This is a genomic window from Enterobacter cloacae complex sp. 302F9, from assembly GCF_050030335.1.
GTDB lineage: Bacteria > Pseudomonadota > Gammaproteobacteria > Enterobacterales > Enterobacteriaceae > Enterobacter > Enterobacter hormaechei_C.
Genome location: NZ_JBLGUC010000001.1, coordinates 4,058,638 through 4,112,634 on the forward strand (window position 1 = coordinate 4,058,638; position 53,997 = coordinate 4,112,634).

General features: G+C 54.4%; 63 protein-coding genes and 1 tRNA gene (2 of these 64 cut by a window edge). 25 read left to right on the plus strand and 39 right to left on the minus strand.

All coding sequences use genetic code 11. The annotated features are described in order from the left end of the window. The 8 genes in view from ACQG0T_RS19640 to ureG are tightly spaced (at most 10 nt apart) and all read left to right on the plus strand, a layout consistent with a single transcriptional unit that may run on beyond the window. Positions 1-432 carry the 3' portion of an urease accessory protein UreD gene (locus ACQG0T_RS19640; protein WP_015571905.1) on the plus strand. It extends 396 nt beyond the left edge of the window, so only the last 432 of its 828 coding nucleotides appear in the window; the start codon falls outside the window, past its left edge; it ends in the stop codon at positions 430-432. A 10-nt stretch (positions 433-442) separates the two neighbouring features. After that, on the plus strand, positions 443-745 hold the full coding sequence (locus ACQG0T_RS19645) for an urease subunit gamma (RefSeq protein ID WP_003862556.1): 303 nt from the start codon (positions 443-445) through the stop codon (positions 743-745). Positions 746-755: 10 nt separating this feature from the next. Then, positions 756-1,070: an urease subunit beta gene (locus ACQG0T_RS19650; RefSeq protein ID WP_015571906.1), complete on the plus strand. Its 315-nt coding sequence runs from the start codon at positions 756-758 to the stop codon at positions 1,068-1,070. After that, positions 1,063-2,766: an urease subunit alpha gene (ureC, locus tag ACQG0T_RS19655; RefSeq protein ID WP_271040463.1), complete on the plus strand. Its 1,704-nt coding sequence runs from the start codon at positions 1,063-1,065 to the stop codon at positions 2,764-2,766. The genes ACQG0T_RS19650 and ureC overlap by 8 nt, the downstream gene beginning before the upstream one ends. 9 nt (positions 2,767-2,775) lie before the next feature. Then, positions 2,776-3,240: an urease accessory protein UreE gene (gene ureE, locus ACQG0T_RS19660; RefSeq protein ID WP_017384028.1), complete on the plus strand. Its 465-nt coding sequence runs from the start codon at positions 2,776-2,778 to the stop codon at positions 3,238-3,240. A 9-nt stretch (positions 3,241-3,249) separates the two neighbouring features. Next, positions 3,250-3,789, plus strand: coding sequence for a HupE/UreJ family protein (locus ACQG0T_RS19665; protein WP_023295464.1), 540 nt, complete (start codon positions 3,250-3,252; stop codon positions 3,787-3,789). Further along, the gene (locus tag ACQG0T_RS19670) at positions 3,789-4,463 is read left to right on the plus strand and encodes an urease accessory protein UreF (RefSeq protein ID WP_017692647.1); all 675 of its coding nucleotides are present in this window, start codon (positions 3,789-3,791) and stop codon (positions 4,461-4,463) included. The genes ACQG0T_RS19665 and ACQG0T_RS19670 overlap by 1 nt, the downstream gene beginning before the upstream one ends. Positions 4,464-4,472: 9 nt before the next feature. Then, complete coding sequence (gene ureG, locus ACQG0T_RS19675; protein ID WP_014071813.1) at positions 4,473-5,090, plus strand: urease accessory protein UreG; 618 nt, start codon at positions 4,473-4,475, stop codon at positions 5,088-5,090. A gap of 72 nt (positions 5,091-5,162) precedes the next feature. On the opposite strand, the gene tsaD is transcribed toward ureG, so the two are convergent. After that, positions 5,163-6,176, minus strand: a complete 1,014-nt coding sequence (tsaD, locus tag ACQG0T_RS19680; protein ID WP_015571911.1) for a tRNA (adenosine(37)-N6)-threonylcarbamoyltransferase complex transferase subunit TsaD — start codon at positions 6,174-6,176, stop codon at positions 5,163-5,165. Between the two features lie 236 nt (positions 6,177-6,412). On the opposite strand from tsaD, the gene rpsU reads away from it, so the two are divergent. From rpsU to rpoD, 3 genes are all read left to right on the plus strand, one after another. Beyond that, positions 6,413-6,628 (plus strand): 30S ribosomal protein S21, encoded by a 216-nt coding sequence (rpsU, locus tag ACQG0T_RS19685; RefSeq protein WP_001144069.1) that lies wholly within the window; start codon positions 6,413-6,415, stop codon positions 6,626-6,628. A gap of 115 nt (positions 6,629-6,743) precedes the next feature. Further along, the gene (gene dnaG, locus ACQG0T_RS19690; protein WP_003862574.1) at positions 6,744-8,489 is read left to right on the plus strand and encodes a DNA primase; all 1,746 of its coding nucleotides are present in this window, start codon (positions 6,744-6,746) and stop codon (positions 8,487-8,489) included. A 152-nt stretch (positions 8,490-8,641) separates the two neighbouring features. Continuing rightward, a complete protein-coding gene (gene rpoD, locus ACQG0T_RS19695; protein WP_015571912.1) occupies positions 8,642-10,486 on the plus strand; it encodes an RNA polymerase sigma factor RpoD in 1,845 nt (614 codons plus the stop codon). Positions 10,487-10,587: 101 nt separating this feature from the next. Here the strand turns inward: rpoD and mug are convergent, their stop codons facing one another. Then, complete coding sequence (mug, locus tag ACQG0T_RS19700; RefSeq protein WP_017384024.1) at positions 10,588-11,094, minus strand: G/U mismatch-specific DNA glycosylase; 507 nt, start codon at positions 11,092-11,094, stop codon at positions 10,588-10,590. A gap of 124 nt (positions 11,095-11,218) precedes the next feature. On the opposite strand from mug, the gene ACQG0T_RS19705 reads away from it, so the two are divergent. After that, positions 11,219-11,294, plus strand: a tRNA-Ile gene (locus ACQG0T_RS19705). A gap of 156 nt (positions 11,295-11,450) precedes the next feature. Here ACQG0T_RS19705 and ACQG0T_RS19710 read toward each other — a convergent pair. From ACQG0T_RS19710 to ACQG0T_RS19745, 8 genes are all read right to left on the minus strand, one after another. Beyond that, positions 11,451-11,669 carry a DNA-binding transcriptional regulator gene (locus tag ACQG0T_RS19710; RefSeq protein ID WP_032670747.1) on the minus strand — a complete coding sequence of 73 codons (219 nt, stop codon included), beginning with the start codon at positions 11,667-11,669 and terminating at the stop codon, positions 11,451-11,453. 65 nt (positions 11,670-11,734) lie between these two features. Further along, on the minus strand, positions 11,735-12,904 hold the full coding sequence (locus ACQG0T_RS19715; protein WP_058652645.1) for a phage late control D family protein: 1,170 nt from the start codon (positions 12,902-12,904) through the stop codon (positions 11,735-11,737). Further along, complete coding sequence (locus tag ACQG0T_RS19720; RefSeq protein WP_426723862.1) at positions 12,901-13,365, minus strand: phage tail protein; 465 nt, start codon at positions 13,363-13,365, stop codon at positions 12,901-12,903. Before ACQG0T_RS19720 ends, ACQG0T_RS19715 begins: the two co-directional genes overlap by 4 nt. Before the next feature lie 10 nt (positions 13,366-13,375). Continuing rightward, a complete protein-coding gene (locus ACQG0T_RS19725; protein WP_047642233.1) occupies positions 13,376-15,826 on the minus strand; it encodes a phage tail tape measure protein in 2,451 nt (816 codons plus the stop codon). Then, positions 15,816-15,938 carry a GpE family phage tail protein gene (locus ACQG0T_RS19730; RefSeq protein ID WP_017382998.1) on the minus strand — a complete coding sequence of 41 codons (123 nt, stop codon included), beginning with the start codon at positions 15,936-15,938 and terminating at the stop codon, positions 15,816-15,818. Before ACQG0T_RS19730 ends, ACQG0T_RS19725 begins: the two co-directional genes overlap by 11 nt. 32 nt (positions 15,939-15,970) lie before the next feature. Further along, the gene (locus ACQG0T_RS19735) at positions 15,971-16,294 is read right to left on the minus strand and encodes a phage tail assembly protein (protein ID WP_032618991.1); all 324 of its coding nucleotides are present in this window, start codon (positions 16,292-16,294) and stop codon (positions 15,971-15,973) included. Positions 16,295-16,351: 57 nt separating this feature from the next. Next, positions 16,352-16,870, minus strand: coding sequence for a phage major tail tube protein (locus ACQG0T_RS19740; RefSeq protein ID WP_023295232.1), 519 nt, complete (start codon positions 16,868-16,870; stop codon positions 16,352-16,354). A gap of 12 nt (positions 16,871-16,882) precedes the next feature. Continuing rightward, positions 16,883-18,076 carry a phage tail sheath protein gene (locus ACQG0T_RS19745; protein WP_023323582.1) on the minus strand — a complete coding sequence of 398 codons (1,194 nt, stop codon included), beginning with the start codon at positions 18,074-18,076 and terminating at the stop codon, positions 16,883-16,885. Positions 18,077-18,304: 228 nt separating this feature from the next. Between ACQG0T_RS19745 and ACQG0T_RS19750 the strand changes: the two genes are divergently transcribed. Continuing rightward, positions 18,305-18,427 carry a hypothetical protein gene (locus ACQG0T_RS19750; RefSeq protein WP_265114107.1) on the plus strand — a complete coding sequence of 41 codons (123 nt, stop codon included), beginning with the start codon at positions 18,305-18,307 and terminating at the stop codon, positions 18,425-18,427. A gap of 23 nt (positions 18,428-18,450) precedes the next feature. On the opposite strand, the gene ACQG0T_RS19755 is transcribed toward ACQG0T_RS19750, so the two are convergent. The 6 genes from ACQG0T_RS19755 to ACQG0T_RS19780 are packed head-to-tail and all read right to left on the minus strand — an operon-like array spanning position 18,451 to position 23,663. Then, positions 18,451-18,882, minus strand: a complete 432-nt coding sequence (locus ACQG0T_RS19755) for a tail fiber assembly protein (protein ID WP_032659926.1) — start codon at positions 18,880-18,882, stop codon at positions 18,451-18,453. Position 18,883: 1 nt separating this feature from the next. Beyond that, a complete protein-coding gene (locus tag ACQG0T_RS19760; RefSeq protein WP_058655904.1) occupies positions 18,884-21,232 on the minus strand; it encodes a phage tail protein in 2,349 nt (782 codons plus the stop codon). 11 nt (positions 21,233-21,243) lie between these two features. Beyond that, the gene (locus ACQG0T_RS19765) at positions 21,244-21,774 is read right to left on the minus strand and encodes a phage tail protein I (protein WP_134390592.1); all 531 of its coding nucleotides are present in this window, start codon (positions 21,772-21,774) and stop codon (positions 21,244-21,246) included. Continuing rightward, positions 21,767-22,675, minus strand: coding sequence for a baseplate assembly protein (locus ACQG0T_RS19770; protein WP_047352914.1), 909 nt, complete (start codon positions 22,673-22,675; stop codon positions 21,767-21,769). Before ACQG0T_RS19770 ends, ACQG0T_RS19765 begins: the two co-directional genes overlap by 8 nt. A gap of 5 nt (positions 22,676-22,680) precedes the next feature. Continuing rightward, the gene (locus ACQG0T_RS19775) at positions 22,681-23,031 is read right to left on the minus strand and encodes a GPW/gp25 family protein (RefSeq protein ID WP_047352913.1); all 351 of its coding nucleotides are present in this window, start codon (positions 23,029-23,031) and stop codon (positions 22,681-22,683) included. Then, positions 23,028-23,663: a phage baseplate assembly protein V gene (locus ACQG0T_RS19780; protein WP_047352912.1), complete on the minus strand. Its 636-nt coding sequence runs from the start codon at positions 23,661-23,663 to the stop codon at positions 23,028-23,030. The genes ACQG0T_RS19775 and ACQG0T_RS19780 overlap by 4 nt, the downstream gene beginning before the upstream one ends. Before the next feature lie 207 nt (positions 23,664-23,870). On the opposite strand from ACQG0T_RS19780, the gene ACQG0T_RS19785 reads away from it, so the two are divergent. After that, complete coding sequence (locus ACQG0T_RS19785) at positions 23,871-24,734, plus strand: hypothetical protein (protein ID WP_047352911.1); 864 nt, start codon at positions 23,871-23,873, stop codon at positions 24,732-24,734. A gap of 113 nt (positions 24,735-24,847) precedes the next feature. Here the strand turns inward: ACQG0T_RS19785 and ACQG0T_RS19790 are convergent, their stop codons facing one another. The 12 genes from ACQG0T_RS19790 to ACQG0T_RS19845 form a co-directional block, all read right to left on the minus strand. Beyond that, positions 24,848-25,321, minus strand: coding sequence for a phage virion morphogenesis protein (locus tag ACQG0T_RS19790; RefSeq protein WP_047352910.1), 474 nt, complete (start codon positions 25,319-25,321; stop codon positions 24,848-24,850). Beyond that, on the minus strand, positions 25,314-25,781 hold the full coding sequence (locus ACQG0T_RS19795) for a phage tail protein (protein WP_058655903.1): 468 nt from the start codon (positions 25,779-25,781) through the stop codon (positions 25,314-25,316). The genes ACQG0T_RS19790 and ACQG0T_RS19795 overlap by 8 nt, the downstream gene beginning before the upstream one ends. After that, positions 25,744-25,989 carry an Rz1-like lysis system protein LysC gene (gene lysC, locus ACQG0T_RS19800; RefSeq protein WP_080397788.1) on the minus strand — a complete coding sequence of 82 codons (246 nt, stop codon included), beginning with the start codon at positions 25,987-25,989 and terminating at the stop codon, positions 25,744-25,746. The genes ACQG0T_RS19795 and lysC overlap by 38 nt, the downstream gene beginning before the upstream one ends. Continuing rightward, positions 25,877-26,293 carry an Rz-like lysis system protein LysB gene (gene lysB, locus ACQG0T_RS19805; protein ID WP_045911510.1) on the minus strand — a complete coding sequence of 139 codons (417 nt, stop codon included), beginning with the start codon at positions 26,291-26,293 and terminating at the stop codon, positions 25,877-25,879. Before lysB ends, lysC begins: the two co-directional genes overlap by 113 nt. After that, positions 26,293-26,724 carry a DNZ54_00345 family protein gene (locus tag ACQG0T_RS19810; RefSeq protein WP_045911511.1) on the minus strand — a complete coding sequence of 144 codons (432 nt, stop codon included), beginning with the start codon at positions 26,722-26,724 and terminating at the stop codon, positions 26,293-26,295. The genes lysB and ACQG0T_RS19810 overlap by 1 nt, the downstream gene beginning before the upstream one ends. Beyond that, entirely contained in the window at positions 26,721-27,233 is a 513-nt protein-coding gene (locus ACQG0T_RS19815; RefSeq protein ID WP_023295248.1) for a lysozyme, read from the minus strand. The genes ACQG0T_RS19810 and ACQG0T_RS19815 overlap by 4 nt, the downstream gene beginning before the upstream one ends. Further along, positions 27,217-27,438 (minus strand): hypothetical protein, encoded by a 222-nt coding sequence (locus ACQG0T_RS19820; protein WP_014170137.1) that lies wholly within the window; start codon positions 27,436-27,438, stop codon positions 27,217-27,219. The genes ACQG0T_RS19815 and ACQG0T_RS19820 overlap by 17 nt, the downstream gene beginning before the upstream one ends. Next, positions 27,429-27,632 (minus strand): tail protein X, encoded by a 204-nt coding sequence (locus ACQG0T_RS19825; protein ID WP_017382979.1) that lies wholly within the window; start codon positions 27,630-27,632, stop codon positions 27,429-27,431. The genes ACQG0T_RS19820 and ACQG0T_RS19825 overlap by 10 nt, the downstream gene beginning before the upstream one ends. Beyond that, positions 27,632-28,138 carry a head completion/stabilization protein gene (locus tag ACQG0T_RS19830; RefSeq protein WP_032609900.1) on the minus strand — a complete coding sequence of 169 codons (507 nt, stop codon included), beginning with the start codon at positions 28,136-28,138 and terminating at the stop codon, positions 27,632-27,634. Before ACQG0T_RS19830 ends, ACQG0T_RS19825 begins: the two co-directional genes overlap by 1 nt. Before the next feature lie 99 nt (positions 28,139-28,237). Further along, entirely contained in the window at positions 28,238-28,993 is a 756-nt protein-coding gene (locus ACQG0T_RS19835) for a terminase endonuclease subunit (RefSeq protein WP_045911512.1), read from the minus strand. Positions 28,994-28,996: 3 nt separating this feature from the next. Then, positions 28,997-30,091 carry a phage major capsid protein, P2 family gene (locus ACQG0T_RS19840; protein ID WP_045911513.1) on the minus strand — a complete coding sequence of 365 codons (1,095 nt, stop codon included), beginning with the start codon at positions 30,089-30,091 and terminating at the stop codon, positions 28,997-28,999. Positions 30,092-30,146: 55 nt separating this feature from the next. Continuing rightward, positions 30,147-31,001 (minus strand): GPO family capsid scaffolding protein, encoded by an 855-nt coding sequence (locus tag ACQG0T_RS19845; protein ID WP_017382975.1) that lies wholly within the window; start codon positions 30,999-31,001, stop codon positions 30,147-30,149. A gap of 165 nt (positions 31,002-31,166) precedes the next feature. On the opposite strand from ACQG0T_RS19845, the gene ACQG0T_RS19850 reads away from it, so the two are divergent. The 3 genes from ACQG0T_RS19850 to ACQG0T_RS19860 all read left to right on the plus strand — a co-directional run bounded on the left by ACQG0T_RS19850 (position 31,167) and on the right by ACQG0T_RS19860 (position 35,853). Beyond that, on the plus strand, positions 31,167-32,936 hold the full coding sequence (locus tag ACQG0T_RS19850) for a terminase ATPase subunit family protein (RefSeq protein ID WP_045911514.1): 1,770 nt from the start codon (positions 31,167-31,169) through the stop codon (positions 32,934-32,936). A gap of 1 nt (position 32,937) precedes the next feature. After that, the gene (locus ACQG0T_RS19855; RefSeq protein ID WP_032618971.1) at positions 32,938-33,963 is read left to right on the plus strand and encodes a phage portal protein; all 1,026 of its coding nucleotides are present in this window, start codon (positions 32,938-32,940) and stop codon (positions 33,961-33,963) included. 669 nt (positions 33,964-34,632) lie between these two features. Further along, on the plus strand, positions 34,633-35,853 hold the full coding sequence (locus ACQG0T_RS19860) for an ISL3-like element ISKox3 family transposase (protein ID WP_000343760.1): 1,221 nt from the start codon (positions 34,633-34,635) through the stop codon (positions 35,851-35,853). Positions 35,854-35,966: 113 nt separating this feature from the next. Here the strand turns inward: ACQG0T_RS19860 and ACQG0T_RS19865 are convergent, their stop codons facing one another. From ACQG0T_RS19865 to ACQG0T_RS19895, 7 genes are all read right to left on the minus strand, one after another. Beyond that, on the minus strand, positions 35,967-38,189 hold the full coding sequence (locus ACQG0T_RS19865) for a replication endonuclease (protein ID WP_072201928.1): 2,223 nt from the start codon (positions 38,187-38,189) through the stop codon (positions 35,967-35,969). A 1-nt stretch (position 38,190) separates the two neighbouring features. Then, the gene (locus ACQG0T_RS19870) at positions 38,191-38,412 is read right to left on the minus strand and encodes a TraR/DksA family transcriptional regulator (RefSeq protein ID WP_058655900.1); all 222 of its coding nucleotides are present in this window, start codon (positions 38,410-38,412) and stop codon (positions 38,191-38,193) included. After that, on the minus strand, positions 38,412-38,618 hold the full coding sequence (locus ACQG0T_RS19875; RefSeq protein WP_161348947.1) for a DUF2732 family protein: 207 nt from the start codon (positions 38,616-38,618) through the stop codon (positions 38,412-38,414). The genes ACQG0T_RS19870 and ACQG0T_RS19875 overlap by 1 nt, the downstream gene beginning before the upstream one ends. 88 nt (positions 38,619-38,706) lie before the next feature. Continuing rightward, the gene (locus tag ACQG0T_RS19880) at positions 38,707-39,045 is read right to left on the minus strand and encodes a DUF5347 domain-containing protein (RefSeq protein WP_058655898.1); all 339 of its coding nucleotides are present in this window, start codon (positions 39,043-39,045) and stop codon (positions 38,707-38,709) included. Beyond that, positions 39,009-39,209, minus strand: a complete 201-nt coding sequence (locus ACQG0T_RS19885; RefSeq protein WP_072201927.1) for a phage filamentation protein Fil family protein — start codon at positions 39,207-39,209, stop codon at positions 39,009-39,011. The genes ACQG0T_RS19880 and ACQG0T_RS19885 overlap by 37 nt, the downstream gene beginning before the upstream one ends. Positions 39,210-39,216: 7 nt before the next feature. Further along, positions 39,217-39,726: a phage regulatory CII family protein gene (locus ACQG0T_RS19890; protein ID WP_058655897.1), complete on the minus strand. Its 510-nt coding sequence runs from the start codon at positions 39,724-39,726 to the stop codon at positions 39,217-39,219. A gap of 30 nt (positions 39,727-39,756) precedes the next feature. Next, the gene (locus ACQG0T_RS19895) at positions 39,757-40,020 is read right to left on the minus strand and encodes a hypothetical protein (protein ID WP_058655896.1); all 264 of its coding nucleotides are present in this window, start codon (positions 40,018-40,020) and stop codon (positions 39,757-39,759) included. Between the two features lie 130 nt (positions 40,021-40,150). Here ACQG0T_RS19895 and ACQG0T_RS19900 point away from each other — a divergent pair, with 130 nt between their 5' ends. Next, on the plus strand, positions 40,151-40,723 hold the full coding sequence (locus tag ACQG0T_RS19900) for a phage repressor protein CI (protein WP_058655907.1): 573 nt from the start codon (positions 40,151-40,153) through the stop codon (positions 40,721-40,723). Continuing rightward, positions 40,723-41,715, plus strand: a complete 993-nt coding sequence (locus ACQG0T_RS19905; RefSeq protein WP_058655895.1) for a phage integrase — start codon at positions 40,723-40,725, stop codon at positions 41,713-41,715. The genes ACQG0T_RS19900 and ACQG0T_RS19905 overlap by 1 nt, the downstream gene beginning before the upstream one ends. Positions 41,716-41,755: 40 nt before the next feature. Here ACQG0T_RS19905 and ACQG0T_RS19910 read toward each other — a convergent pair whose 3' ends face one another. Then, positions 41,756-43,540, minus strand: a complete 1,785-nt coding sequence (locus ACQG0T_RS19910; RefSeq protein WP_058655894.1) for an AIPR family protein — start codon at positions 43,538-43,540, stop codon at positions 41,756-41,758. Positions 43,541-44,022: 482 nt separating this feature from the next. Here ACQG0T_RS19910 and ACQG0T_RS19915 point away from each other — a divergent pair, with 482 nt between their 5' ends. Then, on the plus strand, positions 44,023-45,192 hold the full coding sequence (locus ACQG0T_RS19915; RefSeq protein WP_271040464.1) for a DNA repair protein: 1,170 nt from the start codon (positions 44,023-44,025) through the stop codon (positions 45,190-45,192). On the opposite strand, the gene ACQG0T_RS19920 is transcribed toward ACQG0T_RS19915, so the two are convergent. Beyond that, the gene (locus tag ACQG0T_RS19920; protein ID WP_015571916.1) at positions 45,193-45,957 is read right to left on the minus strand and encodes a siderophore-interacting protein; all 765 of its coding nucleotides are present in this window, start codon (positions 45,955-45,957) and stop codon (positions 45,193-45,195) included. Between the two features lie 145 nt (positions 45,958-46,102). Here ACQG0T_RS19920 and ACQG0T_RS19925 point away from each other — a divergent pair, with 145 nt between their 5' ends. Beyond that, positions 46,103-46,597, plus strand: a complete 495-nt coding sequence (locus ACQG0T_RS19925; protein WP_017692641.1) for a PadR family transcriptional regulator — start codon at positions 46,103-46,105, stop codon at positions 46,595-46,597. Here ACQG0T_RS19925 and ACQG0T_RS19930 read toward each other — a convergent pair. After that, positions 46,594-48,153, minus strand: a complete 1,560-nt coding sequence (locus ACQG0T_RS19930; protein WP_047365710.1) for a methyl-accepting chemotaxis protein — start codon at positions 48,151-48,153, stop codon at positions 46,594-46,596. The two genes, ACQG0T_RS19925 and ACQG0T_RS19930, sit on opposite strands and share 4 nt — an antisense overlap. Before the next feature lie 239 nt (positions 48,154-48,392). Then, on the minus strand, positions 48,393-49,913 hold the full coding sequence (locus tag ACQG0T_RS19935) for a methyl-accepting chemotaxis protein (RefSeq protein ID WP_032649597.1): 1,521 nt from the start codon (positions 49,911-49,913) through the stop codon (positions 48,393-48,395). 422 nt (positions 49,914-50,335) lie between these two features. On the opposite strand from ACQG0T_RS19935, the gene ygjG reads away from it, so the two are divergent. From ygjG to ACQG0T_RS19955, 4 genes are all read left to right on the plus strand, one after another. Then, positions 50,336-51,715, plus strand: a complete 1,380-nt coding sequence (gene ygjG, locus ACQG0T_RS19940) for a putrescine aminotransferase (protein ID WP_045348130.1) — start codon at positions 50,336-50,338, stop codon at positions 51,713-51,715. Positions 51,716-52,317: 602 nt separating this feature from the next. Next, positions 52,318-52,860, plus strand: a complete 543-nt coding sequence (locus ACQG0T_RS19945) for a fimbrial protein BcfA (protein WP_017382405.1) — start codon at positions 52,318-52,320, stop codon at positions 52,858-52,860. 71 nt (positions 52,861-52,931) lie between these two features. Beyond that, entirely contained in the window at positions 52,932-53,465 is a 534-nt protein-coding gene (locus tag ACQG0T_RS19950; protein WP_017382406.1) for a fimbrial protein, read from the plus strand. A gap of 46 nt (positions 53,466-53,511) precedes the next feature. Further along, positions 53,512-53,997: the 5' portion of a fimbria/pilus periplasmic chaperone gene (locus tag ACQG0T_RS19955; protein WP_017382407.1), read on the plus strand. The gene runs 225 nt beyond the window's last position; only the first 486 of its 711 coding nucleotides appear in the window; its start codon is at positions 53,512-53,514; the stop codon falls past the right edge of the window.

Genomic DNA, 53,997 nt, shown 5'->3' on the forward strand with positions numbered 1-53,997 from the left:
TCCGTCTTTCACCTGCACGCCACCAGCACGCTGCTGGCGTGGGAGCTGTACTGTCTGGGCCGTCCGGTGATAAACGAAACCTTCAGCCACGGCACGCTGGAGAACCGCCTTGAGGTGTGGGTGGATGGCGAGCCGCGTCTGATTGAGCGACTGCATCTCAGCGGTGGCGATCTGACGCCCGTCGCGGACCATCCGTGGGTCGGCACGCTGCTGTTCTATCCGGCCCGGGAAGCACTTCTCGACGCGGTGCGTGCGCTTCTCGCCCCGCTGGAAAACGTTGGCGGGGCGACGCTCACCGACGATCTGCTGTCGGTGCGTTTTCTCTCCCACGACAACCTGATTTGTCAGCGGGTGATGCGCGATATCTGGCAGTCGCTTCGCCCGCTTTTAACTTCCAAAACCGCCTGTTCGCCGCGCATCTGGCAAACATAAGAGAAACGCTATGGAACTGACTCCCAGAGAAAAAGACAAGCTGTTGCTGTTCACCGCCGCGCTGGTTGCCGAACGCCGCCTCGCGCGCGGGGTAAAGCTCAACTACCCGGAATCGGTCGCGCTGATCAGCGCCTTTATTATGGAAGGCGCGCGCGATGGCGAAACCGTCGCCTCGCTGATGGAAGCCGGCCGCCACGTCCTGACGCGCGATCAGGTGATGGAAGGCGTGCCGGAGATGATCCCGGATATCCAGGTGGAAGCCACCTTTCCGGACGGATCCAAGCTCGTCACCGTCCACAACCCGATCGTGTAAGGAGCGCGTGATGATCCCAGGCGAATACCGGATCCAGTCCGGAAACATTGCTCTCAACGTCGGGCGCGAAACCCGAAGTGTGATCGTGGAAAACCACGGCGACAGGCCGATCCAGGTCGGATCGCACTACCACTTTTACGAGGTCAACCCGGCGCTGAAGTTCGATCGCGAAGCCACCCGAGGTTACCGGCTGAACATCCCGGCCGGCACTGCCGTGCGCTTCGAGCCCGGCCAGAAGCGGGAAGTGACGCTGGTGCAGGTGACGGGCGCACAGCGCATTTTCGGCTTTCGCGGCGAGGTCATGGGCGAGGTGAAACATGGCTGAGATTTCACGCCAGGCGTATGCCGATATGTTCGGCCCCACTACCGGGGATAAAGTGCGGCTGGCCGACAGCGAGCTGTGGATCGAAGTGGAAGACGATCTCACGATCTACGGCGAAGAGGTTAAATTCGGCGGCGGAAAAGTGATCCGCGACGGTATGGGACAGGGGCAGATGACCGCCGACGACTGCGTGGATCTGGTGCTCACCAACGCGCTGATCGTCGATCACTGGGGGATCGTGAAAGCGGATATCGGCGTAAAAGATGGGCGGATCTTCGCCATCGGCAAAGCCGGAAACCCGGACATTCAGCCCGGCGTGACAATCCCGATTGGCGCGGCAACGGAGGTGATCGCCGCCGAAGGGAAGATTGTCACCGCAGGCGGGATCGACACCCACATCCACTGGATCTGTCCGCAGCAGGCGGAAGAGGCGCTGGTGTCTGGCGTCACCACCATGATCGGCGGCGGCACCGGGCCTGCGGCAGGCACAAACGCCACCACCTGCACGCCGGGGCCGTGGTATATCGCCCGCATGTTGCAGGCAGCCGATACGCTACCGGTGAATATTGGCCTGCTGGGTAAAGGGAACGGCTCCAACCCGGACGCGCTGCGCGAGCAGATCGCGGCAGGTGCCATCGGGCTTAAGATCCACGAAGACTGGGGCGCGACGCCTGCGGCCATCAACTGTTCGCTGGAGGTCGCTGAAGAGATGGATATTCAGGTGGCGCTGCACAGCGACACGCTGAACGAGTCCGGTTTTGTCGAAGACACGCTGGCCGCCATCGCCGGGCGCACCATCCACACCTTCCACACCGAAGGGGCGGGCGGCGGCCATGCGCCGGATATCATCACCGCCTGCGCGCACCCGAATATTCTGCCCTCCTCCACCAACCCGACGCTGCCCTACACGGTCAACACCATCGACGAGCACCTGGACATGCTGATGGTTTGCCATCACCTCGACCCGGATATCGCCGAGGACGTGGCGTTTGCCGAATCCCGCATTCGCCGGGAGACCATCGCCGCCGAAGACGTGCTGCACGATATCGGCGCGTTCTCGCTCACCTCGTCAGATTCACAGGCAATGGGCCGCGTGGGGGAAGTGATTATCCGCACCTGGCAGGTGGCGCACCGCATGAAGGTGCAGCGCGGCGCACTGCCGGAAGAGACCGGCGATAACGATAACTTCCGCGTGAAGCGCTATGTCGCCAAATACACCATCAACCCGGCGCTGACCCACGGCATCGCCCATGAGGTCGGTTCTATTGAGGCGGGCAAGCTGGCGGATCTGGTGGTCTGGTCCCCCGCCTTCTTTGGCGTCAAACCCGCCACCATCGTCAAAGGCGGGATGATCGCCTGCGCGCCGATGGGCGACATCAACGCCTCGATCCCCACGCCGCAGCCGGTACATTACCGCCCGATGTTTGGTGCCCTTGGTGCCGCACGCCACACCACGCGGCTGACGTTTGTCTCTCAGGCTGCTGATGCCAGCGGCATTCCGCAACGGCTCGGACTGCAAAGTGCCACCGCGGTGGTGAGAGGCTGCCGGTCGGTGAAAAAGGCCGACATGATCCACAACGATTTACAGCCGAATATCACCGTTGACGCGCAAACCTATGAGGTACGCGTCGACGGCGAATTGATCACCAGCGAACCGGCAGAGGTTTTGCCGATGGCGCAACGCTATTTTCTGTTTTGAGGAGTCATGATGATCTATTTAACCCAACGCCTGGACCATGCGCATCCGATTACCGCCAGCGTCACGCTACCGATTGATGTGCGGGTAAAAAGCCGCGCCCGCGTGGCGCTGAACGACGGCCGCGAAGCCGGGCTAATGCTGCCGCGCGGCCTGCTGCTGCGCGGGGGCGACCTGCTGACTACCGACGATGGCAGCGAGGTGATCGAAGTGATCGCCGCCCCGGAGTCGGTTTCCGTGGTGCGCTGCGCCGACCCGTTCCTGCTCGCCCGCGCCTGTTATCACCTGGGCAATCGTCACGTACCGCTGCAAATAATGCCTGGCGAACTGCGCTACCACCACGACCACGTCCTCGACGATATGCTGCGTCAGTTCGGGCTGGAGGTGACCTTCGCCAGCCTGCCGTTTGAACCGGAAGCGGGCGCTTACACCAGCGATGCCCACAGCCATAGCCACTCTCACGCTCATTCACATTAAGGACTCATCATGCGCAAGTACTTACCGCTGTTACTGCTGGCTTTTTCCGTTCCGGCGCTTGCCCATCCCGGCCACGGGACCGACAGCTTCCAGGCAGGATTTCTCCATCCGCTGACCGGGCTGGATCACCTGCTGATGCTGACGGGGGCTGGCGTGCTCTCCGCCCTGAGCGGCCGCAAGCTGCTGTTGCCGTTAGCGACGCTCGGCATGATGCTTGCTGGTGCCGTTGCGGGCAGCCTGCTCGGCGGCTTTAGCGGCATGGAGATGCTGATTATCGCCTCGCTGGCGCTCTGCGGCGTGATGATGTTTAAGACCGAAAATCGCCTGCTGCTGGCGGTACCAGCCCTGGCGATGTTCCACGGCTGGGCGCACGGCGTGGAGATGTCCGGCCACAGCTTCTGGCTCTTCACCAGCGGGTTTATGTTAGCCAGCGCCACGGTGCTGTGTGCCAGCTTCGCGGCAGGGCTGCTGCTGCGCCGTCACGACGGCCTGCGTAAAACCTTCGGCGGCGGGCTGATCGTCTCCGCCCTGCTGGCGCTGATGAGCTGATGGAGCACGCCCGCCAGCGGCTGCGCCTGATGCAGCTCTCCAGCAGTAGCCTGCCGGTCGGATCGTTTACCTGGTCGCAGGGGCTGGAGTGGGCCGTTGAGGCCGGGTGGGTCACGGACGCTGAGGCCTTCAGGCGCTGGCAGATCCAGCAGATGGAGCAGAGCTTTTTCTGTGTCGACCTGCCGCTGTTTATCCGCCTGTATCGTGCCTGCGAGAAGCAGGACGTCGCGACAGCAAAACGCTGGACGGCATACCTGCTCGCCTGTCGGGAAACGCGCGAGCTGCGCGATGAAGAACGCAACCGTGGGGCGGCCTTTACGCGCCTGATTAAAAGCTGGGAACCCGCCTGCCCGCCAGAATGGCTGCCGCTGTTGATGCGAAGCCAGCTCGGCGGCATGGCGTGGCTCGGCGTGCGCTGGGGCATTAGCGCGCGCGAGCTGGCGCTGAGCCTCGGCTACAGCTGGATTGAGAGCGCGGTGATGGCGGGCGTCAAGCTGGTGCCGTTTGGGCAGCAGGCAGCACAACAGCTGATTATCGACCTGAGCGACCATTTTGCCGCCGGGTTTGAACAGGCATTTTTACGTGGCGACGACGCGCTGGGGGCCGCTACGCCGCTGTCGGCCATCGCCTCCGCGCGCCATGAAACCCAATATTCACGACTATTCCGTTCCTGAGGAGTCAACATGGCTGATTACAAACATCCCCTGCGCGTGGGCGTGGGCGGCCCGGTAGGGTCGGGCAAAACCGCCCTGCTGGAAGCGCTCTGCAAGGCGATGCGCGACACCTATCACCTGGCGGTGGTGACCAACGATATCTACACCAAAGAGGATCAGCGCATCCTGACCGAGGCGGGTGCGCTGGAGCCAGAGCGCATCGTGGGCGTGGAAACGGGCGGCTGCCCGCATACCGCCATCCGCGAAGACGCCTCAATGAACCTGGCGGCGGTGGAAGCGTTGAGCGAGAAGTTCGGCAATCTGGATCTGATCTTCGTGGAAAGCGGCGGGGATAACCTGAGCGCGACCTTCAGCCCGGAGCTGGCGGACCTCACCATCTACGTCATCGACGTGGCCGAAGGGGAAAAAATCCCGCGCAAGGGCGGGCCGGGGATCACCAAATCCGATTTTCTGGTGATCAACAAAACCGACCTCGCGCCGTACGTCGGTGCGTCGCTGGAGGTAATGGAGCGCGACACTAATCGCATGCGCGGCGAGCGTCCGTGGACGTTTACCAACCTGAAAGCGGGTGACGGTTTAGCGACGATTATTGCGTTTCTGGAAGAGAAAGGAATGTTGCGGGTGTAGGGTGGTTTATTGCACGTTAGCACACGTGGATCTTGTAGGCCCGGTAAGCGCAGCGCCACCGGGCAAAGAAACTCACGCCTCAGGCAGTTCCGCCAGCGGCCAGCGCGGACGCACAGACACGCTCAGGTCAGCCGTTGCGCCGGCGTTCAGACGCACCATCCCGGCGTAGGCGATCATCGCCCCGTTATCGGTGCAAAATTCAGGACGCGCATAGAACACTTCCCCGCGACGCTTTTGCATCATCTCAGCAAGCTTCGCGCGCAGCGTGCGGTTAGCGCTGACGCCACCGGCCATCACCAGACGCTTAAAGCCGGTCTGATCCAGCGCGCGCTTGCACTTGATCATCAGCGTATCCACCACCGCGTCTTCGAACGCACGGGCGATATCGGCACGGGTCTGCTCACTGTCGTCATTATTGCGGATAGTATTGGCCGCGAAAGTTTTCAGGCCAGAGAAGCTGAAATCCAGCCCCGGACGGTCGGTCATCGGCCGCGGGAAGACAAAGCGCCCTTCCGTTCCCTGCGACGCCATTTTCGACAGCATCGGGCCACCCGGGTAATCCAGCCCCAGCAGCTTGGCGGTTTTATCGAAGGCTTCACCGGCAGCATCGTCGATCGACTCGCCCAGCAGCGCGTACTTGCCAATGCCCGTTACGCTAATCAGCTGGGTATGCCCACCGGAAACCAGCAGCGCCACAAACGGGAACTCTGGCGGATTGTCTTCCAGCATCGGCGCCAGAAGGTGCCCTTCCATATGGTGAACCGGAATGGCCGGAACATCCCACGCGAAGGCCAGCGAACGCCCTACCGTTGCGCCGACCAGCAGCGCGCCGACCAGGCCCGGCCCTGCGGTATAGGCCACGGCATCAATATCTTTTGCACTCAACCCGGCCTCTTTAAGCGCCGCCTGAATCAGGGGAACCGTTTTACGCACGTGGTCACGAGAGGCCAGTTCAGGCACGACGCCGCCGTAATCAGCGTGCAATTTCACCTGACTATACAGCTGGTTGGCCAGAAGCCCTTTTTCGTCGTCGTAAATCGCGATGCCGGTTTCATCGCAGGATGTTTCAATACCCAGTACACGCATGACTTGTTTTACCTCGTTTCAATACCGCGCAGTGTAGAGCCTGGGCGGATTGTTGTAAAACTTTGTTCGCCCCAGGAAGAAGCCTCGTGTATACTCCTCACCCTTATTAAAGTCCCTTTCAAAATCGCATCGGTGCTTTACAAAGCAGCAGCATTTGCAGTAAAATTCCGCACCATTTTGAAATAAGCTGGCGTTGATGCCAGCGGCAAACCGAATTTATTAAAGGTGAGAGTTACATGCCGGTAATTAAAGTACGTGAAAACGAGCCGTTCGACGTAGCACTGCGTCGCTTCAAACGTTCATGCGAGAAAGCAGGTGTTCTGGCTGAAGTTCGTCGTCGTGAGTTTTATGAAAAACCAACGACCGAACGTAAGCGCGCTAAAGCTTCCGCTGTGAAACGTCACGCGAAGAAACTGGCTCGCGAAAACGCACGCCGTACTCGTCTGTACTAATCTGTTGAGGGCCACAGCCCTCAATTGACAGACAGAGTTGTAGTCGTAAGGCCGTGCTTCCGGAAGGAATGCGCGGCTTGTTTTCGTTTATAAGTCGCTTAAATTTTTGGGGCATATGGCCGGAAGAATCCCACGCGTTTTCATCAATGACCTGCTTGCCAGAACCGACATCGTCGATCTCATCGACGCGCGGGTGAAGCTAAAAAAGCAGGGCAAGAACTACCATGCGTGCTGTCCGTTCCATAACGAAAAAACCCCCTCTTTCACCGTAAACGGTGAAAAACAGTTCTACCATTGCTTCGGCTGTGGCGCACACGGTAATGCCGTCGATTTTTTGATGAACTACGACAAGCTCGAGTTCGTTGAAACCGTCGAAGAGCTGGCGGCGATGCATAACCTTGAAGTGCCGTATGAAGCAGGCAGTGGGCCAAGTCAGATCGAGCGCCATCAGCGGCAAACGCTGTACCAACTGATGGATGGCCTGAATTCGTTTTACCAACAGTCTCTTAAGCACTCTGCGGCTGAGCCTGCGCGTCAGTATCTGAACAAGCGCGGACTGAGTGACGATGTGATTGCGCGTTTCGCTATTGGTTACGCCCCGCCCGGCTGGGACAACGTGTTAAAGCGTTTTGGCGGCAATAGCGAAGATCGTAAATCCCTCATCGACGCAGGCATGCTGGTCACCAACGACCAGGGACGAAGCTACGACCGCTTCCGTGAACGGGTGATGTTCCCGATCCGCGACAAGCGTGGCCGGGTGATAGGTTTTGGTGGTCGCGTGCTGGGTGATGCCCTGCCGAAATACCTTAACTCCCCGGAAACCGATATTTTCCATAAGGGCCGCCAGCTTTACGGTCTTTATGAGGCACAGCAGGATAATGCGGAACCTCCGCGTCTTCTGGTCGTCGAAGGCTATATGGATGTTGTTGCGCTGGCGCAGTACGACATTAACTATGCCGTTGCGTCGCTGGGAACGTCCACCACGGCGGACCATATCCAGCTGCTGTTCCGCGTCACCAACAACGTGATTTGCTGTTACGACGGTGACCGCGCAGGACGCGACGCCGCCTGGCGAGCGCTGGAAACCGCGTTGCCGTATATGACCGACGGGCGTCAGCTACGCTTTATGTTCCTGCCCGACGGTGAAGACCCGGATACGCTGGTGCGTAAAGAGGGCAAAGCGGCGTTTGAAGCGCGGATGGAGCAGGCTCAGCCGCTCTCCACGTTTCTGTTTAACAGCCTGATGCCGCAGGTTGATTTGAGTACCCCTGACGGGCGCGCGCAGCTCAGCACGCTGGCGCTGCCGTTAATCAGCCAGGTGCCCGGCGAAACGCTGCGCATCTATCTGCGTCAGGAGTTAGGCAACAAGCTCGGCATTCTGGATGACAGCCAGCTTGAACGTTTAATGCCGAAACAGGCTGAAAACGGCACGGTACGCCCCGCGCCTCAGCTAAAACGCACAACCATGCGTATACTGATAGGGTTGCTGGTGCAAAACCCCGAACTTGCTCCGCAAGTGCCGTCGCTGGCGGGTTTGAACCACGAAAAATTGCCCGGGCTTGGCTTATTTTCAGAATTGGTCAACACTTGTTTGTCTCAGCCAGGTCTGACCACCGGACAACTTTTAGAGCATTATCGCGGCACAAAAGAGGCCGCTACCCTTGAAAAACTGTCGATGTGGGACGATATAGCAGATAAGGATATCGCAGAAAAAACGTTCACCGACTCGCTCAACCATATGTTTGATTCGATGCTTGAGTTGCGCCAGGAAGAGTTGATAGCTCGCGAGCGCACCCATGGCCTGAGCAGCGAAGAACGCCGGGAGCTCTGGATGATTAACCAGGAACTGGCGAAGAAATAAAAAATTTAACGGCTTAAGTGCCGAATATCGATCGGGAAGCCCCCGGCAGCCGCACTGAGAGGCAGCGGCAAAAATATAAGTACGCCCTCGCTTTAAAGGTTGGCAGCCCATCGCCGACACCAATCAAACGAATTAAGTGTGGATACCGTCTTATGGAGCAAAACCCGCAGTCACAGCTGAAACTTCTTGTCCAACGCGGTAAGGAGCAAGGCTATCTGACCTATGCCGAGGTCAATGACCATCTGCCGGAAGATATCGTCGATTCAGATCAGATCGAAGATATCATCCAAATGATCAATGACATGGGCATTCAGGTGATGGAAGAAGCACCGGATGCCGATGATCTGTTGCTGGCTGAAACCTCCAACAACACTGACGAAGATGCGGAAGAAGCTGCTGCACAGGTCCTGTCCAGCGTGGAATCTGAAATCGGGCGTACCACTGACCCGGTCCGTATGTACATGCGCGAAATGGGTACCGTTGAACTGTTGACCCGCGAAGGCGAAATTGACATCGCAAAACGCATCGAAGACGGGATCAACCAGGTTCAGTGCTCTGTTGCCGAATACCCGGAAGCGATTACCTATCTGCTGGAGCAGTACGATCGCGTTGAAGCGGAAGAAGCGCGTCTGTCCGATCTGATCACTGGCTTTGTCGACCCGAACGCTGAAGAAGATATGGCGCCAACCGCCACTCACGTCGGTTCTGAGCTGTCTCAGGAAGAGATGGATGACGACGAAGACGAAGATGAAGAAGAAGAGGACGACAGCAGCGACGATGACAACAGCATCGACCCTGAACTGGCGCGTGAGAAGTTTGCCGAGCTGCGTACCCAGTACGAAGTGACGCGTGACACCATCAAAGCGAAAGGCCGCAGCCATGCCGCCGCTCAGGAAGAGATCCTGAAGCTGTCTGAAGTGTTCAAACAGTTCCGCCTGGTGCCTAAACAGTTCGACTACCTGGTGAACAGCATGCGCGTGATGATGGATCGCGTACGTACCCAGGAACGTATCATCATGAAGCTGTGCGTTGAACAGTGCAAAATGCCGAAGAAGAACTTCATTACCCTCTTCACCGGCAATGAAACCAGCGAAACCTGGTTCAACGCCGCTATCGCGATGAACAAGCCGTGGTCTGAAAAGCTGCACGACGTGAAAGAAGACGTACAGCGCGGCCTGCAAAAACTGCATCAGATTGAAGAAGAGACCGGCCTGACCATCGAGCAGGTGAAAGACATCAACCGTCGTATGTCCATCGGTGAAGCGAAAGCCCGCCGTGCTAAGAAAGAGATGGTTGAAGCGAACTTACGTCTGGTTATCTCTATCGCCAAGAAATACACCAACCGTGGCCTGCAATTCCTGGATCTGATTCAGGAAGGCAACATCGGTCTGATGAAAGCGGTAGATAAGTTTGAATACCGTCGTGGTTACAAGTTCTCCACCTATGCTACCTGGTGGATCCGTCAGGCGATCACCCGCTCTATCGCAGACCAGGCGCGCACCATCCGTATTCCGGTGCATATGATTGAGACCATCAACAAACTCAACCGTATCTCTCGCCAGATGTTGCAGGAGATGGGCCGCGAGCCGACGCCGGAAGAGCTGGCTGAACGCATGTTGATGCCGGAAGACAAGATCCGTAAAGTGCTGAAAATCGCTAAAGAGCCAATCTCCATGGAAACGCCAATCGGTGATGATGAAGATTCGCATCTGGGTGATTTCATCGAGGATACCACCCTCGAGCTGCCGCTGGACTCTGCCACCACCGAGAGCCTGCGTGCTGCCACGCACGACGTGCTGGCTGGCCTGACCGCCCGTGAAGCCAAAGTGCTGCGTATGCGTTTCGGTATCGACATGAACACCGACCACACGCTGGAAGAAGTGGGTAAACAGTTTGACGTTACCCGCGAACGTATCCGTCAGATCGAAGCGAAGGCGCTGCGTAAGCTGCGCCATCCGAGCCGCTCTGAAGTGCTGCGTAGCTTCCTGGACGATTAATCGGCCCTGAAATGAAAAAGCTCCCAATCGGGAGCTTTTTTTTGTTTATTCCCTCTCCCTGTGGGAGAGGGTCAGGGTGAGGGCATCAGGCCCCAGAGGAGCTAAAGCCCCCTCACCACCAGCGCCTCATCCAGTTCCCGATACGCCTCCACCAGCTTGTCCAGCGTCGCCCTGTTCAGCCCGCTCGGGTTCGGCAGCACCCACACCTGCGTTACGCCAATGGTAATGTTCTGCTTACCCCAGCTGGCGCCGCGCTGGCTGAACGCCTGCTCGTAGGCCTGCTTGCCGAGGATCGCCAGCGCCGCGGGCTGATAGTCTTCAATTTTCGCGATCAGCTCACGTCCGCCAGCGCGCAGCTCATGCAGATTCACTTCGCTCGCCTGCACCGTGGGTCGCTCGACCAGCATGGTGATGCCACAGCGCGTATCCAGCAGCTGCTGCTCTTCTTCCGGCTTAAGCTGTTTGTCGGTAAATCCGGCCTGGTGGATCACCTTCCAGAAGCGATTTCCCGGATGAGCAAAGTGAAAACCGGTGTGCGCCGATGACTTACCCGGATTGATACCGCAGAACACCACCCGCAGGCCAGGGGCCAGAATATCGTTGATCATCTCTACTCCTGTCTATGCATCTTAAGATAAGTATAAAGGATTGATTATGCGTTGTTTATAAAAACAGCAGGCAGGTGTGAATGGCTGGATTGCTGAGGGGAGTTACTTTATAATTCACCGCCACGGCCCCTTAGCTCAGTGGTTAGAGCAGGCGACTCATAATCGCTTGGTCGCTGGTTCAAGTCCAGCAGGGGCCACCAAATTTTATCATTAAAATCATACAGTTAAGCCACTCATTCGAGTGGCTTTTTTTTGCATGGATTTTTAAGTGGCGATGAAATGGCGGTAGATTTTTAACGCGACTTTCCTCGGTGCATAAAAAAACCCGCACAGGGCGGGCACTTAGCAGGAATTTATCACAGCCATAAAGGCCGCTGACCACCAACGGTCGGGTGAGGTGGAGCTGGGGTTATCGTTCCGGGTGTAACTATAAAACGCTCTACCGACTCCATCGTCACAAATGTACAGCTGCAATTTATATTTGTGCATTGATGATAGCGCTCCTTAGTATTCTCACTTAAATATCTACTCGTACGAGCATGCGCCGCGTGCTGGCATTTCGGACAATGGAACATCATCAAGCCCTCATTCACAATAAGTGAATAAATGATACTCAATCCTTCACAATTTGAGAATACTTTTATTTGTTCATCTCTTCTGTAACATACTCCACATCCGACACTTTAACCTCAAGCTCCAAGCCCGTCGTGTAGCCGTTCCCGTTAAGGTTATGCACCACCCGGCTGATTATCCAAGACTGCTCGTCTATAACACGCTTAAAGCCTTTGACCGCTATCGGCGTTTCAGGAAATAAATCTGCCCGACCAATAGCCAGCGAGATTGAAAACTCCGCCACTCCGCGCTGTAACTTGTCCCACTTAGCCTGAGCGGCGCGCATGGCCTGCGCTTTTGTCGCGTAGATGGTCGTCAGCTCCAGCACGTTCTCAGACTCACCGACCATATACTCGCCCTCGCGCGCCTCCTGCTCTTTTTTGGCTCTGGCCTTTGACGTGGTTTTTGTCGCTTTTGGATGTTGCAGCGCGCGCAGGTGCTGCGCCTTCGGCTTGCGCTTGAGCTTCACCTTTTGCTTTTGCGGCTTCGGGTCTTTTGTGTGCAGCCATTTCGCCGTTACGCCGGTGTAGGCTTCGCGGTCAGCAATCGCAAACTGATGACGGTCGCCGTCGCCGCGTTCGATGGTCATTTGCGGGATGGGCTTGCCACTGGCCGTCCTGCCGGTACCGGCTTTCAGGAACAGCAGTTTCCCCGCTTTCACCGACACTGATGCACCGTTACGGTCAGCCAGGCGGGACAGAAACACCGCGTCGGATTCCTGCGCCTGGTCAATATGAGGCACGGGGATCGCTTTCAGCGTGTCAGCCACGCTGGCCGTGAGTTTGTTACGCGCTGCGATGGTCTCAACAATGACACCGAGCGTGGTGTCATGCCATGACTGTTCCCGGCGGGAGTTCAGCGTGCCGCGAAAATCAGCGCTGCGCCCCCTGATGGTCAGCGTATCAGGCGCGCCACGGTGCTCGATTTCGTCGACCGTGAAACTGCCCTTATTCAGCAAGGCTGAGCCCTGCCAGCCCAGCCACAGCGTCAGTTTTGCACCGCGCGGCGGCAGCTCGACAAGCCCGTCGGTGTCGTCAAGCTCGATGTCGAGCTGGTCAGCCTCGAATCCGCGATTGTCCGTCATGGTCAGACTGATTAGCCGGTCGCTGAAATTCTGCGTGATATCATCGCCATCAAGCGTGAGCATAAACGCCGGAGCAATCTGCGCCCCGGCCTGAACATTCAGACCCGTAATCATCCCGCCAGCCCTCCAATCCAGTTACCGGCAGATGTCACCAGATTGTCGGCCTGCGTTTTCAGGTCTCCATAAATGGCCGCGAGCGAGTCATCGACCCGTTTCAGCGAGAGGCTAAACTCAATTTTTCTGGCCGCGCCGTCGCTGAATAATTCGGTGTGCGTGTGGGTCACTTTTTCGATGACATACATACCGTGGATCATGCCCGTCCCGTCAATCAGCGGCCACGCTCTGCCCTCGTCGGCCATCAGTTCGATGGCCGTCAGCGACAGGCGTCCGCCGGTGATTTCGGGGTACAGCACGCCCGAGAGCGTGCGCGAGGTTTCCTCCTCGCCGAGATACTGATAAGCAGGGGGTTTACCGATGCGGTCATTTGACGCCCATCGGTAATCCTTCGAATATTGCATGGACTGATGCGGCAGCGTGCGGCGTTCAAACACAAATAAACCCAGTACCATTAACATGTTTTAGCCCTCATCCGTCATGGCGCATACTTGAGCGCTGGCGTGCTCTTTCTTCCCGGTCGAGTTTTTCGACTGCTTCCCGGAGCTGCCGGTCGAGGTCAGTTCCCGGCGCAACGCCACCCGACAGAGTAATGTTGTATTCACGCTTGCTCTGGTCGACATAGGACCGGCCAGCAGGCGCCGTCACTGGCTGGTACATCTGATAACCGCCATAAACGGACGTCTGCGGAATATAAGACCCGTTTTGCGTACCGGCTGCGGCACTGGCTTTAGCGGCAGTCTGGTCGAGGCCGTCCGACTCTTTTTTGATAACCCCGAGCTTTTCCAGTAGCCAGCCGACTTTGCCGCTCAGGCTGTTAAAGACGTTCAGGGGAGCCGTTAACGCATCGGCCAGCGCTTTGCCAAATGCCACGCCGACATTTTTGCAGCGGTCCAGCGTTTCCTGCGTTGCCTTGACCGGTGCTATCAGGTCAGTGAACCACTGCCAGACCCCGCGCAATTTCTCGATGATGGAATCAAACACCGGCGTCAGCGGCGAGAAGATTTCCGCCACCGGCGCAAATGCCGCTTTAAGCCCCTCCACCACGCCCGAAAAGAATGCGCTGATGGGCTCCCAGTATTTACGAATCAGGAGCGCCCCGGCCACCACCGCACCGGCGACCGCGACCACCGGCAGACTGATTGCACCGACAGCAGTCACTATTGCGCCACCGGCAACGGTAAAGACCGTTCCCAGCAGACCTGCGGCGGCGATAATGGCGTTAATCCCCATCACCACCGGCCACGCAATCAGGCCAATCCCGCCAATCACACCAATCAGCGCCAGTGCGCCACCGGCTACAACACCGATAGTGGTCGCCAGTGATTTATTGCGGGTGATCCAGCCATCGAGTTTCAAAACATATCGCGTGGCCGTCTGCGTCAGTTTACGCAGAGCGTCGTTTTGCTGGTCAAACAGGTCAGTTCCCACGGCCTCATAAGCAGACTGAAACTCTTTAAAGTCGCCGCCGAGATTGTCCTGCATGATTTTGACCAGCTCCTCGGTTTTACCGTCCGAGGCTTTAAACGCTGCGGTGAGTTTGTCGAGCTTGCCGGTTGACGCTGCGGTCATCAGCACCGCTGCCGCCGAGCTGGCCTCTTCACCGAAGATGGTTTTCATGTACTCGCCGCGCTGGCTGGTACCGAGATTGTTTTTCTCAAAACTGCGCTGCATTTCCTTCAGGATGGAAAATATCGGGCGCGTGTTTCCTCTGTCGTCAGAGGTTTTGACACCGAGCTCTTTGATGGCCTCAAAGGCTTTACCGGTCGGCGCCTGTAGGCGGCTCAGGATTGCACGGCTACCCGTTCCCGCCATCGAGCCGGTAATTTTTGCATCGTGCAACGCACCGACCATCGCGGCGGTTTGCTCGATACTGACCCCGGCATTTTTCGCCACCGGCGCGGCATAGGTCAGCGCATCACTCAGCCCGTCAAAGTCGGCGGCGGTTTTGTTCATCGTCATCGACAGCACGTCGCCAATGTGGGCGATCTGGTCGTTGGAAAGCTGAAACGCAGATTTCATCCCTGTCAGCAGGGCGGCGTTTTCCTCCATCGAGCGCTGATTCGACAATGCCATATTCAGCGTGACCGGCGTCGCCGCCTGAATGGCATCAGCATCCCCGCCACTTTTGGCAATGATGATTTGTGCACTCGCTGCGTCGTCCGCAGATGCGGCGGTATTGTCTCCGAGCTGTCTGGCCTGTTTGCGTAACGCCTCCATTTCGGGCGACTGTTTGTCTACCCCGAGCACGGCTTGCAGCTCAGAGTTTTTCTGTGCAAACGAATAGCCAGGCATCAGCAGTTTTACCCCGGCCATGGTGCCAGCCGTGGCTATACCTGTACCCGCCGCGCCAGCCGCCGCCATGCTACCGGCCATATTCTTTCCGGCCTGATAGCGCTCCTTAACCCGGCTCAGCTTCGCCTGTTGCTGACTGACCCGCGCCAGCGCCTCACGTTGCCGGTTAAGCTGGGCGGTCGTCTCGCTGATGCTGGTTTTAAGGCGACGCTCGTCAGCCGACAGCGTTCGGGTATTAATCCCGGCCTGAGCAAGCTCGGTGCGCTGGCGCTGTACCGACTGCCTGAGCCCGTTATATTTGAGTTGCAGGTCAGCGGCGGATTTTTTTGCCGCCTCCATCGCGCGCGCCTGCGCTTTGGTGGGGTTTTCCGTGTTTTTAAACTGGACGGCCAGCGCTGCGGCCTCCTGTTTCGCTTTGTTAAGCGACTGACCGGTCACGGCAAGCTGTGCGCTCGCTTTCCTGAATCCGTCGATTCGGGACGCCTGCGCGTTAAGGTCGCGCAGGGTCGTCTGTGAGTTGCGGATATCGCCAGCGAGGGATTTGCTGGCGTTCTGGATAGCTTTTAGCGGTCGGCTTGCCCGGTCTACTGCGTTAAGCAGCACCTCGATCCTGACGTTATTGCTCATAGTGGTTTCCGCTTCGCTGTAGCGCCTTGTCGCGCCATGTGAGGAGCTCGGTCACGCTCAGGGAATACAGCTCTGATGGCGGCCAGTGAAAAATCACCGCGATATCCGCCATCAGGTCATCGACCGAAAGTTTTGCGGGGAACGTCAGCGAGCCGAAGATGGCGACAAAAAACCAATCACCTCAGCGGCGAACTGCATCAGGTCTGAGGCATCCAGACGGGCAATTTCATGCTCGGTGAGTGCCGGGTAGGTCATACGCGGCAGCACCTTAATCAGCGCGTCAACGTCAGAGTTTGCCAGTGAGGCCAGCGACACCCCGCGCAGGGTTCCCGCGTTAGGTTTTGAAACCGTCACCTCTCCGATTTTTTGCTCACCGCGCATGAGGGGGTTATCGAGGGTCACGACGTGTGGCTTTTTGGTTTCGGTGACTTCAATTTCTGTAACGCCGGTTTCGATGTTGTTTTCCATGATGTTGCTCTCGTCAAAGTTAAGTGACCGGCCAGCCTGACTGACCGGTTAAGAGGGTTACAGGCCAATGGCCTTGCGGTGCTCTGCCAGACGGTCGACGCCGTCGACTTTCAGCACCATGTTGATGACGTCAATCTCGATGACCTCCCTGCCGTCAATCGTGAGCTGGTAGTACGCGCATTCGGTCGAGATTTTGGTCGTGCCGCTTTCGCCCTGTTTGTTTTCGCCGCCGTCGTACTCTTTGTGACGGCCACGCATGACCACCTCAACGGCAGAAATCGCGCCGGTGTCATCGCGCTGGTATGAGCCGGTAAAGCGCAACGGTACGCTGTCCGCGCCCGGTGAGGCGTACTGCGCCCACAGCTCGACGTCGGGCAGACCGCCGAGCGTCCACTCGCACGACAGCGCATCGTCATCGAGACCGAGGTCAATCGACACCGAACCCGGCATCCCGCCGCCGCGGTATTTCTCAAGCTTACGGGTCAGCTTTGGCAGGGTGACGGATTCAACGACGCCCATGTAGCTCAGGCCATCGTTGAACATGTTCAGGTATTTCAGTTTGCGTGGTAATGCCATGCTCAGAGCTCCTTAGCTGTTGACCGACTCTGACAGGTTCGCCAGATAGGTATCAGTGATGCGCTGGCGCAGGGTCAGGTTTTCCAGCGGCGGGACGGGGGTGTAGTCGTAATCGATATACAGTTTCCCCACCTTGAGCGTTTCCACGCTGTTTGACTCCGGGTCGTACCAGCAGGAGCCGTCAACGATATAGCCGTTGTTTTTCAGCTCGCGGAATTTCGCATTGATACCGGCGACGATGTCGCGGATAAGCGTTGCGGTGACGGGTTTATCAATCGCCCAGGCGTGCGCCTCCGCCATCGTGTCGGCCAGCACCTGCGCCGTGCGGGTGTAGTTTTCAAAGAGGAATAACGGATCGTCGGAACAGGTACGGTTGCCCCAGAATTTAAATCCGTCGTTACGGATCAACGTCGTGACACCGGCCTGATTCAACAGGTTCGCGTCGGTGGCCTTCTCCTGCAAGTCCCACGAGACCGAGGCACTGACGCCGGTGACGCCATTCACGCCGACGTTAGACAGCGTTTTGTGCCAGCCCGTCTCCTGGTCGATTTTGGCACGCAGGCCGAGCGCGCGGGCGGTCGCCCATGCTATATCGGTCTGATTCGCCGTAGTGTCCCACGCCAGAAAATCAGGGTGAATGACCATCAGCTCGCGCTGGCTGAAATTCTCACGGTAGGCGATGGCTTCGGAAATGGTCTTGCAGCCCCACGCGCTGATATAGCCAAACGCGCGCAGGCTCTGACAGGTCGCCGCGAGCGCGGTCGCCACTTCCAGAGAATCCAGCCCCGGCACGCCGAGAATACGCGGCTTGACGCCGGTGACGGTTTTGGCGGTCAACAGCGCTTTAAGCCCAGTGTATTTGCCGTTTTCGTCGGTCGTGCCGATGATGTTGGAAATGGTTTCTTTCTGCGCTGCTTCCGGGTCGTCCGGGTCTTCAATACCTTCGGCAACGCGCACAACCACAACGACCGGCTTGCACTGGTCGGCAATGGCTTGCAGGGATTTTGACAGGGTGCCGAGCTTACCGGCTTTACCGATAGCGTTCTGCACGCTGGTAATCAGCACCGGCTCATTTAGCGGGAATGTTGAATCGTCAGCATCGCTGGCGGTGCAGACCATGCCGATGATAGCCGTCGAAACGGTGGAAATGGTGCGCGTGCCATCGTTAATCTCGATGACCTCGACGCCGTGATGATAGTCGCTCATCCGTTTAACTCCGTGGTTAAGGGGTGCAACTATTTTCTGTTGTGTGTGAGGTGTGAGAAACGAAAGGCCGTTGGGGAAGTGACAGCACAACGCGCAGTGACCGGTTGCCATGTGAGGAAAGCGTCATTGATCGTTATCAGCGATCAATCACGGTTAATCGATCGCTGATAACCATTATCAATGAATGGGTATTGTCGCTATCGTTTCGCCATTAACGAGGAAGCGATAATGACGATTTTACTCTGGGTTATTGGTTGTCTGGCTACATGGTGGCTCTTTGGCTTTTGCTGGCTCAGACTGTTTGTCGGTGATGAAACAGAAAAAGACTATGAAGAATGCGCCTATGATTAAACCCGCTTAACGCGGGTTTTTTATTACTCTGTTAACGGCGATTCAGGCCATTCAATTTCGTCAGGCTCACTGGTATCAACCCGGTTAAGTAAAACCCGGTATTTCTTCCACGCCGACAGGCTCGCCATTTCCTCATCTGTCGCCATCGACAAATCGACCGCATCCTGCAATGGGGCTATGGCCTGAGCTGCTACAGACAAGAGCTGCGCCTTTAATGACTCAGCTTTTTCGATAGCTTCCTCGCGTGTAGGTGGTTCGATGTCGACCCATTCCATACATTCTGATTCAACATTGTACTGAGGCGCTTTCCGGTCAGGTGAAACCATAAAAGCTTCATATTCGTCATCGGATATGGTCATCAGATCAGCCGGTACTGAAATATCCTGAGCCTGATATGCCTTAACAGTTTCCTCAAGGTAAAAGCTTTTTTCTGTATTACTGAAATATTTCTTCATATCAATATCCCGACACGATAAGTGAAAATGTTCCGTTACAGTTTCGGGTCTGGATTTTCACCTGATTTTTATTGACCGGCGTGCACATATAATATGAGTCGGAGTTGTTGCCACCCGAACCATAAAAACTGACCCCTGTACCGAGAATGCCGTTAGGGAAAGATGTAGGCAGTGTCACGGTTACAGTGGCATTATTACCGACAGCAATATTTCTTACTGCCTGCATAAAGACAGCGCCGTTGCCGTGAGTATAATAAGCGCTGTTATTTCCTGTCGTCGTTTTACCGACCCCGTAGCGCGCTTCCGATTCTGCTTTGGTATAGGCCTGACCAGCCGGGGTATAATTGCCCTTTGGCTGATAGGTGTTTCTCAGATATGCATCAAGCCACTGATTGCCCCATTTTGAGCCGAATATATTTCCATCAGCTGCAAAACGAGCACTCCCTCCGCCTGCCTGTACTTCACCACTGGAATAAATAATACTTCCATTGATTCGCCCGTTAACGACTAACTGAACACCGTTTGAGGGATGACGCTCAATGTAAGCTTTCCAGCCGGCATCATCTGCAAACTCTATCCTGTTGCCGCGACTCGCATCACCGCCCCAGTAAATTCGGCCGTTTCGGGGGTTGGCACCAGTTTTCTCTGACGTGATACCGCTACCGTTTTTAAAGGTGAGAGTGCTGCTTACTGATGCGCCTGCATTCATGTTGAAGAGCATATAACTCGTTATGCCACTGTTCAGGAATCGCATTACCTGTTTGCTGTTGGCATAAACATCCAGCACACCATCTCCGTTCTGTTTGAAACCGGTGTCATTATCCCCCAGAGCAATAGAGTTCCCCCCAAGGCCGCTGACTACACCCAGCCCAAGACCGCCGTTAACGACTGCACCATTACCCAGCGTCACTCTGCCATTAGTGAGATCTGCATAAAATGGACGCAGTGAACTTATGCCGCCATTTTCCCCCTGGTCTTTTACTGTCGGAATCAGGTAAAAATTATTTTCTGAACGGCGAAAAATCATTCCGTATGCCGCATCGTAAATGCGCAACGCATCAGCAGCGCGAATCTTAAGCCCCCCGGTCATTGTATCGCCGCCCTTATTCACGGCATTAATATCAGCCGGGGAGGGTTTATTGGACGCATCATACTGTTTAACCCAGGCTGACCACGTCCCGCTGTAAAGCGTGCGAATGTACGAGCGGGAGCTGTTATAAATCCGGTAAATCTGCGTGATACCGGCATGCTTATAAACTTCCAGCGAACCGGCGTTAGCTTCTGGATAGTTCCTGCCGGTTTGAGCCTGCGCATTCGCTGGCTGGTAATAAAGTCCCGCCGTGGTGTAGGCGTTCAGGTCGGCGGCATTGCCAATTGCCACGGCTTGCCCGTTGAAAATATCCTGCGCGCTGATATTAAAATCATCAGTCAGCGCATGACCATTAATCCTGCGCCCTGATGGTACGCGCCCGTTAGCGTTGTCATTCGCGGCCTTAACTGCTTTCGGCGTTGCCGCCAGCGCCTCAGACGTGCTGTCGGTTGCGCTGCTGAGCTGGACGATACCCTTTTGCTCCGTGGTGGCGTCCTGAGCCGTATATTTCCCTTTCGCAAGGTCATACGCCGCCTTAACCGCTTTCGGCGTCGCTGCGACGCTCTCAGACGTGCTGTCGGTCGCGCTACTGAGCTGGACGATACCCTTTTTCGCCGTGGTGGCATCCTGAGCCGTATATTTACCCTTCGCAATGTCATACGCCGCTTTAACCGCTTTCGGCGTCGCTGCGACGCTCTCAGACACGCTGTCGGTCGCGCTGCTGAGCTGAGTAAAACCCTTTGCGGTGAGCGTGGCGTCAGGATGGCGGCGGGACTGCTCATGCTCAGCGAGCTTGTCGTCGACGTAGTCCTGCGTTGCCATCACCGTTGAGGTGTCGATGGTCAGCTCGACTGACTCGATGTCGCTCACCATAATTACCATTCGCACGGTCTGCGCACGGCCTGACCCCTCCGCCAGCGCTGGCTTGTAGCTTTCGGCCATATTACCGACCGCTATCAGCGTGCCGGTGTCGTCATAGAGTCCGAGCTCACGCATCCAGAAACCGCCGGTCTCAGGCGGGATGAGCAGCTCCGCCACGACATAATTTTTGTGCTTATTGTCCTGGCTGATTTTGTTCAGCGCATGACGCCAGACCTCTTTAACGAGTTTTGTCTGGTTTGGGTCAGGCACCGGCAGCGTACCGCCGCCGTCACCGACGGCCATCGCCGTAAAATTGACTTTTTTCCCGTTCGGGACGGTCGCTGCGGCCAGCTTGATTGCACCGGCTTTGGTGATGACCGTTTTATATTTCACTGTCATTGTGCTCTCACTTATCCGGGGTAAACCGTGATGATGTCGCCGTCATAGCTCAGGGCGCCGGTGTACAGATAGCCGGGAATGTCCTGAATAATATTGAGGCCGATAAGATGGCGGCTGGCTGGCTTTGCATCGGCAATAAGCCGCTCCATTTCGTAATACATTTCCTCGGTGATGCCGGTCTCCAGCACACCGATATCGAGTCGAAACGTGCCGGGCGGATCGTTTGTCTGCCACCACTCAGACACGTTTATCAGGTAGCCGAGCGGCTCCACGACGCGGCGCACTGCCCCAATCGTTCCTTTGTGTGCGTGGATATACCAGGCATTGCGGATCACATCCCGTTTGGTGGCCTCCGGCCAGTTCTCATCCCAGCGGTCAACGGAAAACGCCCACGCCAGCCACGGCAAGAGGTTTGACGGGCAGTCGTCCGGGCTCCAGAGTCGGCGCAGGGGGACGGGGGTATTTTCGATTTCAGCGCAGGCGCGCGCCGCCGCCAACTCAAGCGGCGAGGAGCCAACCGGCAACAGTCGGGTGTCATTCATCATTACCCCCTATGGTGACGCTGTACTCGCTGCACCATGACGCCTGCGTTTCATCGAGAACGATGTCAGCCACCGGCGCGGCCAGCTCGACACGCTGCACGCCCTCGACGTGGAGCGCCGCATAGATGGCCGATTTACGGATGTCACGCCCGAGCCGGTGCTGCGCGGTGATATACGCCTGTAACTTTGCTTTTGCCGCACTGAGCACAGGCTCACTTTCGGGGCCGGGGTAAAGGTAAAGCGATGCAGTGATTTTGTAGTCGATGATTTTCGCTGACTGCACGGTCACGCGGTCGGCCACCGGCCTGACGTCCTCGTCGTTCAGGGCATCGCGCACGATAGCGAGCAGCTCGTCAGAGGCCACGCCGTTATTTTCACGCGACAGCACGGACACGGTCACACACGCAGGCTCAGGACTGATGACGGAAATATCCGCGACACGCCCGTCGGCGCTGCGGCCATGAAACTGATATGCACCGGTTGAGCCTGCGGTACTCAGTCCTTCAAAAGCCTGTTGGATGCGCAGACGGTAGTCTGTATTCGACTCCATTACGGCTGGCGTGGGCGGAAACGTCGTGTCGTCTGCCGGGGTGATGACGAGGCGCTCGACGTTATAATTTCCGCCTATCTGGTCAAGGTCGGCATCTTCTGCATACGCCAGCATGACCGCACGCGCGGCCTCGTTGACGCGCTGGCGCCAGATAACCTCCCGATAGGCGTTTTCCTCCAGCAGCTTAACAATCGGCTCTGATTCGAGCGTCAGCGTGCGCGCGACTGCCTCCTGTTGTTCCTCCGGGTATAACGAGACGAGGGTCGCCTTGCGCTCCGCGAGGATGGTCTCATAGTCCAGCACCTCCACGACATCAGGCGCGGCGAGCTGGTTCAGGTCAACAATTGCCATAACGTTTAACTCAATGGAATAGTGAGGGAAAAGGGCTGACCGTTAGCCGAGCGCGTGCCGGTAATATCGACATACAGCCCGCCGTCGGTCTCCGACCGCTCAAAGGTGATGGTTGTCAGACTGACGCGCGGCTCCCACTTCTGGATCGCAGAATAGCACGCGGCCATAATTTGCAATCGCAGTGCCGGTGTCTGCGGCTGGTCAATCAGTGCCGACAGAAGCGAGCCGTATTCACGGCGCATGACGCGCGAGCCAACCGGCGTGACGAGAATGTCGCGCACGCTTTGCCTGATATGCTCAACCTCAGTGACACTGAGGCCGGTCTGGCTGTTCATTCCCAAATAACGCACTGTCATATCGGTGCCCCCGTTGTCCCGCCACTGTCGCCCGGGTGTTTATGGAGGTGCAGCACTTTGCCATTTGACGACAGTGACCCGCCTGTATGCTCGATATTCCCGGACATCGTCCCGCCTTTCTGCACTTCGAGCGTGCCGGTCGTCAGTTTGTTGGTACATACCACCTCGGGCGTATCGAGCGTGATGCGGCTTTCGGCTTTCACCAGCACCACCGGCACGGTGGCCGTGATGGAATCCGACGCGGTGACGTTGGCGGTTTTGATGCCAGACACGGTAAGCGCGCCGCTTTCGGGTTCGTACTCAATGACAGCGCCATCGGGAAATGCCACATGTAACGCATCAGGTGAGGCTGACGGCGCGGGATTGTCATCTGAGAAAATGCCTGGCAGCACAAAGGCCGTATCGAGCTCACCGCCGATGGCCAGCAATAACACCTGCTCGCCAACGGATGGAGCCCACCATACGCGCGAGCGACCGGCGCGGCAGGTTAGCCAGTTCAGCCAGGTGGTTTCCATGCCGCCGGTCTGGACACGACAAAGCCCCTCGTCGTGGTCAACGTCGGTCACGATGCCGGTGCGGATAAGGTTGCGGATCGCGCGAGCGATTTCCTGCAGAGAATTTAGATTAGTCATGGGGAAAGGATGCCGCCGGGCAAGGGGTTAGGCTACTCAAGCAGGTTTGATGAGAGATGTAACAACAAGCTATGTTGCGTATATGACACACTTAATTAAAGTAGATTATTGGCAGACCTACACAAATGTTAGAAAGAGTATCGACCCACCTTCACTATTTCGCTATCATTTATATGGCTCAACAATTAGTCTCAACGGAATAAATAAATGACACCAAAAGAAAGCTGTGAGATAGAAATATCAAGATTTTATAAAAAATATTACACATTCACATCTTCAAGTGACACTGATGATCTAAATAATTTACTCAACTCTCTTTGCAGTTCTATAGAAAAGTATGAGATTGCGACCAAAAAAAACGTTAGCAAAGATAATAAGCGATATCTTTCTCTAAAAACTCTACGCAATTTCTCCCTCCATCACTCCGAGCTTTTAAATTCGTCAAAAGGAATAAAATCTTCAGACATTGCAAACATTCGCACTGAAGTGGGAATTTTGTGCCTATTACCTTTAACCGTCATTGAACGCATAATTGAAAATACAAAGCAAGAACAAACAAAACGATACATCCGCGAAACTTTCATTTTTTACGGAAAATATGTCGACATCTATCCCGCGATTTTTAACTTCGCCGTTGACCTTTATTTTTTAGTGCAAGACGCTTCGTTGACAATTACTGGCGAGCACTTCCAAGAAATGGCTAAATCAATCAATTATGAGAAAGCCAACCATTATCCACACTATATATCTGGTAAAATCATAACCCTAACTGGAATTCCTGTTGGCGACTATATTAATGAGCATGTCATTAGTATGGAGCAGAAAATTGAAGAAGAAAAAAAACACACCCCGGGCTCACTCAGAATCGCAAAATCAAGCTCAAGCCCATCCGAACAATTCAAGACACTAAGTAACGAAGATAAAAAGTTTATTTACAAAGATCTTATCGCAACTAAAGCAATTGAGCTAAGTAACAATAATTCTAGCAACCACTTTAAATCAAATAGACCACTCACACCTATCGAGCGACTTGTAGTTCATTTTTTTCTTAAAAAAAATAACATACCTTAACAGCATTATAATTAAAAATAGTAATGGATGTTTTCAATCATTTAGTGAAACATCCATTACATTACACATAATAAACACCGCATCATAATTTCACTGCACAGCGTGGTAGCATACTACCCTGCATCTTTTGTATCCCTCACCCTCAATATATGATGCAAAACAATTTTCTCTATAGAATTATTTTCGGTTTTGCTGAATCCAAGTAACTGGCGCTCTGCATACTGCACGTCATGGCTGTGCGGGTTAGGCCGGTCTTTTAACCCGTACTGATGGACACGCGCAATTCGCTGCACTTTGCCGGTAAACTCCACCATTGCCCTGCTTTCACTGCCAGTGGCTTTCATGTACCGGCTCGTGCGGAGCCTCTGGAACATCGCCCGTTTAATCCTCCCTCTCTTAGCCCTGAGAGGCTGACGCTTTCGCGCCTGATAGGGTGAGCCGTCCGGGGCTTTTTGCTGTTTTATCCGTTGCTGTTGCGACTTGCGCAGCTCCTTTGCAATATCACCGGCAAGCTTGCGACGCCCTGCGGGTGACAGGGCAGCAAGCAGCCCGGTGAGCTGGTTGTCAAAAGGCGTTAAATCACTCATCCCATTTGCTCACCAGTTCGCCGTTAATATAGAGCTCTTTTGGTCGTGTCACGGGCTCAGGCAGCGGCGGCTCCGGGGCATAGCTGACATGCAGCGCGCCGTTTTCCTCTTTGATGAGGGTACGCTCGGTGAGCTGCAGGCTGATGCTGATATCGACGCTGTCCCCGTCGTTTAAATCCATCTGGAAACGGTAGCCTTTTTTTCGCCCTTCATCGAGCGTGCAGATATCAGGCTGGTTTTCCCTGAGCCACGCGACCACCGGCACGAATATCAAATCAGGGTCGCCGACAAAGTCACACACGATCACATTCAGGGTATAAATTTTCTCATGCGACAGCGAGGCCGCGAGACGCGCATCGATATTCCCCTCATCGGCAAAGATGCGCATCATTTCGGGGTTTGTTTCAAGCTGCGGGACGGCTTTAATCAGCGCTTCGCGCAGGCTGCATGCTTTCTTCATCGAGTTTATCCTGACAGTCTTTGATGGTTTCAACCTGTAACGCGCAGGCGGCGAGCGCGTTCTCAAGCCTGCGAATATCTGCACTCAGGTCGCCATTAGTGGCCGGGTCGCTTTCCGGCATCGGGCACCAGCTCACTTTCGGGCAGGCGCTGTAAACAATGACCGGCGGAGGCGCAACCGGCGCGGGTGTGCATCCTGCGCACAACATCAGGCAGCTCAGCGCTGTACCAGCGGCGTAACGTTTCATTTTCATTCATCAGCCTCGTAATGGTTTCTTCCCGGCGCACGGCCATCGCACCGGCAGCAATCAGCTCACCACGTAAACTGACCTGCGCGGTTTCATTTCGCCTGGCGATTCCCTGCGAAACGTTAAGCTGATTTTTCAGCATCCCGATCACGTTTTTCTGTTCGGTCGCGACCTTATTTGCCCGGTCAAAAGAGCGCCGTAGATTACCGTTCTCATGCCTTAACCAGAGCACAGCCGCCAGCGCCAGACCTGCGGCAATCAACATCACAATGTATCTGGACACAGCCCCGCCTCCTCAATGCGCTGACGGTATGAGGTGCGCACCCCCGTAAAGGTCAGGACGCAAATCAGGTAAAGCAGCGCGGTAAAGATCCAGCCAGCACCGAGCAGACACCCAATGGTTACGACAAAAATAATAAGAGACCATGCGCGACGCGCCTTTGAGGGCTTGTTACAGAAAACAGCGCGGAAGATTTTCATAACCTCGGGTTTTACCGGAATACCTTTCCCCGCATTTCGTAGCCAGTGGTCAAAAACAGCTACACCGGCAAGGCTCGCCGCAATACAGACAACACAGCCAAACAGCGCCCACGCTGCAACAAAATTAAGTGCTGCACTTTGCGGCGAAGCCAGCCCCCATAGCAGGAATACAGCCAGCAGGGCATCTAAAATCAGTGAACGTAAAAACTTTTTCATTGAGAAACTCCTTTCAGACAATAAGCACGCTCACGCGCGCGGCGATTTTCCAGCCCTTTATTGATTGAGCCATTCACATAAACCCAGCGGGTGAGCTGGTCGCACGCCTGCCACCATTGGTGTCGCTTGATATACGACACCAGCGTCGACCGGCAGGCCGCGCCGGTTCCCACGTTGAATGAGAAGCTGACCAGCGCGTCGTAAATGTGCTGCGGCATTTCTACCGGCACGCAGACTGCGAGACGCCTCTCGACGTTCATCACATCCGCGACGAGGTTCGCCGCCGCCTGACGTTCTGTGATTTCCCCTTTCGGGACGACACCGGCAGTGTGGCCGATGCCTGACGTCCACACTCCCGCGCTGCACTGGTAAGGCGTCAGGCGACAACCTTCGAGGTCGGCAATCAGCGCCAGCCCCTCGGGCGAGGTGTTAAGCAGACGAAAGTCAGGCATCAGCGCCGCCAGCGCCAGCACTGCGGCCACACTGCAACGTTTAACGATTGATTTCACGAATAGCCCCCTTGTCGAGTCCGAGTGACGTCAGATAGAGGTACGTTTTGCGCTTAAACCAGTAATTCGTAAGCGCGGTAAAAATGGCGCATCCGCCGCCCACGTAAAGCGCCATCTTTTCGGGCGATATTGCGCCGAGGTACGCCAGCGCGACGGCCAGCCAGTAGGCGATAAACGTGGTGATTTTCTCCATACTCAGTCCCATAGATTCACCGTTTCGGTTCTGGCCGCGCTGTCGGTCTCGGGCAGTTCAATTGCCGTGCCGTGCGGCAGGATGACGCCGAGCTCAGACAGACCGGGATTCGCTTCTAAGACGGTTTCGACAACGCCCTCGGTGCGCCCGTAGTACCGCACACAAATCGCGTCGAGGGTGTCGCCCTGTAGCGCATACGCTTTCATCAGATTTGCCCCACAATGCAGCGCGCTTTGTCCTGGATGCGCGCCACAGACCAGCGCATATCCCGCCACATTTCATCGATAGTGCTGTCGATGCTGTCGGCCTTTTTGTCACCTCTGGCGGTCGCATCCACGCCGCGAAAACGCTCGTAAAGCGTGGCGGTCGTCATTGCACACACGGCGTTGAAGTAGTGGAAAACACGCACACTTTCGCCGTCGAGCCTGTCGGTCGGGACATCCGCCAGCGTGGCGTACCCTGCATCGAGCTGACGCTCGCGCCATTCGCCCAGCTCCGCGTTCGTCTCTGCGATGGCGGTCTTAATTGCCCGGCGCAGGCGCACAGGGGAAACGGTCTGCTCTAAACGCATTTCCTCACGCACCCGCTTCGGATCAACATCAGGAAAAAACGGGGTGTTTTTGATTACCGGCTCGCTCACACCCGGCGGCGGTATCACCACGCCCGGCACATCCTGCGGCTCTTTGTTTTGCTCAATAATCAGCGTCGTCATGACAACCTCGGGTAATAGGTGGGCGGTGGACGCCGGTCGCAGTCAGGGCAATTGATACCCTCTTTGACCGGCGTGCCGCCCGGCTCGGGGAGCGCTCGGTTAACCTGCGGCTTTTGCCGCCTTTGGTGGACGCCCGCGCCGTGCCGCCGGTTTGGCGGCAGGTTTGCGCGTGCGCGGTTTAGTCGTTTTGGTTTTCGGTGCCGGTTCGGGTTTTGGCCTGAGCTGGCGCTCTAACTGCTCGATATCCTTTTTCACACCGATTGTGCGTTCTAACTGGATCGCACGTTGCAGGTGCGCCAGCGCCTCGGGCAGTTGATTCGCATCACGCAGGACATAGCCGGTGATTTTGTGCAGCTTCGCGCGCACGATATCGGGCATGTCAGCGCGTTCAGTCAGCGCAATGGTGTCGAGCAAGTTCGCCAGTTCGACCGGCTGTTTTGCAGCGAGCAGGCGCTGCGCGGCCAGTGCCACCTCTTCGGCCAGCAGGTAAGGCGTCGGACGTCGACCGGTCGGCATGGTCAGGCCATAGGTCATGGCGTAACGGGCAATTTCCAGCGCCCCGGCGATATCGTCAGCATCGAGACGCCACAGCATGACCGTCATGACGATGTCATCCTGCGCGCCCTTGCCGTGTGCGAGGACGCCAGCCACCCATGGCAGATAGAACGGCAGCAGCTCACGCTTTTTATCTGCCTTTCGCTCATTGGATCGGATTTGTTTTAGCGTGCGGTTGTCTGCGGCCAGCTTAACGAGCATCTGCTCATAGGCAGTTGCATTGCGCAGCGGGACAGCAGCCCGCCGCGCTGTTTCAGAGGCCGAGACCCGCATCATGTGACGCGCTGCGGGACTCGTCATGGTTTACTCTCCGCCTTCGTTATCTACTGGAGCGGAAGCGCTTTCCGGTGCAGCAGGCGCGGCAAACTCACCGAGCTTGATATTTTCAATCAGGCAACCGGCAGCGTATGCCTCGACCACGTAGTCGGTATTCATTGACTCGTAGTTCTCGATGCGGTCTTTCTTCGGGTTTTCGATGATGCTGCGGCGATGCGCGTCATCCATGAAGTAGATAGACAGGTTATCGAGACGCGTCACCATCAGGGCATTCGCCGGGAAGTAAGGCACGCGCACGGCAGGCAGGTTGCCGATTCGCTTCTGGCTGATGATGATGTCAGCGGCCAGCGACTCGCTGTTGTCCTGGTCTTTATTGACGATAGGGAAGTATTTATCCGCCATCAGCTTGCGACCGGTGATGACAACCAGCTCCGGGTCATCCTGATAAATCTCATCAATCAGGTTGCCGGTGGCATCCATGACCAGCGCGTCGAGGTTCGCATAGTCGCCGTTTTTACCCACGCGGATCACATCGGAAATGACCGCGCCGTCCTCGTCGGTGATTTTTGACATCACGCGCGCTGGCGCTTCATTGCGGTACTTCTGCAACCAGCCCACGGCCACATCCTGAAGCATCGGATTTTTTTTGCGGTCAGATTTGGCGGCACGCTCAATGCCGTTGAAACCGGCCATGATGAAATCGAGCGCCTGACGCTTGATAATGGCGTTACGGATACGGGTCTGGAAGTCCTGGAATCGCGCCCACAGGTCGAGCTGCTTATAGCGGATATGGAAGTCAAAGTTAATCTGCGCGCACTCGTATTTGTTGGACTCCAGCGCAGTAAAATCAGCGGTTTCACGCTCGCCATCGCCGTCAGTATCGGCGGTACTCGCGATTGTGCCGTTAACACCCACACCGACCTTTTCGCCTTTCAGCTCGTCGACCGGCACGATGTTGATTTTCGTCAGGAATGAGGACGATTCCTGCACGGTGTCCATCATGGTTTGCGTGACCGACGGCTCGACGGTGAATTTCTTCGCCACGTCATCGGTGGAAATGTCGTTCAGCTCCGCGACGCGGGTCAGGTAGGCATTGAATTTAAAGCGGGTTTGTTTACGCATGGTTTTTCCTGTTCGGATGATAGGTATCAGGCCGGGCAGCGCGCCCGGCGGGTTATCAGCAGTTGGTCAGCAGCTCGTCGCCCGTACCACCTTTTGAAAGCTCGCGGCGCGGCTGGCGCTGGCTTTCGGTGTTATCGAGGGAGTTTTTGAGGTCGTTAAACGCCTGCGCGCTTTCTTCGGCCTTGCTGGTCACGTCCTGCTTAAGCTGCGCCAGTTCGGTCTCAAGCTCGGTGACGCGCTGGTCGGTGGCGGTGAGGTTGGTTTGCACCAGCTCGGTAACGGTTGTCACAGCCTCATGCACATCTGCAAGACGGGCGTCATCGCTGGCCTGTTTGCGGCTGAAAATAGCCTTAACCTTGTCGGTCAGGCTGTTGAGCATGGTGTCGGGAACGTCCTCAAATTCCAGCTCAGCCAGTGAGGCCACAGAGAAGAGATCGCCCGGCTGGTCTTTTTTACCGGCGAGCGGGTTTTGTGTGGCGCGGCTACAGAATTCAAGGTATTCGGTGCCGAGGCTTGCCGGGTCATCGGTGACGGCGAGCCCGATGAGATAGCATTTGCCGCTGTTAGAGAAATTCGGGCGGATCTCCATTGAGGTGTAAACCTTCTGCCCGGCACGTACCATACTGACCAGCTCATCGAGCGGGGCAATTTTGGCAAACAGCGCCTTTTTGCCATTGAGCGCAGAGTCATCGCTGATAATCTCCGCTTTAAGCGCGGTCACATCGCCATAGCGCTTAAAGGGGCTGTCAGGGATGAGGCTTTTGATATGTTCGAGGTTAATGCGGCAACCGTAGACGCGCGGGTCGAACGTGTCGGCCATTTCCTGAATGTCATCAGCACTGATGACGCGGCCATCGCAGGTGTCACCCTCGACGCCGATGCGAAACCATTTAGAAACTTTCTTTGCCATTGTTCAGGTGTCCTGATGTTGGGTTTTCGGGTCGGGGTTAGTTTCCCGACTCAGCCCCTCATCAGCCACCTGTTGCGGAAGTGCAATCCCTGACACAACAGGGGTTTAGCGATTAAGCACGGTCATTTCCTTAGCCTTGCCTCGTAACATCAAAACGAGGTAAGCATGACCATTTCAACTGACCTTTCATTACTCAATGACCCACGACGACAGGCGCGGCTGTTGTACTGGCAGGGGTTCGCCGTGCCGCAAATCTGCGACATGCTGCAACTCAAGCGCCCCACGGTGCAGAGCTGGAAACAGCGTGATGGATGGGAGGAAACCGCGCCGATTAACCGCGTTGAGTCGACGTTAGAGGCGCGCCTCATCCAGCTTTACGCCAAGCCCGACCTGACGCCGCACGACTTTAAGGTCGCTGATTTTCTGTCGCGCCAGATGGAGCGCCTCGCGCGCGTGAACCGCTACGGCAAGACCGGAAACGAGGTGGATTTAAACCCCAACATTGCAAGCCGCAACAGAGGTGATCGCAAAAAGCCGAAACGTAATTTCTTCAGTGAAGAAGCGATTGAAAAGCTGGAAGAGATTTTCTTTGACCAGTCGTTTGAGTATCAGCTCATGTGGCATAAAGCCGGGTTAGAGCACCGCATCCGCCATATCCTCAAATCGCGCCAGATTGGCGCAACGTTTTACTTTGCGCGTGAGGCGCTTCTGCGCGCCCTTAAGACCGGGCAAAACCAGATTTTTTTATCCGCCAGTAAAACGCAGGCTTACGTTTTCCGTAAGTACATCATCGCCTTTGCGCGTCTGGTCGACGTCGACCTGTCAGGCGACCCGATTGTCATCGGCAACAACGGCGCAGAGCTGATTTTCCTCGGGACCAACTCTAACACCGCGCAGAGCCACAACGGCGACCTGTACGTCGATGAGATTTTCTGGATCCCCAATTTCCAGAAGCTGCGCAAAGTCGCCTCGGGCATGGCCTCGCAATCGCACCTGCGCACCACATATTTTTCAACGCCGTCGACGCTGGCACACGGCGCTTATCCGTTCTGGTCAGGCGAGCTGTTTAACCGGGGACGCAGTAACCGCGACGAACGTGTCGACATCGATATCAGTCATCAGGCGCTTGCCGGGGGCATGTTATGCGGGGACGGCCAGTGGCGGCAGATTGTCACCATTGAGGACGCGCTCGCCGGTGGCTGCACCCTGTTTAACCTCGACCAGCTCAGACAGGAAAACAGCGCGGATGACTTCCGTAACCTGTTTATGTGCGAGTTCGTCGACGATAAGGCGTCGGTATTCCCGTTCGAGGAGCTCCAGCGTTGCATGGTCGATGCGATGGAAGAATGGGAGGACTTCGAGCCGTTTGCCGACCGTCCGTTTAACTGGCGCCCGGTATGGATTGGCTACGACCCGTCACACACCGGCGACAGCGCAGGCTGTGCGGTACTGGCTCCGCCACTTGTAGCCGGTGGCAAGTTCCGCATCCTTGAGCGTCACCAGTGGAAAGGCATGGATTTTGCCGCGCAGGCCGAGGCCATCCGTGCGCTGACTGAGAAATACACGGTCGACTATATCGGCATCGATGCGACCGGCATCGGCCAGGGGGTTTACCAGCTCGTGCGCTCATTCTTCCCGGCAGCGCGCGCCATCCGCTACACGCCGGAAATGAAAACCGCAATGGTGCTGAAAGCGAAAGACACCATCCGACGCGGGTGTCTGGAGTATGACGCCGGTGCGACCGACATCACGCAGTCATTCATGGCTATACGCAAAACCATGACCAGCAGTGGCCGCAGTGCCACCTATGAAGCCAGCCGCAGTGAGGAAGCCAGCCACGCGGATATCGCGTGGGCAACCATGCACGCCCTGTTAAACGAGCCACTTTCCGCCGGTAGCGGTATGCATTCAACCTCGATTCTGGATATCAACTAAGATGAAAAAACGCCAAAAGAAACAGCCAAAACAGACCAACATGACCGCCAGCGCACCGCAGAAAATGGAGGCGTTCACCTTTGGCGAGCCGTCACCCGTTCTGGATCGCCGCGATATCCTCGACTATGTCGAGTGCATCAATAACGGCAAATGGTACGAGCCACCGGTCAACTTCTCCGGGCTGGCGAAAAGCCTGCGCGCCGCCGTGCATCACAGCTCCCCGATTTACGTGAAGCGTAACATCCTGACGAGCACCTACATCCCGCACCCATTGCTGTCACGTCAGGATTTCAGCCGCCTTGTGCTCGATTATCTGGTGTTTGCTAACGGCTATCTTGAGAAGCGCATGAGCGTGACCGGCCAGCTCATGAAGCTTGAAACCTCTCCGGCCAAATACACCCGCCGGGGTGTCGAGGATGGGGTTTACTGGTACGTGTCAGACTTCACGCACCCGCACCAGTTCGCCCCCGGCTCAGTCTGTCATCTGCTTGAGCCCGACATCAATCAGGAGCTGTACGGGATGCCGGAATACCTGAGCGCGCTTAATTCTGCCTGGCTGAATGAATCCGCCACACTGTTTCGTCGCAAGTATTACCAGAACGGCGCGCACGCGGGTTACATCATGTACGTCACCGACGCGGCGCAGAGCAGCACAGACGTCGAGGCGTTGCGCTCCGCGATGCGCGACTCGAAAGGGCTCGGTAATTTCAAAAACCTGTTTTTCTATGCCCCGAACGGGAAACCGGACGGCATCAAGATTGTGCCGCTGAGTGAAGTCGCCACGAAGGATGATTTTTTCAACATCAAAAAGGTGAGCGCCGCCGACCTGCTCGATGCGCACCGCGTACCGTTCCAGCTTATGGGCGGCAAGCCCGAGAATATCGGCTCTATGGGCGATATCGAGAAGGTGGCGCGGGTGTTTGTGCGTAACGAGCTGACGCCATTGCAGGAGCGTTTCAAGGAAATCAATGAATGGCTCGGTTTAGAGGTGATCCGCTTTAAGGATTACAACATCGAAACCGAGTAATCCCCCGTCAGAATGCCGCCTCCGGGCGGCATCCTCTCAGAGCCAGCCAGACACCGCACACGCGACGCAACCACGCCAGCACCTCATTAACCGACCGCACATAACAGCGCGCCACCACGACGCGCACAGACGCGTAAAATAAATCCTGTCACCACGTCTGGCGCGCAGTGCTATCCCCGCCTCGCCTGCGCGCTTAGCGGGGCGCTTTTAATGCAAGTGCATCATGAGCCCCGAGCCGCACCGGCACTGGCGCTGGCTGGCAAAAACTGGAGTTAAAAACGAATGCAAACTCATGCACCTGATGCATGCGCCGCTAAAACAGCGAAAAATTCGTTATAAATTCGTCACTTTTCGACCCGACCTCATCCATTAAGAGCAGATATTGCATTCCCTCGTTTAGCGATACCGGCCGCTCATATTCAATCATGAAAACATCGTGATATGTGCGTCCTAACCAGTACCCACCGCCGCACTCTTTGGGTCGCTGAAAGAATACCAACCCGCCCGGCTTAAAGTGCTCTAAAACCTCACCACGATAGACAACCTGAAATTTCGAGTCTTTGACGCCCATATAACCCCCACAAAAAATACTGTATATGCATGGGTCTTCCCTTGTTGTGGTGGCTGAAGGCATGATAATGGTGTATTTAATCGCCAGAGGTCACCGCCATGGATGAAAAGTCCCTCTACGCTCATATTCTCAACCTGTCCGATCCGTGGCAGGTAAAGTCCCTTTCTCTCGATGAAAATGCCGGTTCTGTTACTGTCACTATTGAGATCGCTGAAAACACCCGGCTAGCCTGTCCGACCTGCGGTAAATCCTGTTCTGTTCACGATCACCGTCATCGTAAATGGCGCCATCTTGATACCTGCCAGTTCACCACTATTGTTGAAGCCGATGTTCCACGAATTATGTGTCCGGAGCATGGCTGCCTGACGTTGCCTGTTCCGTGGGCTGGCCCCGGAAGCCGGTATACGTTGCTATTCGAATCGTTCGTTCTCTCATGGCTGAAAATCAGCACCGTTGATGCTGTCAGGAAGCAACTTAAGCTCAGTTGGAATGCGGTTGACGGCATTATGACCCGGGCAGTTAAGCGAGGTCTTGCCCGGATAAAAAAGCCATTATCCGCCCGTCATATGAATGTGGATGAGGTCGCCTTTAAAAAAGGACATCGTTACATAACGGTGATCTCCGATCGCGATGGTCGGGCGCTGGCCTTAACGGATGATCGCGGCACAGAGAGTCTTGCCGGCTATCTTCGCACGCTCACTGATGGGCAGTTGCTGGCTATCAAAACGCTCTCAATGGACATGAACGCGGGCTATATAAGAGCAGCGCGTATCCACTTACCCAGTGCGGTTGAGAAAATCGCCTTTGACCGCTTCCATGTGGCGAAGCAACTGGGCGAGGTAGTTGATAAAACCCGTCAGAATGAACATCCGCACCTCCCTGTTGAAAGCCGACACCAGGCAAAAGGAACCCGCTTCCTGTGGCAGTACAGCGATAAGTGGATGACCGAATCCCGGCAGGAAAAGCTGATGTGGCTGCGTGCACAGATGAAGCTGACGAGCCAGTGCTGGGCGCTGAAAGAGCTGGCAAAGGATATCTGGAACAGGCCATGGAGCGAGGAAAGACGGAGTGACTGGCAGAGATGGTTGGCGCTGGCGGCTAACAGTGACGTTCCCATGATGAAAAATGCCGCGAAAACGATAGGAAAAAGGCTGTACGGGATCCTGAATGCGATGCGACACAGTGTCTCAAACGGAAATGCGGAGGCACTTAACAGCAAGATCAGGCTGCTGAGGATAAAAGCCAGGGGATACCGAAACCGGGAGCGCTTTAAACTGGGGGTGATGTTCCACTACGGAAAGCTGAATATGGCGTTCTGAGCCTTCCCACCATGATCGGGGAAGACCCATAAACATACAGTAGCACGAATTGGCAAAAGGTGTGAAGAAAAATTGCAGCGTCATACACTGTATGTACATGATATGGATGAACATTACCTTGCATTTCCCTTTATCCCCCCGGCTAAAGCCGCAACACGACTGAGGATTTTACGGGCTTGAGCCTGATGCGATGGCGCTGCTGAAAATACCTCTCCTTTGCCCGTTCCGCGCAACCATTTTCCGTTAAAGCAACTTTTACCACCTGACATCAGGTGCAGGGCTTCACCCCGGCTGATGATAGTGCCGGTTGTCAGGTGTATCTCGTCGATGGTTTTTGCTATAGCTGCATATTGCTCATCAGTTCCGTGAATGAATTTTCGCCGTATTGCTGGCTTTTGATTTCTGAGTCGGTTCGTCAGCTCTCGTCTTTCACGCCTACTGAGTGGTTTTGATAAATCCAGTATCGGTGGATCGCTTTCGCTTCCCGTACAGTTATTGACAGAACTCCGAGAGGGCGCAGGAGCGCCCTTAACGTCAACGTCCAAATCAACGGCACGCTTCGGAACAATTTTCCACTGCGTGAGCCGGGTTAAAATAGGGGTGCCGGCACCGATAGCGGAATCGTACACGCCACGGATGCAGACTGTTTCCTCACCATACTGGTTAAACTCGGCGCGCGGTTCATACAGCGTGCGCACCTGCAAATCATCGCGACGAACGAACGGGCCACCCTGCGCATTTACGTAACCAGCCCAGTCACCGGCGTCAGCGGCATCATGGACGGCGGCAAACTCAACGCTCAGGCCGTGGGCAGTCTCTGTATCAGCGAGGCGGCGCAACTCACGGTAGACCGTCACCGGCGCACCGCCGATAAACTGAAATTGACGGATGTGCCAGCGTGCCGCCCATGCTGAAACGGCGGGAGCAGTCTCTTTCAACAGTTCACCGCTTTCGTCATCGGTTTCACCATCGAGAGCATAGCCGTCGATGTTTTTGGAAATGTATTTAGCCACATAGCCGGTAGCGCTGCCCTTTTCCGGGTCAATGGCCTCGGCATGAAAACGCGCCTTTTTGGCTTTGTCGCTTCTCAACTCGTGGTGGTCTTCTTCCCGCGCGTAATCGCGAATGATGAGGCGCACGCGCTCAACGTCTTCCGGCAGCATAAACATAAGCATGTGCCAGTGAGGCGTCCCGTCGTGATGAGGTTCAGCAACACGGATACCGAAAATGCGGATTTCTTCCCGGTGCAGCTTGGCACGAATGCGCGCCCAAAGGCCGGTGAGATAACTCTGCGTATCTGACGGGCTGGCTCCTTTCCATTTGGTGTTACGATATCCCGCCTTAGTTGTGGCGTGATATTTTGACGGCGCGGTCAGGGTATAAAACTCACCGACATAACCGAGCTCACTGCATATATTTTCAAACCCACGGATGCGGGTCATCAGCTCACAGCGACGTATCGCAGGGTTAGCGACCGAACCATCGTATTTTTCAATCAGGCTGATGCGGTTACCGTCTTCATCTTCGAGATCCAGCCCCTTGAGAAATTCTCGCGTGCGGCGCTTCTGCTCGCGCCAGTCGGTCACGCAGTTTTTACTCGCGTAGGCATGTTTTTTCTTGCTGACGTTGCCAGCGGCAATGAGCAGGTGTTCGCGCCATGCAGCCGCTATGCGTCGTAAGCGGCCACGCCACCAAACCTCATTAAACATGCGGGTGATGGCCGGGGCGATCTCATCCTCACCGACATATTTCTTTGTGACCCGCTCCCAATGCGGCGGGGTAACGTTGAATTGCAGGGAAATAATCCCAGCGCGCATATACCAGGTGTACAGTGTTTTGAGTTCACTAAATCCGGTGTCATCAATGTTAGCCAGTTCAGCGCGAGTGAAATTAGCGATATCTGCGGCCAGCAGGTCAATATCGGCGCGCGCCATATCCGGGAGCCGGTTATATCTGGCGACCATATTGACCATGCGTGATGCCAGATATTGCATAAGCTCGGTATCAAAATGGCCACCGAAAATAGCGGCTGATGCATTGTTGTTTATACCCGCGCACTCGTATTTTTTTGCGACCAGCTCCAGACGTGGCAATGCCTTTTTGCAGAAGCTGATTAAAAAGGCATTGGCTCGTTGACTGCCCTGATTTTGCTCAAGCACTGCGGCTGTGCGATAAATATCAAAACGCACACACTCAGGCTGGAGAGAAAGCATCTTTCTCGCATGCAGCAAAGCCGCGAACATACGATCGCGGCGATGCTGTTGGTCATAGGTAAGATATGGGCTGGCTATTGCCGACCGTGGAGCATTCCACGGAAAAGCGAACTGAACAGCCAATTCATACCCCCCGATAGTGTTTTAGTTTAAGCTCGGCGATTTGCTGGCAGGTCACGCAAAAGGCCACGCCCGGAATAGCAATACGGCGAGCTTCGGGGATTGGTGCATCACATTGTTCGCACAGGAAACGGGAAGGTATAGCAATACGACTGCGCGCGTTGTTGATGTGGCGTTCGCGGTCTTCCTGCTCGCGCTGTTGCGCTAAATCCATTGCATCGGCCATTAGTGCAGCTCCTGTGATTCGTTTTCATAACGGGTGGCCTCACGGCGCAGCAGTTCAGCCGCTTCAATACCGTTTAACCCTTTGTTAGTGATATGGGTCGCCAGTGCCTCAAGGCGGATTGAAACTGCGAGCGCGCGACCTTTACGCTCCTCACGTTTGGCAATATCAATTACCGCCATAAGCGGGTCGGTTTCGGCCACAAACATTTTTGGTAATTCTTTCTGCATTGTTCCTTCTCCTGTATTTGGGCAAAAGAATGCCCGGCGGGTTTACGCCATTTATTTCTGATGTGTGTTAATTCGGCATTGTTAGCCGTTTGGGAAATAAGCTCACCACTGCACGAAAATGATTCATTGCCGTAATAAGCGCTTTTTTCTCGTCAGTAGTCAGCTCACTTAATTCGAGCTCATGACGAGCCGCAGGTATTTTTGCCAGAAAAAAAATAGCGGCCAACGCCCGATTATTTTCTTCAAATTGTGGGTCGCGTTTATCGCGCATATCATCGACAAAACGCTCAACTTCTTTCCAGCTATCGCCCCAATATCTCGCACGCAACTCGGCCACATGATTAAGACCGGCCAAACGTTCACCCGCTTTTAGCGGAATAGTCGCGGAAACAGCTTCGATAGCCATGATTGCCCCTGCTTTTGAGTAGAAAGACTAGCCAGTAAATCAGACTGTGAGCGGCTCGGGTGCCAGCGCTTGCCGTCCTTACCTGCGATCCAGCCGTGGCCGTAGTGCATGCCGGGGCTTTGCTTAACGAGTAGAGATGCGAATGATGGTTCACTATTCAGCATATGCACCTCAAATCAGCCCAAATGACGCGCCAATACCGCTCATGGTATCGACCACACTCGACATAGCTGGATTAGTCTGTAAGCGCGCATGGAGCGCCAATGCCGACAAAGACAACATGCGAATACCTGAGTTAACGCTTTCAATCATGTTGTGCTTGCGGGCAGAGGTTAGACGTTCATCAGATACTGCACCGCTCGCCAGTTCGCCGAGTTCACTCATTGCGCGCATGACATAAGACTGCAATTTGTCTTTAGCCAGCTCATTAACCGGCACGCATGGCAGGCAATGAATCTGCGCCAGAAAACCATCAACAAGGGTTGAGTCTTCTGTCAGGTCAGTCAGCAGCCACAATTCAGGCGGCGTGAACTGGTGAGGCTGTTCCGGGTTTAGCTTGTTACGTAACGTCTGAACATTCATACCCGCACGCTCGGCCAGCTTCGCCATATTGTGACGCTGCGCAAAAACCCGGCACGCTTCGTCATAGTGGGGATGTTTGGAAATCTGAAAATCAAACATGTTGCATCCTTAAAATTCACATAAAGTGAATTACGCGCCTATGACAAGTTGAAATCGGGAATGACCCAACACCTTACGCAACTGTTCTTCTTTCCATCGCGCGTAATAAATGCGAACAGGACCGCCAGCTTTCTTGCAGCCTTTACGGATTTTGCGAGGTTCGATTGGTACACATGGATTATCACCCGTTGTCCAACGGTAAGCGGTGCGCTCTGAAACCCCCTCAAGCTCTGCGAACTGTTGCAGGGAAACCACAGGGGCTGGGATTTTGAAGATTGCGATTTCGGAAGCCATGTTGCATCATTTCCTTTTTGCCAATATTTGCCATATGGTTGCCAACGTTTGCCAATGTTTGCCACCAACTGCCACCAACAATCGAATCCTAATGCGATTATTCGCATTGGTCAACATGAGAATGCGATTTATGGACTTTGAAAGCCAGATTTCAAATGAGGAAGTATTAGATAGAATTTGTCAGGTCTACGGGTTCACACAGAAAATTCAGCTCGCAAACCACTTCAATATCGCAGCCAGTACGCTACAAAACCGCTATACACGCGGTAATGTCTCCTATGATTTCGCTGCTTTCTGCGCCCTTGAGACTGGCGTCAATATCCAATGGATTCTTACCGGAAAAGGACCAAAAAAATCTGACGAACACTCAAAATCGTCTTACGAACTCAAAACATTCACATTAAGTGAAGGCCGCCTAACTAATAATGGAGTTTTGAATATCGACCCTGAACTTTTCGAAAAGCCCTTGAAAAGTGCTATCTGCGTTAAAAACGAGAGCAAAAGCTACATCGCTGAGAAAGATGCACCTTTGGCTGACGGTCTTTGGATTGTGGATGTTGAGGGCGCAATCAGCCTCCGAGAGTTAACGGTTCTACCCGGTAAAAGGTTGCATGTGGCAGGAGGTAAAGTACCGTTTGAGTGCGGGATTGATGAGATTAGAACGATTGGGCGGGTAGTAGGTGTTTACAGCGAGGTTAACTGATGGCCGTTCGTAAAAATCCGGCTGGGGGATGGATTTGTGAAATCTACCCGAATGGGGCAAAAGGCAAACGCATCAGAAGGAAGTTTGCCACCAAAGGTGAGGCGCTCGCCTTCGAACAGCACACTATACATAAACCATGGCAAGAAGAAAAAGAAGATCGCCGCACACTAAAAGAATTGATTGATGCATGGTATAGCGCCCACGGCATCACTTTGAAAGATGGGTTTAAACGCCAGTTATCAATGCACCATGCCTTTGAGTGTATGGGTGAACCTCTTGCACGCGATTTCGACGCCCAGATGTTTTCCCGCTACAGAGAAAAGCGACTTAAAGGAGAGTACGCCCGTTCTAACAGGGTTAAAGAAGTATCTCCCCGCACACTTAACCTAGAGTTGGCCTACTTTCGTGCAGTGTTTAATGAGCTTAATCGTCTTGGAGAGTGGAAGGAGGAAAATCCCCTGAAAAATATGCGCCCTTTCCGCACTGAAGAAATGGAAATGGCCTGGCTAACTCAAGATCAAATTGCGTTACTGCTTGGAGAATGCAAGCGACATGAGCATCAAGATTTAGAAACCGTTGTAAAAATATGTCTTGCTACTGGCGCTCGATGGTCTGAGGCCGAAAGCCTGAAAAAAAGCCAGCTTGCAAAATACAAAATCACGTACACCAACACGAAGGGCAGAAGAAACCGAACTGTACCAATCAGCAAAGCTCTCTACGAGTCACTTCCTAGTGATAAAAAAGGTCGGTTATTTAGTGATTGTTATGGTGCTTTTCGGTCAGCACTGGAAAGAACTGGCATTGAGCTTCCGGCAGGGCAGCTAACTCACGTACTGCGTCACACTTTCGCCAGCCACTTTATGATGAATGGTGGTAATATTCTGGTCTTGCAACGCGTCCTTGGCCATACCGATATAAAAATGACGATGCGTTATGCACACTTCGCACCTGACCACTTGGAAGAAGCAGTAAAACTAAATCCGTTAGCTTGAGAATATAGAGGGATTACCCTCTATATTCTTACCTTATCATTTAAATTTTATTGTCAATTTTACTAATGAAAAACTCGTAAGGATTGCCACCAGGAAAATCTCTCATAACCTCTGCGATAGTACCCGCCGCACGAATGAATTCATTTTTGGCGCTGGTTATCCCTCCTTTATTAGAAAGTCTTCCAGAAACTCCAGGCTTGAGCATTGGTATATATCTGGCGAATAATTTCAAAAGATCTTTCCAAAGGAAGCAGGCTTCTTCCTTATGAATAGTTGTTTTAAATCCAATTTGATATGGAGAAAGAATTTTTTCATTGAGCAATGTTTCAAGCAGACCACTCACAGCATGAACAGTCATGAATGCACTCCCCCTTTCATTGAGGAATGATAACAAGTTTTCATCATCTACTTTCAATTGTCCTTGCTTACTGCTTTCCTGAAGTTCGGCCTTTAGAATATTAGCAGCCTCATTCAATGAATAAACAAAAAGTATGTGAGGAGCTGAAATTGTCTCATTAAAAGCTGTCTTATAATGCTCATCCAGATCCCATATTTGCATTTTATTATGATAACTATCATAAGGACTGCCATGCCAAGCTGTTAAAGCCTGTGCCGCGGTATGTGAATCTATTTTGTTTTTCTTATTTGTGAAAACATGACCACGTAGACTTCCGTCATATTCAGCAATATTCAATCTTTTAAAATCATCCCTCAGCCGTGTCTGAATATTATCGTTAGCACGAAAATCAGACTGGATAACTTTGTTTTGACTGTTGTTATATTTTGTAATAGACCTTACAGTCTCTTTATTTCCGCACTTGATAAATCTAACACCGACTTGAATTTTGGACAAATCAACAGATTGGTCCAATTCCCCAAGAGAGCCTGTTGTTTGAGCACCATTTACAATGCCTATACCTGTAATAGATTTTATGGCCGCATTATTCTCCAGCTCAAAGTCATGAACTAAGGCTGTAATTCCATTATTGAAAACAAAAAAATCATGTGGTGCCGACTGAGCGGACATTTGTATTCCAGCATTGATAACCTTGTCTGAGTCTTTATTATTTGCCCCCATAAAACCTCGAACATTAGGATTATAAAGTCCTAAATCCACATATTTCCTATAAAGTTTTGCTAGCCACTCACCGTTAACTGTGGTTATAAATGTTTCCCAAGCAGCATCCTGCATCAAGAATCCTTTACGAGGTTCTTGGAATTCGAATTTGTCCGCAACAGTGATTGCTTGTGATGACGATCGATAGAAGCTATCTAAAGTTTCTAAACCTACTTCTCTAAATTGCAATGAGATACTTTTAGCAGCCTCACCATATTGATCCAATTGAGTACGGACAGCAGCTACACAAAGCCCCATGTCTTTCTGTATCGTTACACTCTCAGGACAATTGTGAACATACCAGACATGGATTGCGCGTATAACACCATCACGAATAGCTTCTCTTGCTTCTAGAATGTGCGGTGAAACTCCTGCCGGCAACTGTGCTTCGTCAGTGGAGAGAATAACTGCCATTGCATGCCCGAGATCAGTTCCTTTATTACCTTTAGCGCTAGGTCTAAGAGCTTGAGATTGATAGGCTTGGCAGACAACAATAATGCCCATGTCCCTATTAACATAGAGAACATCTATCTTAGCATCACCGCCACCGCCAGTTACAGCAGGCATTAAAGTTGCTATCGGATCATCAATTCCAAAACAAAGCTCTATTCCAAAAGCCGCGATTTTGTTTTCCAGAAATGGGTCAAGATCATCACGCTGTTTTAAGGCCTGCATGAATTGACTATCATCAAAAGATGAGTACGGCATACTGTATGATATCCTTATGAACATGCGGTAAATACGTTTAGTTTCAATCTATAACGTACATCGACGCAACCTCAAAAAAGCGATCTGCTTCACGATTTTTCTGAATGGCGATGAAGTGGCGGTGAAGATGGCAATTATTGGCAAACAAAGGCAAATATTGGCAAACTATGTCAATGATAAATAACGCAAACTATTGATTTTCTGTTGTTCTGTTAGGAACTCATAATCGCTTGGTCGCTGGTTCAAGTCCAGCAGGGGCCACCAAATTTTAGCTTTAGAATCATCCAGTTAAGCCACTCAATTGAGTGGCTTTTTTGTAAGTAATCCACCACACGTAGCCCGGCCTGTCGCTTCCCCTCACAAACCCTAAAAACTAAAGAAATCCCCCATCGCGCCGATCATCATCCGTGTGTATTATTTCCTGTAGCTTTTACAACAACTAACCTTATCTCAAATACTTAAGCGCCAGAGCGAAAGGCATCATGAGCACACCGATCAAACGGCTAGAAATCATTAAAAATGCCATTGAGCTGGAAGATGACGACATCATCCGGAGCCAGCTGAAACGTCTCAAAGAGAAAGCCTTTGACGATGATCTCCTGTCCATCGTCGCGGCGCTTGAGCAGAAAAACTACACCGCAGCCCTTCGCGCTATCACCGCCTGGCTGCAAAGCCAGCGCGCCGTTACCCCGTGGCGTGACCCACAGCTGGCGGCCAGCAAGCTGGAGCTGAAAGCCCTGGAAGAGCGTCTGCGCGATCTGATTGATCGCCGTAACGCCCGGGTACAGCAGCTTGATGAGTTCAACGATCTCTATTTCTCCCGCCTCGGGCCGTTGATGCAGCAGATCCTCGCCCTGCGTAAAACGCTGGCGGAGCTTAACCTGCGTCGTCAGCAGGCGGAGACGCGTCGTCGGGAAGAGGATTACCGCCGCTGCCAGGACTATATGGCGCAGGCCGTAGAGGTTCTGACAACGCTCACCCGGCGCTGGCGAGATCTGCCTGCGGATTCCGTTCAGGCGGCAGAGGCGCGCAAACAACTTCAGCAGCAAAGCAATCTGATTGCCAACCTGCTGGCCGAAGCAATGGAGCTGGAGACCGGTTTAACGCGTGAGGAAGAGCCGGCACGTCAGGCGCGCGATGAGGCCAACGAAGAGTACAAGAAGTATCGCGAAAAGCATCATGATGCCGAAGTTCGCCTGCGTAAAGGCAAGGATCTCTCAGAAGAGGATCGGAACGAGCTGAAGCGGCTCTGGCGTCAGGCGAGCAAGCTATGCCACCCGGATCTGGTTGCCGATGATTTAAAAGAGGAAGCCAACAGGATGATGGTGCAACTCAACCAGGCCAAACAGCGCGGCGACGTGAAGGCCATTCGCTCGCTGGTCGCCCGTCTGCAACAAGGATTCGAACCGATGATGGCAAGCGACAGGCTGAACGACCTGGAACGTATTCGTAAAAAGATGGCGCAGGTGCGTGAGCAAATCGACACTCTGGTGAACGAGCTGGCAGAGCTGGAGAAGGAAGAGTCCTGGCTGCTCGTCTCGTCGCTCAGCAATATGGAAGCCTACTTTGCCCAGCAGGAGAAAGCGCTGAAAGAGGTATGCGCCTCGCTCGAACATCAGGTGAGCGAAGCGCAGCTGGATCCCGCTGCCTGATTATTTGGCGTGCCAGTACGCGCTGGCACGCACCAGCTGCGGGTCAATTGCGTCGTTTTCAAACTGACGGCTCAGGCGTTTCACCACCTTCCCCTCCCCGGTCAGCCAGATAAAGTAATCCTCTTCCGGCACGGCCAGCGCGGCAAGATGGTCGGCCACCGCCTGCTCGTTGTGGCCGATAACCCAGGTGATGTTGAACCCGCTCAGGTGCGCCAGATAGTCCTCATACGCCGCATCGCCCACGGTGACAATGGCGTGGATCGCCGGGCGAACAGGCAGTTTTGCGATGCCTTCTAAACGGCGGCGCAGCGCGGGCATCCCCGACTCGTCGCACACGTACAGCTGCCAGGCGTAATCTTCCGGCACCACCAGCGAACCGCGCGGCCCGCCGATGGTCAGCTTGTCGCCCACCTTAGCCTCTACCGCCCAGTTGCTGGCAATGCCGCCATCATGAACGAAGAAATCGAGCGCCAGCTCATGTTTTTCGTCATCGTACAGCGGGGTATAGTCACGTGCCTGCGGACGCGCGCCGTCGCCCCAGTCGATGCCTTCATCGGTCACCACAGGCGGCACGAAAGTGGTGCCCGGTGCCGGGAAAAAGACTTTGGTATGGTCGTCAAAGCCGCGAGAGCTAAAGCCCTCCAGCGCCTCGCCGCCTAGCACAATGCGCTGAAATCCTGCGCTGACTCGCTCAGTGCGCAGCACGTTCAGCTCACGAAAACGCAGGTCATTGCGGACACGTTGAGGGTAACGGGTAGATGCCATGTTGATGCCCTTCTCAGGTGAATACGATATATCGGAATGAATTCTTAATGATAATGATTGCTATTAACTAAGAAATCAAGATTTTTTAGATTGCATCTGAATATATCTTAGATATAGTTTAGATATATCAAATTAAGGAAAAAACATGCGACACGAACACGACGGCGGCGGACGCCGGCCACGATTTTTTGGCCATGGCGATTTGCGGCTGGTGATCCTGGATATCCTGACCCGCAACGCGAGCCATGGTTACGAACTGATCAAAGAGATCGAAAACCTGACTCAGGGACATTACACGCCAAGCCCTGGCGTGATCTATCCGACGCTGGATTACTTGCAGGATCAGGCGCTTATCACCATTACCGAAGAAGAGAACGGCCGTAAGCGGATTGCGATTAACGCCGCCGGAGAACAGTGGCTGGAAAATAACCGGGAACAGCTGGAGCAGATCCAGACGCGTATCAAGGCGCGCTCCGTCGGTTTCCAGCTGCGCAAAAACCCGCAGATGAAGCGGGCGCTGGATAACTTCAAAGCGGTACTGGATCTGAAGGTTAATCAGGGAGAGCTCAGCGACGCGCAGTTGAAACAGATTATCGGCGTGATTGACCGCGCGGCGCTGGAGATCTCCCAGCTGGATTAAGCCAGCACGCCGTCGCTCACGCGGAACACGCGGACCAGCTCTTTCAGGTGCATGGCCTGTTCGTTAAGGGATGCCGCCGCCGCAACGGACTCCTCCACCAGCGCGGAGTTCTGCTGGGTGGTGGCGTCTATCAGGCCAATCGCGCTGTTGATCTGCGAGATGCCTTCCGTCTGTTCGTGGCTGGCCTGGCGAATCTCACGCAGGATTACGTCCATCTCCTCTACGTTGCCGACCATGCCGTTGATAAGCCCGCTGGCCTTCTCCACAAGGTTCATGCCGTCCTGCGTCTGGCTTGTGGAGCTTTCAATCAGCTGGCGGATCTCACTCGCAGATGTTGCACTTTTCTGCGCGAGCTGGCGTACCTCGCCCGCCACCACCGCAAAGCCACGACCATGCTCACCCGCGCGCGCCGCTTCGACCGCCGCGTTCAGCGCCAGAATATTAGTCTGGAAGGCAATGGCGTCGATCAGGTCGATAATGTCGGACATCCTGTTCGATGTTTCGTTAATCAGGCGCATCTTGCTGGTGACCTGCTTCATCATCTCGCCGTTGTTTTTGACCACAGCAGCCGCATCGGCAGACAGGTTCGTCGCTTCTCCGGTGTGGGACGCGGTGTTCTTCACCGTAGCGGTGATTTGCTCCATCGACGCGGCCGTTTGTTCAACGGAACTGGCCTGCTCCTCCGTGCGGGCAGCCAGATCCTGGTTGCCCGCGACAATCTGCGCGGCGGCGCTGGAGATGTTTTCCGATCCGGTTTGCACCTGCTGCACAATCTCCAGCAGGCGCGTTTTCATCTCCATCAGTGCGGTGAGTAGCAGTCCGGTTTCATCTTTACCGTGCGAGGTAATGCTGCCGGTGAGATCGCCATCGGCAATGGCCTCCGCAAAATTCACCGCGTCGTTCAGCGGTCGGGTAATGGATCGCACAATGAACCAGCCAGTCAGGCTGGCTGCCGCGACGCTGAAAAGCGTAATCAGGACCAGCAGGAGACGATTGGTGCGGAAATCGCCTTCCACCTGCTCGCCCGCACTCTGCATTTCATGGTCCTGGATCGCAATCAGCGCCTGCACTTTCGCTTTATAGGACTGTTGCAGATTCAGGGTGTTGGTCATCATTTCGTTTATCGCGCCCGCACGGTCGTTATTCTGCACGGCCTGCAAAATGCGGTAGCGCGAGTCAAGATATTGCTGGCGTACGCCGTGGATATCGGCCAGCACCTGTTGGGATTTTTTATCCTTGAGAGCGTTGTCCAGCTCGCTCAGGATTGCGGAGATGCGGTCGCTGATCGCCTTCAGACGCTGCTCTGATTGCGCCGTGTACGTCCCCTGTTCGTCCAGCAGCATGAGCTGCTGCGTGCTTATAAATTCCTGGAAGTTGTCGATTAACTGGTTCGCTTTTACCGTCGTTGGATAGTCGCTGGTAAGGATGGTTTGCATTCCATTGTTTGCCCGATTCAGGCTCATCAGAGACAAGCTTGCGCTGACGACCATCAGGACAATAAATAATCCAAACGCCAGAAATAATTTCGTGCCGATCTTTACGTCATGTATGAACATATTTACCCCATCGATGTGATTATTTCTCAGACGATCGCTGTTATCGACAGAAAACACGCTAACTTTATGACTTTGATCGTTTTTTTATTTTTCACTCTCAATGAATCTGGATCATAACAATTAAAAACCGGGCGCTTTTTTTAGTTACTTAATATTTCATTAACAACATAACTTATTCTGAAAAACAAAAAAGCCGTTTACCCAGTAGGAATAAACGGCTTTATCGAAGCATGCATTTCTTAATGCAGCACGGTAACCGCATCTTCAAGGCGTCCGGCCCGGTGCTTAACCATCGCGGAAATCTGCGCGCTCTCTTCGACCAGGTCAGCATTTTTCTGCGTAATGCTGTCCAGCTCTGCCACAGCACGGGTCAGCTCTGTCAGGCCTGTCGCCTGCTCTGAGGTGGCGTGACTGATCTGCGCGATGAGCTGCGTGACGTTTTTCACCTGCTCGACAATATCATCCATGGTACGTCCCGCGGCGTGGACCTGCTCGGCGCCCGACTGCACTTTGCTGGCGCTGGCGTCGATCAGCTTGCGAATATCGTTAGCCGCGTTCGCGCTGCGGCTGGCAAGATGACGCACTTCGCCCGCCACCACCGCAAAGCCTTTCCCCTGCTCGCCCGCGCGTGCCGCCTCAACCGCGGCGTTCAGCGCCAGAATATTGGTCTGGAAGGCGATGTCATTGATAAGCGAGGTAATAGAGCCAATGCGCTGGGTACTGTCGGCAATGTCATCCATGGTTTTCACCACGGTCTGCATCACGGTGCCCCCCTGCGTGGCCGCGCTGCTGGCGGCCATCGATAGCTTGTCGACTTCGGCTGCGGTCTCAGAGTTACTCTGCACCGACGCCGCCATCTGGTTCATTGTTGCCACGGTCTGCTGCACGTTAGCCACGGTCTGGCGCGTGCGGTCGTTGAGATCTTCATTGCCCTGCGCCAGCCTGTCGCTGCCGTCGCGCACGCTCACCACCTGGCTGGAGACGTCGTTGATCAGCCAGCGGCACATCAGCCCCAGCTGTCCGACGGCCCGCAGCGTTAGCCCCAGTTCATCGCTGCGGTTAAGATGCTGCACGCTGTTACGCTCTCCTGTAGCGACCCTGAGCGCCTGCCGTGCGACGTTTTCCACCGGGCGGACAATCTGTTGCTCAAACACCAGGGTGCCAAGCAGCATCACCACGGCTGCTGCCGCCAGCGAAGCCCAGCCCGCGGCACTGGCAACCAGCGTTGCGGCCATCACCGCGAAAAGTACCGCCATTACGCTACGCACGCGCCAGCGCAGCGGCATCGCCGGTAATTTGCCGAGCCAGCCTTTGCGTACCACCAGCCCTTTATGAATGCGTTTTTTGCAGCGTCCTTCGTTGAGCGCCTTATAAAGCGGCTCCACCGCGGCGACCTCGTCCTGCGTGGCGCGGGTACGAATGGACATATAGCCCGTCATCTGGCCGTTACGCACCATTGGTACCGCATTGGCACGTACCCAATAGTGATCGCCATTTTTACGTCGGTTTTTGACAATCCCGCTCCAGGGTTCGCCCTTTTGCAGCGTGTACCACATGTCGGCAAAAGCCGCTTTCGGCATATCCGGATGACGCACAATGTTGTGCGGTTGCCCGAGCAGCTCCTGGAGCGTAAAGCCGCTCACTTGCACAAAGGTGTCGTTAGTGTGGGTCATGTAGCTGTGGAGGTCGGTGGTCGACATAAGCGTGGTGTCATCGTCCAGCGGATATTCATTCTGGGTGACATAGTCAGGAGAGGACATAGTGGGCATCCCTTGCAGGTTATTTGAATGTTAATTTTGTGGCTTATGTTTTTTCGGCGATAAAAAATTTATCTTTAGTTGTTAAATATGATTGAGATCGCAAATCTCGGTTAAACCGCACTTTTCGTGCGTTTTTCTAATTAATTGATTTAAAATACTTTCGGCATGAAACTACCTACAAAGCATGATACCCCGGTGCACACTTAAGGCGCATTCCCTGCCCTGGAGCAGTGCAATTGACGACACCCCATCCCCGGCTCGTTATCCCTTATCCCGTGCGGCGCGCGATGGCATGATTAAATATTGTGCAACTTTGATTTCACCTGGCGTTTATCCCGATTTTTGTTAAGGCATCTGAGGTGGCGTAATCCCTGCAATACTTAACTCAGTATCATGTGATACGCGATCCCCGGGAGCATATTTTGAACAGGTTACCTTCCAGCGCCTCGGCTCTTGCCTGTACCGCGCACGCACTGAATCTCATTGAGAAGCGAACGCTTGATCATGAGGAGATGAAACAACTTAACCGTGAGGTCATTGATTACTTTAAGGAGCATGTGAATCCAGGTTTTCTGGAGTATCGCAAATCTGTTACCGCCGGCGGGGATTACGGAGCCGTAGAGTGGCAAGCGGGCAGTCTGAATACGCTTGTCGACACCCAGGGACAGGAGTTTATCGATTGCCTGGGTGGTTTTGGTATTTTCAACGTGGGGCACCGTAATCCAGTTGTGGTTTCCGCCGTACAGAATCAACTTGCGAAACAACCTCTCCATAGCCAGGAACTGCTCGATCCGCTTCGCGCCATGCTCGCGAAAACGCTGGCAGCCTTAACGCCCGGTAAGCTGAAATACAGCTTCTTCAGCAACAGCGGCACCGAATCGGTCGAAGCGGCGATTAAACTCGCCAAAGCGTACCAGTCGCCGCGCGGGAAATTTACCTTTATCGCCACCAGCGGCGCGTTCCACGGGAAATCCCTGGGCGCACTGTCGGCGACCGCTAAATCAACCTTCCGCAAACCGTTTATGCCGCTGCTGCCGGGCTTCCGCCACGTGCCATTTGGCGACATCAACGCCATGCGCACCGTGCTGAGTGAATGCCGTAAAACCGGCGACGACGTGGCGGCGGTGATCCTGGAGCCGATTCAGGGTGAAGGCGGCGTGATCCTCCCGCCGCAGGGCTATCTGCCCGCCGTGCGTCAGCTGTGCGATGAGTTTGGCGCGCTGCTGATCTTCGACGAAGTGCAGACCGGGATGGGGCGCACCGGCAAGATGTTCGCCTGCGAGCACGAGAACGTTCAGCCGGACATTCTGTGCCTGGCGAAAGCGCTCGGTGGCGGCGTGATGCCGATTGGCGCAACGGTCGCCACTGAGGAGGTCTTCTCGGTGCTGTTCGATAACCCGTTCTTACATACCACCACCTTTGGCGGTAACCCGCTGGCCTGTGCGGCGGCGCTGGCCACCATCAACGTGCTGCTGGAGCAAAACCTGCCCGCGCAAGCGGAGCAGAAAGGCGACATGCTGCTGGACGGCTTCCGTCAGTTGGGCCGGGAATATCCGGATCTGGTACAGGATGCGCGCGGGAAAGGGATGCTGATGGCGATTGAGTTCGTTGATAACGAAACCGGTTATAGCTTCGCAAGCGAGATGTTCCGCCAGCGGGTACTGGTGGCGGGAACGCTTAACAACTCGAAAACCATCCGCATTGAGCCACCGTTGACGCTTACCATTGAGCAGTGTGAGCAAGTGCTGAAGGCGGCGCGTAAAGCGCTGGCGGCATTACGTATTGCCGTAACATCCGCCTGAACATTTATTTTTCCTGCCCTTTTAGCAGTATCAGGGCGATATGCAAAGAAATCCCTGGGATACGCCAGGGATTTCTTTATGCAGTCAGACTGAGGAATAATGTGCATAAGTGCAAACACGGTTCATCATATAAATTTAAAATATTTCTTTATGTAATATCAGATTGTAAAAGCAGCCGGATAATAACACCACCGCATTCCCAACGCATGTCCGAATAATGACAGCCGTAACGTCTTGCATTATTAACAAAACCACGATGACATTCATCGCAGACATTAATAAAACCGACCAGCGAATAGAAATGCGGTTCTGACGGCGTGCAATATCATTCAAACAAATAAATTATGAGTTAATTTTATATTTAGTAAAACTAATAAAACATCAACCCATTATCACATTGATATAATATTATTTAATCCGTAGAATCCCCTCATTCATCAGCGCAGTGGCGGATGATATAAAACCAGTAACAACGCCCTGGGTAAAAATAATATATTAATCTAAAAACATATCCTATACCACTGCCTCGAAAAAAGATTCACGTGACATTGTGAATATATTATTTCAATTGACAGCATGATGTTTATCTAAAAAGGATTTGTATGAAAAAGCAAGTTATAGCAATGGCTGTTGCCGGCGCGCTGGCTGGTGGCATGGCAATTAATGCGCAGGCCGATACCGTTACCGTTTCCGGCGGGACCGTCAACTTTGTCGGCCAGGTGGTAAACGCCGCCTGTTCCGTCGCGGCTGACTCCGTAGACCAGACCGTTACCCTGAGCCAGGTGCGTACCGTCAAGCTGACAACGGTCGGCATGCAGGCCAACCAGAAAGAAGATTTTAAAATCGTTCTGGAAGATTGCGACGCCACCGTTAGCCAGAATGCCGCCGTGATCTTTAACGGCCAGCAGGACCCTGCTGTAGAAGGCAGCCTGGCGAACACCGCTGGCGCAGGCTCGGCCAAAAACGTTGCGCTGCAACTGTTCGGGCCGGACGGCCAGGCGCTGAACATTGGCGATACCTCCTCCAACGTTAAGCTGATCAACGGCGAAAACATCATCCCGCTGAGCGTGGATTACGTGGCCACAGGCGCGGCCGAGCCGGGCAACGTCTCCTCCGTCGCAACGTTCCAGATGGTTTATTCCTGATTCGTTAGCCGATCTCGCTTCTTCGCCTGCGGGCGGAGAAGCGTTGTCCGGCAAGCGTTAGAGAGTTCGCAATGCAGCAATCCATAAATCGGGCGCTGCTGATAGCCGGCACTGCGCTTTTTGCCGTATTGCCAGCCGCGGCAAAGGACGATGGAAGCGTGACCTTTCAGGGTCAGGTCGTCAATGCGGCCTGTTCCGTCAGCATGGATTCCCAGGATCAAATCGTGCATATGGGACAGGTACGCAATAGCCAGTTCATCGCCGCCGGTGACTGGGCCAAACCGGTACCCTTCTTCATCACGCTGGAAGCATGCGACACCAGCGTAAGCCAGCGCGCCGGGGTGCTGTTTAGCGGCGAGTCTGACGGCAACGATCCCCAGGTTTTTCGCGCGGGCTATGGGCCTGGCGCCGCCACCGGGATTGGTATCGGTCTATTCGATGCGATGGGGAACCTGGTAAAGCCAGACACCGCGCCCCCCTGGTACAGACCTTTGCAGGACGGTGAAAACCGGCTGAGCTATATCGCCAGGTATCGCGCCACCGAAGATAGCGTCAACGCTGGTACCGCGAACGCGCAGGTCTGGTTCATCGTTTTTTACCAATAACTGACTCACAGGCAAGAAGCCTGACACATGAGAAACTGAGGGAACAATGCGTATCATTACATCACGCTGTAAACTGACTCGTCTGATAGCTGGCGCGCTAACGGCTCTGTTCGCGATGGGGATGGCCGGTTCTGCCAGCGCAGGCGGTATCGCGCTCGGGGGAACCCGGGTGATTTATCCCCAGGGTGATAAGCAGGCTTCATTAGCCATTATTAACTCTTCAACGAATACCACTTTTTTAATTCAGAGCTGGGTGTCCAACGCCGAAGGGGCAAAATCAGCGGATTTTGTCATTACGCCGCCGCTGTTCGTTATCCATCCTAAAAAAGAGAATACCCTGCGTATTATGTACGTGGGCCCCGATCTGCCTGTCGATCGTGAAAGCGTTTTTTATCTGAACAGCAAAGCCATTCCTTCCGTCGAGAAAAATAAGCTTTCCGGTAATACGCTACAAATTGCCACCCAGAGCGTTATTAAACTTTTTATCCGGCCGAAAAAATTGCCGTCGCTCTCTATTGATGCGCCCAAAACA

Excerpts from the sequence above, each read along its gene's own strand:
- ACQG0T_RS19645 (WP_003862556.1), top strand. The coding sequence starts at position 443 with ATGGAACTGACTCCCAGAGAAAAAGACAAGCTGTTGCTGTTCACCGCC.
- ACQG0T_RS19795 (WP_058655903.1), bottom strand. The coding sequence starts at position 25,781 with ATGAAGAAAGCATGCAGCCTGCGCGAAGCGCTGATTAAAGCCGTCCCG.
- ACQG0T_RS19790 (WP_047352910.1), bottom strand. The coding sequence starts at position 25,321 with ATGAGTGATTTAACGCCTTTTGACAACCAGCTCACCGGGCTGCTTGCT.
- ACQG0T_RS19885 (WP_072201927.1), bottom strand. The coding sequence starts at position 39,209 with ATGCTGAATAGTGAACCATCATTCGCATCTCTACTCGTTAAGCAAAGC.
- ACQG0T_RS19945 (WP_017382405.1), top strand. The coding sequence starts at position 52,318 with ATGAAAAAGCAAGTTATAGCAATGGCTGTTGCCGGCGCGCTGGCTGGT.
- ACQG0T_RS19870 (WP_058655900.1), bottom strand. The coding sequence starts at position 38,412 with ATGGCCGATGCAATGGATTTAGCGCAACAGCGCGAGCAGGAAGACCGC.
- lysC (WP_080397788.1), bottom strand. The coding sequence starts at position 25,989 with ATGTTGTGCGCAGGATGCACACCCGCGCCGGTTGCGCCTCCGCCGGTC.
- ACQG0T_RS19770 (WP_047352914.1), bottom strand. The coding sequence starts at position 22,675 with ATGGCAATTGTTGACCTGAACCAGCTCGCCGCGCCTGATGTCGTGGAG.
- ACQG0T_RS19930 (WP_047365710.1), bottom strand. The coding sequence starts at position 48,153 with ATGTTCATACATGACGTAAAGATCGGCACGAAATTATTTCTGGCGTTT.
- rpsU (WP_001144069.1), top strand. The coding sequence starts at position 6,413 with ATGCCGGTAATTAAAGTACGTGAAAACGAGCCGTTCGACGTAGCACTG.
- ACQG0T_RS19650 (WP_015571906.1), top strand. The coding sequence starts at position 756 with ATGATCCCAGGCGAATACCGGATCCAGTCCGGAAACATTGCTCTCAAC.
- ACQG0T_RS19735 (WP_032618991.1), bottom strand. The coding sequence starts at position 16,294 with ATGGAAAACAACATCGAAACCGGCGTTACAGAAATTGAAGTCACCGAA.
- ACQG0T_RS19745 (WP_023323582.1), bottom strand. The coding sequence starts at position 18,076 with ATGAGCGACTATCATCACGGCGTCGAGGTCATCGAGATTAACGATGGC.
- ACQG0T_RS19810 (WP_045911511.1), bottom strand. The coding sequence starts at position 26,724 with ATGAAAAAGTTTTTACGTTCACTGATTTTAGATGCCCTGCTGGCTGTA.
- ACQG0T_RS19765 (WP_134390592.1), bottom strand. The coding sequence starts at position 21,774 with ATGAATGACACCCGACTGTTGCCGGTTGGCTCCTCGCCGCTTGAGTTG.
- ACQG0T_RS19875 (WP_161348947.1), bottom strand. The coding sequence starts at position 38,618 with ATGTTTGTGGCCGAAACCGACCCGCTTATGGCGGTAATTGATATTGCC.
- ACQG0T_RS19915 (WP_271040464.1), top strand. The coding sequence starts at position 44,023 with ATGAGCACACCGATCAAACGGCTAGAAATCATTAAAAATGCCATTGAG.
- ACQG0T_RS19785 (WP_047352911.1), top strand. The coding sequence starts at position 23,871 with ATGACACCAAAAGAAAGCTGTGAGATAGAAATATCAAGATTTTATAAA.
- ACQG0T_RS19935 (WP_032649597.1), bottom strand. The coding sequence starts at position 49,913 with ATGTCCTCTCCTGACTATGTCACCCAGAATGAATATCCGCTGGACGAT.
- ACQG0T_RS19720 (WP_426723862.1), bottom strand. The coding sequence starts at position 13,365 with ATGTTAATGGTACTGGGTTTATTTGTGTTTGAACGCCGCACGCTGCCG.
- ACQG0T_RS19925 (WP_017692641.1), top strand. The coding sequence starts at position 46,103 with ATGCGACACGAACACGACGGCGGCGGACGCCGGCCACGATTTTTTGGC.
- ACQG0T_RS19750 (WP_265114107.1), top strand. The coding sequence starts at position 18,305 with ATGACGATTTTACTCTGGGTTATTGGTTGTCTGGCTACATGGTGGCTC.
- ACQG0T_RS19755 (WP_032659926.1), bottom strand. The coding sequence starts at position 18,882 with ATGAAGAAATATTTCAGTAATACAGAAAAAAGCTTTTACCTTGAGGAA.
- ACQG0T_RS19890 (WP_058655897.1), bottom strand. The coding sequence starts at position 39,726 with ATGTTTGATTTTCAGATTTCCAAACATCCCCACTATGACGAAGCGTGC.
- ACQG0T_RS19760 (WP_058655904.1), bottom strand. The coding sequence starts at position 21,232 with ATGACAGTGAAATATAAAACGGTCATCACCAAAGCCGGTGCAATCAAG.
- ACQG0T_RS19895 (WP_058655896.1), bottom strand. The coding sequence starts at position 40,020 with ATGGCTTCCGAAATCGCAATCTTCAAAATCCCAGCCCCTGTGGTTTCC.
- ACQG0T_RS19900 (WP_058655907.1), top strand. The coding sequence starts at position 40,151 with ATGGACTTTGAAAGCCAGATTTCAAATGAGGAAGTATTAGATAGAATT.
- ureG (WP_014071813.1), top strand. The coding sequence starts at position 4,473 with ATGGCTGATTACAAACATCCCCTGCGCGTGGGCGTGGGCGGCCCGGTA.
- ACQG0T_RS19730 (WP_017382998.1), bottom strand. The coding sequence starts at position 15,938 with ATGGCGGATATCGCGGTGATTTTTCACTGGCCGCCATCAGAGCTGTAT.
- ACQG0T_RS19835 (WP_045911512.1), bottom strand. The coding sequence starts at position 28,993 with ATGACGAGTCCCGCAGCGCGTCACATGATGCGGGTCTCGGCCTCTGAA.
- ACQG0T_RS19840 (WP_045911513.1), bottom strand. The coding sequence starts at position 30,091 with ATGCGTAAACAAACCCGCTTTAAATTCAATGCCTACCTGACCCGCGTC.
- ACQG0T_RS19780 (WP_047352912.1), bottom strand. The coding sequence starts at position 23,663 with ATGACTAATCTAAATTCTCTGCAGGAAATCGCTCGCGCGATCCGCAAC.
- ACQG0T_RS19855 (WP_032618971.1), top strand. The coding sequence starts at position 32,938 with ATGAAAAAACGCCAAAAGAAACAGCCAAAACAGACCAACATGACCGCC.
- dnaG (WP_003862574.1), top strand. The coding sequence starts at position 6,744 with ATGGCCGGAAGAATCCCACGCGTTTTCATCAATGACCTGCTTGCCAGA.
- tsaD (WP_015571911.1), bottom strand. The coding sequence starts at position 6,176 with ATGCGTGTACTGGGTATTGAAACATCCTGCGATGAAACCGGCATCGCG.
- ACQG0T_RS19825 (WP_017382979.1), bottom strand. The coding sequence starts at position 27,632 with ATGAAAGCGTATGCGCTACAGGGCGACACCCTCGACGCGATTTGTGTG.
- ureE (WP_017384028.1), top strand. The coding sequence starts at position 2,776 with ATGATCTATTTAACCCAACGCCTGGACCATGCGCATCCGATTACCGCC.
- ACQG0T_RS19845 (WP_017382975.1), bottom strand. The coding sequence starts at position 31,001 with ATGGCAAAGAAAGTTTCTAAATGGTTTCGCATCGGCGTCGAGGGTGAC.
- ACQG0T_RS19820 (WP_014170137.1), bottom strand. The coding sequence starts at position 27,438 with ATGGGACTGAGTATGGAGAAAATCACCACGTTTATCGCCTACTGGCTG.
- ACQG0T_RS19950 (WP_017382406.1), top strand. The coding sequence starts at position 52,932 with ATGCAGCAATCCATAAATCGGGCGCTGCTGATAGCCGGCACTGCGCTT.
- ACQG0T_RS19880 (WP_058655898.1), bottom strand. The coding sequence starts at position 39,045 with ATGGCTATCGAAGCTGTTTCCGCGACTATTCCGCTAAAAGCGGGTGAA.
- ACQG0T_RS19910 (WP_058655894.1), bottom strand. The coding sequence starts at position 43,540 with ATGCCGTACTCATCTTTTGATGATAGTCAATTCATGCAGGCCTTAAAA.
- ACQG0T_RS19670 (WP_017692647.1), top strand. The coding sequence starts at position 3,789 with ATGGAGCACGCCCGCCAGCGGCTGCGCCTGATGCAGCTCTCCAGCAGT.
- ACQG0T_RS19860 (WP_000343760.1), top strand. The coding sequence starts at position 34,633 with ATGGATGAAAAGTCCCTCTACGCTCATATTCTCAACCTGTCCGATCCG.
- ACQG0T_RS19740 (WP_023295232.1), bottom strand. The coding sequence starts at position 16,870 with ATGGCATTACCACGCAAACTGAAATACCTGAACATGTTCAACGATGGC.
- ACQG0T_RS19725 (WP_047642233.1), bottom strand. The coding sequence starts at position 15,826 with ATGAGCAATAACGTCAGGATCGAGGTGCTGCTTAACGCAGTAGACCGG.
- ACQG0T_RS19715 (WP_058652645.1), bottom strand. The coding sequence starts at position 12,904 with ATGATTACGGGTCTGAATGTTCAGGCCGGGGCGCAGATTGCTCCGGCG.
- ACQG0T_RS19905 (WP_058655895.1), top strand. The coding sequence starts at position 40,723 with ATGGCCGTTCGTAAAAATCCGGCTGGGGGATGGATTTGTGAAATCTAC.
- lysB (WP_045911510.1), bottom strand. The coding sequence starts at position 26,293 with ATGTTGATTGCCGCAGGTCTGGCGCTGGCGGCTGTGCTCTGGTTAAGG.
- ACQG0T_RS19920 (WP_015571916.1), bottom strand. The coding sequence starts at position 45,957 with ATGGCATCTACCCGTTACCCTCAACGTGTCCGCAATGACCTGCGTTTT.
- ACQG0T_RS19775 (WP_047352913.1), bottom strand. The coding sequence starts at position 23,031 with ATGACAGTGCGTTATTTGGGAATGAACAGCCAGACCGGCCTCAGTGTC.
- ureC (WP_271040463.1), top strand. The coding sequence starts at position 1,063 with ATGGCTGAGATTTCACGCCAGGCGTATGCCGATATGTTCGGCCCCACT.
- rpoD (WP_015571912.1), top strand. The coding sequence starts at position 8,642 with ATGGAGCAAAACCCGCAGTCACAGCTGAAACTTCTTGTCCAACGCGGT.
- ACQG0T_RS19710 (WP_032670747.1), bottom strand. The coding sequence starts at position 11,669 with ATGTTCCATTGTCCGAAATGCCAGCACGCGGCGCATGCTCGTACGAGT.
- ACQG0T_RS19850 (WP_045911514.1), top strand. The coding sequence starts at position 31,167 with ATGACCATTTCAACTGACCTTTCATTACTCAATGACCCACGACGACAG.
- ACQG0T_RS19665 (WP_023295464.1), top strand. The coding sequence starts at position 3,250 with ATGCGCAAGTACTTACCGCTGTTACTGCTGGCTTTTTCCGTTCCGGCG.
- ACQG0T_RS19830 (WP_032609900.1), bottom strand. The coding sequence starts at position 28,138 with ATGACGACGCTGATTATTGAGCAAAACAAAGAGCCGCAGGATGTGCCG.
- mug (WP_017384024.1), bottom strand. The coding sequence starts at position 11,094 with ATGATCAACGATATTCTGGCCCCTGGCCTGCGGGTGGTGTTCTGCGGT.